Here is a 48,103-nt window from a genome sequence, read left to right on the forward strand (position 1 = left end):
CGCTTGGCTCGAGCACCGCAGGTTGCCCGAAGCGAAGCGTAGGGACCCAGACTGCGGGTCGCCTTTTCTTTGGTGACTTTCTTTTGGCGAAGCAAAAGAAAGTTACTTGCCGCCGGGCAACCCCCGGCCAGCAAGCCTATGCAGAGAGCGCACCGCTGGAGCAAGAACCGGCTTCGACCAGCTCAGCCCGAACGGTAACAGGGCTTCGATACCTCAGCCCGAACGGCCAAGGGCATTGGCCACTCACCAAGGGCGGGGGAGGAACAACCCCATGAACCTCTCCGAGCCCTTCGTCCGCCGCCCGGTAGCAACAGTCCTATTAACCATTGGCCTGGCCCTCGCCGGCATAGGCGCCTTCTTCGTATTGCCGGTCTCTCCCCTGCCGCAGGTCGACTTCCCGGTGATCTCGGTCAGTGCCACCTTGCCGGGCGCCAGCCCTTCGACCATGGCCAGCAGTGTGGCGACGCCGCTGGAGCGGCGGCTGGGCATCATCGCGGGTGTCAATGAAATGACGTCCTCGAGCGGCAGCGGTTCGACACGCATCAGCCTGCAGTTCGACCTCAACCGCAAGATCGATTCGGCCGCGCGCGAGGTGCAGGCTGCCATCAATGCCTCGCGGGCCGACCTGCCGGCTTCCCTGCGCAGCAACCCGACCTACCGCAAGGCCAACCCGGCCTCGGCGCCGGTCATCATCCTGGCGCTCACGTCCAAGACGCGTTCGCCGGGCCAGATTTATGACGAGGTCTCCAACCTGGTGCAGCAAAAAATCGCCCAGGTGCCGGGCGTGGGTGACGTGGAGCTGGGGGGCGGCTCGCTGCCTGCCGTGCGGGTGGAGCTCAACCCCTTCGCGCTGAACCGCTACGGCGTGGCCGCGGAAGACGTTCGCGCTGCCCTGCAGGCCTCCAACGCCAACCGGCCGCGCGGCGCCATCGAAGGCAACGGCCAGCGCTTCCAGATCTACAGCGGCTCCAGCACCGCGAGCGGCGGGCGCCGCGCCGCCGACTACCAGGACCTGATCGTCGCCTGGCGCAACAACGCAGCGATACGCCTGCGCGACGTGGCCGAGGTTCAGGACGGGGTGGAAAACACCAACACCCTGGGCCTGTTCAACGGCGAGCCGGCCGTGATCGTGCTGGTCACGCGCCAGCCGGCCGCCAACGTCATCGAAACCGTGGACGGCGTGCGCGATCTGCTGCCCGAGCTGCAGGCCCAGCTGCCGCAGGACGTGCGCCTGCAGGTCGCCTCCGACAGCACCAACTCCATACGCTCCTCGCTGCATGAAATCGAGCTCACACTGATCATCTCCATCGTGCTGGTGGTGCTGGTCGTCAGTGCATTTTTGCGCAGCGCGCGCGCCACCATCATCCCGGCGGTGGCCACGGTGGCTTCGCTGCTGGGCACCTTCGGCGTGATGTACCTGATGGGGTTCTCGCTCAACAACCTGAGCCTGATGGCGCTCACGGTGGCCACCGGCTTCGTGGTCGACGACGCCATCGTGGTGCTGGAGAACACCAGCCGCCACATCGAGGCCGGCATGGACCGCTTCAAGGCCGCATTGCTGGGCGCGCGCGAGGTCGGCTTTACCGTGCTGTCCATCAGCCTGTCGCTGGTGGCGGTGTTCATCCCGCTGCTGTTCATGGGCGGGCAAATCGGCCGGCTGTTCCGCGAGTTCGCCGTCACGCTGTCGGCTGCCGTGCTGATCTCGCTGCTGATCTCGCTGACCACCACGCCCATGATGTGCGCCTGGCTGCTCAAGCCCGACGCGCATACCAAGCCGCCGGGCCGCGTGGCCCGCTGGTTTGAAAACGCTTTTAATCGCGTGCACCGCAGTTATGAAACCAGCCTGGACTGGGCGCTGCACAGCAAGCTGCTGGTGATGCTGATCCTGGCGGCCGTGGTGGGCCTCAACGTTTATCTCTACGTCAAAGCGCCCAAGGGATTCTTCCCGCAGCAGGACACCGGCCAGATCAACGGCGGCCTGCGTGCCGACCGCAGCATCTCCTTCCAGGCGCTGCAGGCCAAGCTCAAGCAACTCGTGGACATCATCCGCGCCGACCCCGCTGTGGACACGGTGGTGGGCTTTACCGGTGGCTCGCGTGCCGGCGGCGGCTTTATGTTCATCAACCTCAAGCCGGTCGGCCAGCGCAAGGATGGCGGCCAGGCCGTGATCGCGCGCCTGCGGCCGCAACTCGCCCAGGTGACAGGTGTGAGCCTCTTCCTCAACCCGGTACAGGACCTGCGCGGCGGCGGGCGCCAGACCAACTCAACCTACCAGTACACGCTCAAGAGCGACAACGCCGCCGACCTGAGCCGGTGGGCCACACGCCTGGCCGAGCGCATGAAGACCGAAGAAGCGCTGACCGACGTGGACACCGACCAGCAGGAAAACGGTGTGGAGACCATGGTCACCGTCGACAAGGAAAGCGCCGCGCGCCTGGGCATCAGCTCGCGTGACGTGGACAACGCGCTCTATGACGGCTTCGGCCAGCGCCAGGTCGCCACGATTTACGCCGAGCTCAACCAGTACCACGTGATCATGGAGGTCGCGCCGCGCTACACGCGCAGCCCGGAGTCGCTCAAGGACATTTACGTGCCGGCCAAGAATGCGGGTGGTGGAACGGGCAGCGCCGCGTCGACCGCCACAAACTCCAGCACGGCAGCGTCCACCAGCTCCACCTCACGCACGAGCGCAGGCACGGGTACGTCCGGCACCTCGACCGCCACCTCAACGGCCGGCACGACCGGCAGCACCACACCCACCATCAGCGCCAACCCCGGCCTGCGCGACTCCTCCAGCGGCAACGTGCTGAGCACGGCGCCCACCACCATGGTGCCGCTGTCGGCCATCGCGCGTTTCAGCGAGAACCCGACAGCCGCCTCCATCAGCCACGAAGACGGCGAGCTCTCGACCACCATCTCCTACAACCTGGCCGACGGCTTCACCCTGAGCGACGCCGAGGCGGCCGTGCGCCAGTCCGAGGCCGACATCCGCCTGCCCAACAATGTGCGCGGCAGTTTCGCCGGCACGGCGCGCAGCGCGCAGGAATCACAAGGCCAGCAGCCGCTGCTGATCCTGGCCGCGCTGGTGGTGATCTACATCGTGCTGGGCATCCTCTACGAAAGTCTGATCCATCCCATCACCGTGCTCTCCACCCTGCCCTCGGCCGGCGTGGGCGCGGTACTGGCGCTGCTGATGTTCAAGCTCGACTTTTCCATCATCGCGCTGATCGGCATCTTCCTGCTGATAGGCATCGTCAAGAAAAACGCCATCCTGATCATCGACTTCGCGCTCGAGGCCGAACGCGCGCGCGGCCTCTCGGCCATCGAAGCCGTGCGCGAAGCCTGCCTGCTGCGTTTCCGCCCCATCCTGATGACCACACTGGCCGCCATCCTGGGTGCCCTGCCGCTGGCCATAGGTTTCGGCGAAGGGGCCGAGCTGCGCCGGCCGCTGGGCATCGCCATCATCGGCGGGCTGATCGCCAGCCAGCTGCTCACACTGCTGACCACGCCGGTGGTGTACGTGCTGATGGACAAGCTGCGCCGCCGCAGCCCCCTTGAGCGCCAGCTCAGCCGCCATCCCGGCGAAACCGATGCGGCGCCGCAAGTGCCATGATGAAAAGGCCGCACGTCCGCCTTTTTTCTTGCTCCTTCCCCCGCTGGGGGAAGGCAGGGATGGGGGCCGCCGGCCTCCAATTCAAAGCCGGCCATGCATTCAAACGCCGCAGGCCCCCATCCCAACCTTCCCCCAAAGGAGGAAGGAGTGAATACCATCCCTTGCCCTGCTCCTTTCCTCTCTGGGGAAAGGAGTAATTTCCTCTGTTTGAGATGCAAAACCAGGCCACCTCCAACGCCAGAACCTTCGCCAGGTCCCTGCGCCGCGAAATGACCGGCGGCGAGCGGCTGCTATGGCAGTGCTTGCGTGGAGAGCAGCTGGGCATCAAGTTCAGGCGCCAGCATCCGGTTGGGCCCTACATAGCTGATTTTGCCTGTCTTGCCCCGCAGCTGATTGTGGAAGTTGACGGTTCGCAGCATGCCGACCAGCAGGCCTACGATGCTAAGCGCGATGCTTATTTCAGATCTCTCGGGTTTGATGTGCTGCGCTTTCCGGCGAATCTGCCGTTCTCCGATCTGTCGGCGATGGTCCAGGCCATCTATAACCGCTTGGCCGAGCTGGCCGCGCCGGCCCCCATCCCAACCTTCCCCCAGCGGGGGAAGGAGCGGGAGCAGCCATGATCAACAAGCCGAGCCCGCTGCTTGTCCTCTTATCCCTTCGCCGCCTTGGGGGGAGAGCAAGAACCGCCTCGCGCTTCTCTTACTCCTTCCCTCTCTGGGGGAAGGCAGGGATGGGGGCCAACCGGCCCACAATCCAACCTCGGCCGAACCATCAAGCGCCGCTGGCCCCCATCCCAACCTTCCCCCAGAGGGGGAAGGAGCAAGAATGACTGAGAAGGTCGAAACGTTATGCATCACACACAAAAACCCAATCGCTATATCCTCGCTGCCGTGCTTGCATTGCTCGCCACCGGATGCGCCGTCGGCCCAGACTACAAGCGCCCCGCCACCGCCGAAGTCACGAATTTCAAGGAAGCCGAAGGCTGGGTGCCGGCCGCGCCGGCCGATGCGCTGGAGCGCGGCCCGTGGTGGAGCTTGTTCAAGGATCCGGTGCTGGATCAGCTGCAGTCGCGCGTGGACGTGTCCAACCAGAACGTCGCGCTGGCGGTGGCCGCCTATAGCCAGGCGCGCGCGCTGGTGCGCGAGCAACGGGCCTCGCTGTTTCCCACGGTCACGCTGGATGCCGGCGCCACACGATCGCGCGCCAGCGGCAACGTCACGACGGGCAGCACCGGCCGCGTCGGCAACAACTACCAGCTCAGCATAGGCGGCAGCTGGGAGCCCGACGTCTGGGGCCGGCTGGGCCGCGCGGTGGACAGCGCCACAGCGGGCGAACAGGCCAGCGCGGCCGATCTGGCTTCGGCCAAGCTCTCGGCCCAGGGCGAACTCGCCGCCAATTATTTTTCGCTGCGCCAGACCGATGCGCAAAAGGCCTTGCTGGAAACCACGCTGGCCGGCTACCGGCGCGCGCTCGAAATCACGCAGAACCGCTACACCGCCGGCATCGCCGCCAAGACCGACGTGCTGCAGGCGCAAACCACGCTGGCCAACGCCCAGGCCGACAACGCCGGCCTGCAGCGTACACGCGCGCAGCTTGAACACGCGATCGCGGTGCTGGTCGGCGAAGCGCCCGCCAATTTCAGCCTGCCGCCCACCGCCTGGAACCMACTGGTGCCCGAGGTGCCTGTGGGCGTGCCTTCAGCCCTGCTACAGCGCCGGCCCGACATCGCCGCAGCCGAGCGTCGCGTGGCCTCGGCGAATGAACAGATCGGCATCGCCAAAAGCGCCTACTACCCCAGCCTGTCGCTGAACGCCTCGGCCGGCACCGGTGCCAGCCGCGTGGCCGATTTGTTCAAGGCATCCAGCAGCGTCTGGTCCCTGGGTCTCTCAGCCGCACAGCTGATTTTCGACGCCGGCGCCACGGGCGCACGCGTTGACGGTGCGCGCGCCGCGCATGAGCAAGCCGTGGCCCGCTACCGCCAGACCGTGCTGGTCGCCTTCCAGGACGTGGAAGACCAACTCTCCGCCACCCGCGTGCTGCAAACCCAACAAGAACTGCGCCGCCAGGCTTCAGAGGCCGCCGACCAGGTCGAGCAGCAAGTGCTCAACCGCTACCGCAGCGGCCAGGTCGGCTACACCGAAGTCATCACCGCCCAGGCCACTGCGCTGAGCGCGCGCCGTGCCCTGGTGCAAGCCATGGCAGACCGGCAGACCACGGCTGTGGCCTTGATCCAGTCACTGGGTGGCGGCTGGCAGGCCAAGCCATAAGGCTCAGCCGGCAGGCCTGCTCCCATGCAACGCCGCCAGGAAAAACCGCGCCGCCTCGCTCAGCGGCCTGTCCTTGCGCGTGATGCTGCCGAAGGCTTCCATCTTGTGGCGGATAAAGCAGGGCAGTATGGCCAGCAGGCCGTGGCGCGCATAGGTGTCGGCGATCGACTGCGGCATGACGCCGACCATCTCGGTCTCGGCGATCAGGTTGGTGGTGGTGAGTATGGAAGCCGTTTCTATCAAGCCCTTGGGTGACGGCGCCTGCAGCATGCGGAACTCTTGTTCCAGCACTTCGCGCATGGGGCTGCCGGTGGGCTGCAGTATCCAGGGGTAGTCCAGCAGGCTCGCAAACTTGACGGTTTTCTTTTTGGCCAGCGGGTGCCGCACGCCCACGACCAATGCCAGGGACTCGTTCTCGAGCGGCGTGAAGCTGTAATCGGCGCGGTGCTCGTCGCGTATGCGGCCTATGGCGACGTCAAGCACGCCCTCGCGCAGCAACTCGAACAGCCGGTCGCTGGTGTCCAGGGTGATGTCGACCGAGAGCAGCGGATAGGCTTTCTTGAGCGCAATGATGGCCTGCGTGAGCAGGTTGGGCGACGGCGCCATGATGCTGCCGACCGAGACGCGGCCCGTGCCGCCCAGCTCCAGTTCGGCCAGTTCACGCGTCATCGATTCCACCGAGCCGCGCATGCCGCGGAAGTAGCGCAGCACGCTGGCACCGGCCGGCGTGAGAATTTGCCCGCGGCCCACTCTTTCAAACAAGCGCTGGCCCAACGCGGACTCCAGCTCCTGGATCATTTTGGTGGCGGCCGGCTGCGTCATGCCGAGCTCGGCCGAGGCCTTGCGCAGCGTGCCGTGTTCACCCACGGCCAGGATCAGCGCGACCTGGCGCATGCGCAGGCGATTGAGCAACTGCGGGATGGAAGCGCTACGAGGTTGACGGGATGTGGCGGGCATGGCGGGTCGCTTGTCAGGCGTTGATTTCAATTGATCACCTTAGGTTATCAAATAATCAGGGATTTTCAATTTACGTTAAGTATTGCCAACCCTAACATCAGGGCATTCGTTCCAGCGTTCCCCCGACAACAATGACCCGGAGACAAAGACAATGCCCCGCCTGAAAGCCCTCAAACTCTTCCCTGCCCTGCTGGCAGCCGCCTGCGCCTTCAGTGCGGCCCCGTCCGCCCTGGCACAGGAATGGCCCGCCAAGCCGGTGCGCATCCTCGTGGGCTCGGCCCCCGGCGGCGGCACCGACGCCATGGCGCGCGCCGTGGCCGACCGGCTGGGCCCGCTGCTCAAGCAACCCGTGGTGGTCGAGAACCGCCCCGGCGCCTCCAACACCCTGGCCGCCGACCTCACAGCCAAGTCCACCGACGGCCACACCCTGCTGATGGGTGTCTCGACCGCGCATGCGATCGCACCGCACCTGCTCAAGCTCAGCTACGACAACAACAAGGACCTGGTACCCGTGGTCTTTGTGGGCGCAGTGCCCAATGTGCTGGTGGTCAACAATGCCTTGCCGGTCGACTCGGTGCAGTCGCTGATCAAGCTGGCCAAGAGCAAGCCGGGCCAGCTCAACTATGCGACCAGCGGTTCGGGCAGCACCCAGCACATCGCGGCCGAGCTCTTCAAGGACCAGGCCGGCGTCTTCATCACCCACATCCCCTACCGAGGCAGCGGTCCGGCGCTGATAGACCTGGTGGCCGGCCAGGTGCAGCTGAGCTTTGACACCATGCCCTCGGTCATAGGCCAGATCAAGAACGGCCGCATCAAGCCGCTGGCCGTGGCCAGCGCCAAACGCAACCCGCAACTGCCCAATGTGCCCACCATGGCCGAAGCCGGCCTCAAGGGCGTGGAGATGAGCGCCTGGTACGGCATCTACATGCCGGCCTCCACGCCCAAGGCGGTGCAGGAGCGCGTCTATAACGAGGTCACCAAGGTGCTGGCCATGCCGGAAACGCAAACCCGTTTGAGCGCCATAGGCGCCGACCTCACGCCCATGACGCAGGCCCAGTTCGCGCAGTTCCATATCGATGAAAACAAGCGTTATGGTGAGCTGATCGCCCGGAAAAACATCAAACTCGACTGATTGAACAGATAGCCATGAGCAACACGACAACGCTGCCCGCCTCCACACCCGTGATTGCCCTCACGCTGGGCGACGCGGCCGGCATAGGCCCCGAACTGATGGCCCTGCTGCTGGCACAACCCGGCATCACGACCGGCGCCAACATCGTGCTGGTGGGTGATGACTGGCTTTGGCAGCAGGGCCAGCTCACCGCCCGGCAAACCGTGGCCACACAGGCCGTCACCAGCCTGGCCGAAGTGCGCGGCCGCGCCGACACCCGCCTGCCGGCTTTCCTGGCAACCCACACGATTCAATCCACCCAGGTGCAGCGCAGCCAGGCGCAGGCTGCCTGCGGCGCGGCGGTGCTGCAGGTGCTCAACCTCTGCATGGACGGCGCCAAACGCGGCGAGGTCGATGCGATCTGCTTCGCCCCACTGAACAAACAGGCCATGAAGCTGGGGGGCCTGAAGCACGAAGACGAACTGCACCACTTCGCCGAATACCTGGGCGTGACCGGCTATTTCTGCGAGTTCAACACCCTGGGCGATTTGTGGACCTCGCGTGTCTCCTCCCACATTCCGCTCAAAGACGCGGCGGCCATGCTGAGCAAACAACGCATCGTCGATGCGGCAAAGCTGATCTATGCCTCGCTGCAGGCCAGCGGCAATGCCTATCCCAAGGTCGCGGTGGCGGCCTTTAACCCGCATGGCGGCGACGGCGGTGTCTGCGGGCGCGAAGAGATCGACATCATCGAACCAGCCGTGGCCGAACTGCGCGCAGCCGGCGTGCCGGTGGACGGCCCCTTCCCGGCCGACACCATTTTCCTGAAGGCGCGCGACGGCCTCTACCAGGCCATCGTCACCATGTACCACGACCAGGGCCAGATCGCGATCAAGCTCATGGGCTTCAGCAAGGGCGTGACGGTGCAGGGCGGCCTGCCGATACCGATCACCACGCCTGCCCATGGCACGGCCTATGACATTGCGGGCCAGGGTGTCGCCGATGTGAATGCCACGCTCAATGCTTTCAAGATTGCGCAGCGTATGGGTGCGGCGCGTTTGCAAGCAGCTGCCTGAACTTCTTCTTTTTCTTTATTTCAACGTTAGAGAACCAATATGAAAATCAAATCAGTCCGCGCCCGCGTCTTCGAATGGAAAGGTAAGACCGTTCCACCCCAGGGCAACTTCTGCTCCAACGCCATGGACCTGGTCTACTCCAACACAGAGACCATGAGCACCTTCCGCTTCCATTCCTGGACGGTGGTCGAGATCGAAACCGACGACGGCATCGTCGGCCTGGGCAACGTCGCGCTGGCGCCGCACATCGCCAAAGCCATCATCGACCAGTACCTCACGCCGCTGGTGCTGGGGCAGGACCCCTGGGACTATGAATACCTGTGGCAGCGCATGTACCGCGCCACCCATGCCTGGGGCCGCAAGGGCGTGGCCATGGCCGCGATCTCGGCGGTGGACATCGCCATCTGGGACATTCTGGGCAAGTCGGTGGGCAAGCCGGTGTTCAAGCTGCTGGGTGGCCGCACCAAGGAAAAAATTCCCTGCTATTACTCCAAGCTCTACCGCACCGACATCAAGGCCATGCAGGACGAGGCGCAAACCTACCTGGACCAGGGCTTCACCATGTTCAAGTCGCGCTTTGGCTACGGCCCGGCGCACGGTACCAAGGGCGTGGCGGAAAACCTGAAAGCCGTCGAGGCGCTGCGCGAAGTGATCGGCTACGACAACGACTTGATGCTCGAGTGCTACATGGGCTGGAACCTCGAATACGCCAAGCGCATGCTGCCCAAGCTCGAGAAGTTCCAGCCGCGCTGGGTCGAAGAACCCGTGATTGCCGACGACATTGATGGCTATGCCGAGCTGAACCAGCTGACCAGCATCCCGATCTCGGGTGGCGAGCATGAGTTCAGCCTCTACGGCTTCAAGCAGCTGCTCGACAAAAAAGCTGTGTCCGTGGTGCAGTACGACACCAACCGCGTGGGCGGCATCACGGCCGCGCACAAGATCAACGCGCTGTGCGAGGCCTACAGCGTGCCGGTGGTGCCGCATGCCGGCCAGATGCACAACTACCACCTGACCATGAGCACCCTCGCCTCGCCCATGAGCGAATATTTCCCGATGTTCGACGTGGAAGTCGGCAACGAGCTGTTCTATTACATCTTCGACGGCGAGCCCGTGGCCGAAAACGGCTTTTTGCAGCTCGACGACAACAAGCCCGGCCTGGGCCTGACCATGAAGACCGAATTCCTCAAAGACTTCAACATCGTCGAGTGAGCAGCATGAAAGCAAGATACACCGGCGTATTCCCGGTGGTGCCCACCACCTTCACCGACGCGGGCGAGCTGGACCTCGCCAGCCAGAAGCGCTGCGTCGATTTCATGATCGATGCCGGATCGACGGGCCTGTGCATACTCGCGAATTTCTCGGAGCAATTCGTGCTGTCCGATGAAGAACGCGAAGTGCTGACCACCACCATCCTCACGCACGTGGCGGGCCGCGTGCCGGTGATCGTGACCACCACGCATTTCGGCACCTGGGTCTGCGCCGAGCGCAGCCGCCGCGCGCAGGACCTGGGCGCGGCCATGGTCATGGTGATGCCGCCCTACCATGGCGCCACCATTCGCGTGACCGAAGAGAAGATCTACGAGTTCTTCGCCACGCTGTCGGCCGCCATTGATATCCCCATCATGATCCAGGACGCGCCCGTCAGCGGCACACCGCTGTCGGCCGCTTTTCTCGCGCGCATGGCCAAAGAGATACGCAACGTCGCCTACTTCAAGATTGAGACGCCGGGCGCCGCCTCCAAGCTGCGCGAGCTGCTGCGCCTGGGCGGCGAGGCGATCGAAGGCCCCTGGGATGGCGAGGAGGCCATCACCCTGCTGCCCGACCTGGAAGCCGGCGCGACCGGTGCGATGACCGGCGGCGGCTACCCCGACGGCATTCGCAAAATCATGGACGCCTGGGCGGCCGGTAAACACGAAGAGGCTACGGCCGAGTACACACGCTGGCTGCCGCTGATCAATTATGAAAACCGCCAGGGCGGCATCCTCACGGCCAAGGCCTTGATGAAGGAAGGCGGTGTGATTGCCTGCGAGGCGCCGCGCCATCCCTTTCCCGCCATGCATCCCGAGGTACGCAAAGGTTTGCTGGCCACCGCGCGCCGGCTGGACCCGCTGGTGCTACGCTGGGGCAAATAGGCGCTTCAGCCGCCTGCTGTGCAGGCACCGTTTCCTTTCAGGCCCCCATTTTCAGGACATCCATGCCGCTTCGGGAAACACTCTTGCTGGTGCAAAAATGCGCCCATACCTTCAGCTTTTACGACCTCGCCACGGGCCTCCCGCCAAAACACATCGTGCTGCCGAACTTTCCGCATGAGTTCACGGTGGACGCGGCGCGCGGCCTGGCCTACGTGGGCCACTACGGCATAGAGACGGCCAGCCACCTGGGCGATATGGGCGGGCACTCGGTGTTTGTCATCGACCTCGCGCAGCAAAAACACGTCGCCACGCTGAACCTGTGGCCTTACTACCGGCCGCACGGCCTGGCGGTGGATGCGCAGGGGCGGCTGTTTGTGATGTCGGAGGCGCACAACGTGCTGCTGCGCTTTTCGGATCCGGCGAAAGTGCATGTGCCGGACCTGGCCGTGCCCTCGGGCGGCTACAAGACGCATCTGTTCGCGCTGACGAAAGACGCGCAGACGGCCTATGCGCTCAACCTGTTGTCCAACACCGTTACCAAAATCAGGCCCAACGACCCAACCTTCGCACCGGTGGCCATGGTGCCAGGGCCGGTGCCCGAGGGCAACGTGCTGTCGGCCGACGAGTCGCTGCTCTACGTGGCCAACCGCGGCGACGACAGCATCGTCGCCGTCGACACGGCCAGCATGAAGGTCGTGGCCCAGGGCAAGACACGGCGTGACCCCAACCGCGTCTACCGCTTCAAGGGCGCGCAGGGCCAGGACCTGCTGCTCACCACCAACTCGGGCGAGCATTCGCTTTCGGTCTTCGGCACTGACCTGCAAGAGCAGCGCTGCTTCGCCCTGCCCAGCAACCCGCTGGCCCTGTCTTTCCACCCGGTGGATCGCGCGGTCTATATCTCTTTCCAGGACGACACGGTACGCCGCCTGAGCCTGGACAGCTTTGAATTCGGGCAGCAGATCAAAACCCTGCGCGAACCGGATTCGTCTTACGTCTGGCGGCATTGAGGCCATGATGCCGGCGATGCCCATCGTCGATGCCCACCACCACCTGTGGGACCTGTCGCGCGGCCACTATCCCTGGCTGCAGGAGGCCTATGATCCCGAGGCCTTCTTCCTGGGCGACTACCGGGCTATCTGCCGCGACTTCCTGGCGCCCGACTACCGCGCCGCCGTAGCGCCTTGCGAGGTGATCGCGACCGTGCATGTAGAGGCCGAGCGCAGCCGTGATGAGCAGCTCGCCGAAACCACCTGGCTGCATGAAGTGCATGCGACGCACGGTTTCCCCAATGCCGTGGTCGCCCACGCCTGGTTTGACCGGCCGGACAGCGAGGAGATCCTGCTCGCGCAGTCGCGTTTCCCGCTGGTGCGCGGCATACGCAGCAAGCCGGTGACTTCCGCATCGCCGGACCACAGCGTGAAGGGCCAGGCCGGCAGCATGCAGGACGAAGCCTGGTTGCGCGGCTTCTCGCTGCTCGAAAAATACGGCCTGCGCTGGGACCTGCGCGTGCCGGCCTGGCATTTGCCTGAGGCGGCCGAGGTGGCGGCGCTGTTTCCCAAGGTGCCCATGGTCCTCAACCACCACGGGTTTGCCTGGGACCGCAGTGAAGAAGGCCTCAAGCGCTGGCGCGGCTGGATGGAGACGCTGGCCCGGCAGGAGAACGTACACGTCAAGCTCTCGGAGTTCGGTCTGCGCGGCCGGCCCTGGGACTCGCAGAAGAACGCGCGAATTGTGTATGAAACGATTGCAATTTTTGGATGGCAGCGCTGCATGTTCGCCAGCAACTTTCCGGTGGCCGGCCTGCGCATCCGCTACCCGGACCTGGTTGGCAGTGTGGCCGGTATGCTGACCCACCTGCCGGATCAGCAGCAACATGCGATGATGTGCGCCAACGCCCTGCGTTTTTATGCGATTGATGTGACGCCGCCCTTGTGAGACCGCTTTGTGAAACGGCCTGCGCGCCCACTTCGTCCTTTCTTCACTCCTGAATCAAGTTCAACTCCTGGAAGCACACCCATGACCACAAAACACGACAACCTCATCAACGGCCAATGGCTGGCGGGCAAAAGCTACAGCCCCAACCTCAACCCCAGCAACCTGGCCGAGGTGATCGGCGAATACACGCAGGCCGATGCCGCCGGCCTGGATGCAGCGGTGCAGGCCGCACAAGCCGCCTTCCCGGCATGGTCGACCTCGGGCATACAGGCACGCTCTGATGCGCTGGACAAAATCGGCACCGAAATCCTCGCGCGCCGTGAAGAGCTGGGCACCCTGCTCTCGCGCGAAGAAGGCAAAACCAAACCCGAAGGCATAGGCGAAGCCACACGCGCCGGCCATATCTTCAAGTTCTTCGCGGGTGAATGCCTGCGCCTGTCGGGCGAGACGATTCCCTCGGTGCGCCCCGGCATAGGCGTGGAGATCACGCGCGAGCCCGTGGGCGTGGTCGGCCTGATCACGCCCTGGAACTTCCCCATCGCGATCCCGGCCTGGAAGATCGCACCCGCATTGGCCTTCGGCAACTGCGTGGTCTTGAAACCCGCCGACCTGGTGCCCGGCAGCGCCTGGGCGCTGGCCGAGATCATCTCGCGCTCGGGCATACCGGCCGGCGTGTTCAACCTGGTCATGGGCCCGGGCCGCGTGATCGGCGATGCACTGGTCAACCACCCCGGCGTCAACGCCATCAGCTTTACCGGCTCGGTCGGCGTAGGCAGCCGCATCGCCGAGGCCTGCGCGAAGAACCTCAAAAAAGTGCAGCTCGAAATGGGCGGCAAGAACCCGCAGGTCATCCTCGACGACGCCGACCTCACGCAAGCGGTTGAGCTCAGCGCGCAAAGCGCCTTCTACTCCACCGGCCAGCGCTGCACGGCGTCCAGCCGCCTGATCGTCACCGACGGCATCTACCCGGCCTTCGTCAAAGCCTTGCAGGAACGCATGGCCCGCATCAAGGTCGGCGACGCCCTCACAGCCGGCACCGACGTGGGCCCGGTGTCCTCGCAGGCGCAGCTCGAGCAGGACTTGAGCTACATCGAAATCGGCAAGGCCGAAGGCGCGACCCTGGCTTTCGGCGGTGCGCGCATTCCCTGCCACACCGGCAGCGGCGCCGAAGGTTACTACATGCAGCCCGCCCTCTTCAGCGAAAGCACGGCCGGCATGCGCATCAACCGCGAAGAAATCTTCGGCCCGGTCGCCAGCATCATCCGCGTGAAAGACTACGAAGCGGCCCTGGCCAGCGCCAACGACACGCCTTTCGGCCTGTCAGCCGGCATCGCCACCACCAGCCTCAAATACGCCACCCACTTCAAGCGCCACAGCCAGGCCGGTATGGTCATGGTCAACCTGCCGACGGCAGGTGTGGACTACCACGTCCCCTTCGGCGGCCGCAAGGGATCGAGCTACGGCCCGCGCGAACAGGGCAGGTACGCGCAGGAGTTTTTCACGACGGTGAAGACGGCGTATACGCTGGCTTGAACCACCTTGATGAAACAGGGCAAGAAGCGCTGGCTTTCACATAGCCGGGGTTTTGCCCAGTTTCAGGGAACTGCGAGCCAGACCGGGTAAGTGGTTCAGTGTGCCGGGGCTTATAGTGCGGGAATAGACGCGATCTGGCCGCTCTACTTCCACATCAGGTCCTATGAAATTTGAAGATGAATTCGGCATCGTTTACTTTGCTGTCTTTGGGCTTCTGGTCCTGGGCAACTGGCTGTTCATGCGCGGCCTCAGCCCCGAACGCAAACATCACTGGTACGCCAGGGTGAGCCTTGTCAGCATTGGAATTCTTGGCCCGTTCTTTGTCTTTTTCCCAGGAATTTCCGGCCAACTCCAGTATGTCTTGCTCGTACTTCTGGCTCTGGCGTTCATCGCCTACGTCACTGTTGCCGTGGTCCGTGTTTGCAAGTCCTGTGGGCATGTAGCGCAACCGGGCAACCTGGTTACGGCGGCAAAATTCTGCCCGCAGTGCGGGGAATCGCTGACTCGTTCAAAAATATTTCATGACTCAGCGCAATAAGGGCCCAAACCAGGAGCCTTACCGGGCAAGGTCCAATATGCATGCCGCATGCCGGCCGACTTCATCCTCAGGCGATATCAATGGATGCCGCTGACCACTACCCGGCCCTCAAGCGAACGGGGCTGGTTCTTCTGATCGTGGGAATCCTGGATATCGGGCTGATGGCGTACGCCATGTTCAATCAGATCGCCTACATGTCCAGCCTCAATATCTTCGCGGTCATCGCCGGCATCTTCCTGCTGCGCGGCAACCTGCGTGCTGCCTCGATCGTGCGCCGGTTCGCCTTGTTCCTGCTCGCTGCCTGCATCTCGGTGAGTCTCGTTCTCCCATTGCTGCAACCGATCGATCTCATAGTTACGCGAGCTCAACTCGACCCTTTGGCATTCCTGGGCTATTTTGTATTTCTTGTTCTTGCTTTGGTGCTTTTTTCATGGCTGATACGCGAACTGGGATCGACTCCCATACGGCTCGCCTACAAAAAAGCCGGTCTCCCCGCTCGGAGCTCAGGCATCCCCCTGGCACTGGGTATCGGGCTGGCCGTCATCCTCGCGGCTGTCGGCACCCTGGTGCAGCATTCGGAGTCCGGGATCCGTGCAGTCCGGGAAACACGCGAAAAACTCGGAGATGGCTACCGCTACCACGTCTCCTCCTTCAGCTACAACTCTTCCAGCAAAGGAGAGTCCGTTTCGGGTGTCGTAACCGCATGGAAAAGCGGCTCGGTCAAGGACTTGCCGTTTCAGTGGCGAGAGTAAAAAATGAACGTCATGTACCACCGCGCAAGCTCCCTTAAAGTTCTCCTCGCCCTGACGACGGCCTACTTCGTCACCAGCCTCGGCCACTTCAGCCACAACGCCGAGTTCATTTGCGAATACCCGAACCTGCCGGCCTGGCTCACAAGCGCGCAGGTCTACGCGGTGTGGGCGGCCATCACCTTCGTGGGCGCAACTGGCCTGCTGCTGATGCGCAAGAAATTCATGGCCACGGGCCTGCTGCTGATCGCTGTTTACGCGGCGCTGGGTTTTGACGGGCTGGGGCACTATGCGCTGGCGCCTATAGAGCTGCATCCCTTGGTGGCCAATCTCACGATTCTTTCGGAGGTTGTTGCGGCTGCGCTTTTACTGCCGGTGGCGTTATGGCTGTTGGCGTCGCATATGCTTCACCAAGCACGGACTCGCCAACCATCATGACCGCACAAATCATTTTTGTAGATGTCGATGACACCATGATTCGGTCCGTGGGCGCGAAACGCATTCCCATGCCGGCGGTAATTGCCCAGGTACGGCGGCTCAAATCCCAGGGAGCAACCTTGTTTCTCTGGAGCTCCGGAGGCGCTGAGTACTGCAGGGCCACGGCTCTTGAACTTGCAATCGACGACTGCTTTGAAGGTTACCTGCCAAAACCTACAGCCTACATAGACGACCAGCCTGTGCATGAGTGGCGGTTTTGTCAGCACCTTTATCCGTCGCAGGCTGAAAATGCGTAAGGGCAGCGGCCAGACCGGCGCTCGCTTTTCGCCTGTGATGCGCGTAGCTTCTTTGTACATAAGCTTGTTGCTTTGGGCTTTTCCTGTACATGCGGCCGACACGGATAAACCGGCAGGTAAAAATTGCGACCTGGTGGCGCCGCCAGCCACTGCGGGTGAAAGAGAGAATCATGGCATCACCCTGCGCGTCTACCCGCGTGCCAAGGACGTTGACGCGCGCTACAACGGATGCCAGGTGCTGTTCGCGCCGGAGGGTGAGAAATGGACAGTGGTTTTCCTCACCGAAGTGATCAACGGTGATCCGGTTCGGGTTTGGTCCGCCTATGAAACCGATGACGAAGCGCTTGCCTGCCGCTTCAAGCAAGGCAAGCTGATTCGAGGGAATCCCGACGCCTGCCCGGCGGCTCAATTTATTCTGCTCGAATCGCTGGCGCCAGGCTGCACACGCATAGTGCAGGATGCCGTCGCCAAATACGGCCTCGGGGCTCCTCGACCACCGGAATGCAAATACCAGTAATGGATGCCCCAATTGCCCCCTATGAATCACGCACTTTTTACATTGCTGTCCGATTTGGAGGCAGCCAATATTCACTTCACGCTCGGGCGTCATCGCCCCGACACCATCCTGGTCACCTGGACACGGGTAGGCGAACGAGTGGAAGTTGATGTGTTCTCCGACGGACACATGGAAGTCTCCCGTTTCACGGGAAATGAGGACATTGTGGGTGACGCTCAACTGGTCGCAGCACTCATCAGGAAAGACCTTGAATAAATAGCTTTCTGTGTGTTGGGGGGAGCGTCGACAATGGAACTTCGATATTCGCTACACCAGGATGATAGTTATGGATCATCAGCGAGATGATTGGTTCGAGGCAGAGCGCCTGCACAGGGCTGCGGCGGATGGTGATATCGCCGAGATGAAACGGCTGGTGTCGGCTGGGTACAGCGTCAGCGTGTTCGATGACCTCAGCCATACCCCTTTGCACCGCGCCGTTGAGAAAGAACAATACACAGCGGCTCTTTGGCTTCTCAAGCATGGTGCCGAAGTCAATGCGAACGAAGAGGATCGCATCGGGGAAACGGCGCTTTGCATCGGAGCCCAAGGCAACTATCCTGAAATCGTGGAGCTGTTGCTCCGCCATGGTGCGGACCCGGACATCAGCGGATGGATGGGCCTTACTGCCACGATGCGCGCGCATGACCGCAAGGATGAAGAGGGAAAGAAGATCAGTGAACTGATTGAGCGCTACCGCCGGAAGCGCAAAGGAGGCTGGCACGGCCACCTCACGGAGATGAGTTAACCCCAACGAGATCGTTTATATGAACCACCCCCTGCACTGCCAATGCGGCACCCTACAAGGCCAAGTCAGCCACACCGAATCCGTCTGCCGCGGCGTCTGCTACTGCAAGGATTGCCAGGCCTATGCGCACTTCCTGGGCAAGGCGGACGAGATCCTTGACGAGATGGGCGGATCGGACGTTGTCGCCACGCTTCCCCAGCACGTCAGCTTCACACAAGGCGTGGAAAAGTTGACCTGCATGTCCCTCAGCGACAAAGGCATGCTGCGCTGGTATGCGAGCTGCTGCAACACGCCCATCGGCAACACCTCGCGCGACTTCAAGGTCTCGCATGTCGGCCTGCTGCACAACTGCCTGCAAGATCCTTCGACCAGCCTGGACAGCGCTTTCGGCCCGGTGCGGATGAAGGTTGGGATGAAGAGCGCCAAGGGCACGCCAAAGGGTATGGCGGTTAGCACCACCGTGGCTATTCTCGGGTTCATGGCGACGTTGATACGCACGAGGCTCAATGGCGGCTACAAGATCACGCCTTTCTTTGACCCTGAGACGGGTAAGCCCCGCGTATCGCCCAAAGTGCTCACGCAGGCTGAACGGGCCGGCTTGATGGAGGGTTAGCGTGTCTTGCTCCTTCCCCCGCTGGGGGAGGGAGAAATTACTCTGCCGGATTCGCTAGCTGCGCACCGTGTCGGCCACGCGCTCGGCGCAGCTTTTGGCCTGGGCCGCGTCGCGGGCCTCGACCATCACGCGCAGCAGCGGCTCGGTGCCGCTGGCGCGTATCAGCAGGCGTCCGGTGTCGCCGAGCTCGGCTTCCACCGTTTTGCTCATGTCCGCCAGGGGCTTGCTGCTCTTCCAGTCCTGGCCGGGCTTGAGGCGCACGTTGATCAAGGTCTGCGGGAACAGCACCACCTCGCTGAGCAGCTGGGCAATGGTCTTGCCGCTGCGCACACAGGCCTGCAGCACCTGCAGCGCGCTGATCAGGCCGTCGCCGGTGGTGTGTTTGTCAAGCGCGAGCAAATGACCCGAGCCCTCGCCGCCCAGCAGCCAGCCGCGCTTGTCGAGTTCCTCGAGCACATAGCGGTCGCCGACCTTGGCGCGCACGAACTCCACGCCCTTCTTTTTGAGCGCGACTTCCACGGCCATATTGGTCATCAGGGTGCCGACGGTGCCGGGCACTTTCTCGCCGCGTGCCAGGCGCTCGTTGACCATGAGGAAGAGCACCTCGTCGCCGTTGAAGAGGCGGCCGTCGGCGTCCACCATCTGCAGCCGGTCGGCGTCGCCGTCGAGGGCGATACCGTAGTCGGCCTTGTAAGCCTGCACGGCCTTGATCAGTGCCTCGGGGTGCGTGGCGCCGACTTCGTGGTTGATGTTGAGGCCGTCGGGTGAGCAGCCTATGGCGATGACCTCGGCGCCCAGTTCATGGAACACCATGGGCGCGATGTGGTACGCCGCGCCGTGGGCGCCGTCGACCACGATCTTCAGGCCCTTGAGCGTAAGGTCGTTGGCAAACGTGCTTTTGCAGAATTCGGTGTAACGGCCGGCGGCGTCGTCCAGGCGCCGCGCCTTGCCCAGGGTGGCCGAGTCGGCCCAGACGGGTGCCTCTTCAAGGGCGGCTTCCACGGCGAGCTCCCAGGCATCGTCGAGCTTGGTGCCCTGGGCGCTGAAGAACTTGATGCCGTTGTCGGGATAGGCGTTATGGCTGGCGCTGATGACCACGCCGAGGCTGGCGCGCTGGGCGCGCGTGAGATACGCCACACCCGGTGTGGGCAAGGGCCCCAGCAGCACCACGTCGACGCCGGCCGAGTTAAAGCCCGATTCGAGCGCGCTCTCAAGCATGTAGCCCGAGATGCGGGTGTCCTTGCCGATCAGCACCGTGGGGCGGGTTTCGGTCTTGCGCAGCACGCGGCCCACGGCGTGCGCCAGGCGCAGCACGAAGTCGGGGGTGATAGGTGGCTGGCCCACCGTGCCGCGAATGCCGTCGGTGCCGAAGTATTTTCTGGTCATGGAGTCTTGTCCCTGTGGAGCTTGTTGTTCTGCAAATGTGGGGCTATTTTAGGGGGGCCTGCCCTGCCCACCTGTCAGTCAAAGGCTGAAAGATCAGGTGGCGGCCATCCATACTTTCAGGGCCTGCACGGTTTCCTTGACGTCGTGCACGCGCACGATGCGCGCGCCGCGGTCCACGGCCAGCAGGGCCGCCGCGACGCTGGGCACCATCCGGTCGGCGACGTCGAGCTGGGCCACTGCGGCCAGCGAGGTGCTGGTGGCGGCGGCCAGGGACGACTTGCGCGACCAGGCGGCCAGCAGCGGGTAGCCGGCGGCCAGGAACTCCTGCTGGCGCGCCAGCAACGCGAAGTTCTGCGCCACGGTTTTGCCGAAACCTATACCCACGTCAAGCACGATGCGCGACTTGTCAACGCCGGCAGCCGCCAGGCCGGCTGCGGCGGCCTCGAGAAAGTCCCGCACCTGCGGCACCACATCGCCTTCCATGGGCGCGACCTGCATGGTCTGCGGCTCGCGGTGCATGTGCATGAGGCAGACGCCGCAGCTGGGGTGCGCGGCCACCACCTCGGCCGCACCGGATTTGCGCAGGGCCCAGATGTCGTTGATGACGTCGGCGCCCAGGTCCAGCACGGCCTGCATGACCTCGGGCTTGTAGGTGTCCACGGACAGCGGCACACCCAGGGTGGCGGCATGGCGCACCACGGGCAGCACGCGTGCGAGCTCCTCTTCCAGCGGCACGGGCGGCGCGCCGGGGCGCGTGGACTCACCGCCTATGTCCAGCATGTCGGCGCCATTCTTGAGCAACTTCTCGCAATGGGCGAACACGCTGGCAAAGCCGCTGCCTTCGTCGTAGTACTTACCGCCGTCAGAAAAGGAGTCGGGCGTGACGTTGACGATACCCATGACGCGGGGCCTGGACAGGTCGATTTGAAAGCGTGAGGTTTGCCAGATCATGCGGGACTCCTCGGTAACTCGGTAACTCAGGAATAAAAAAACCGGGGACGGGCCCCGGTTTCGGCGACTGCCCAGCAGTCACTTGTTCTCAATCACCCGCCTCAGGCCACCGTGGGCGCCGGGTCGGTGCTGACGGCCGGCGTGCCGCCGCTGGGGCCGCCACCGCCGCCGACGGAGGAGTTGCGCGGCGTCCAGTCCTTGGGCGGGCGTGGCTCCTTGCCGGCCATGATGTCGTCGAGCTGGTCGCCGTCAATGGTTTCCCATTCGAGCAAAGCCTTGGCCATGCTGTGCATCTTGTCCTGGTTCTCTTCGATCAGCTTGCGCGCCAGGGCGTATTGCTGGTCGATGATGCGGCGCACCTCGCCGTCGACCTTTTGCAGGGTCGACTCGCTCATGTTGTTGGTCTTGGTGACCGAGCGGCCCAGGAAGACTTCGCCTTCGTTCTCGGCGTAGACCATGGGGCCCAAGGCCTCCGTCATGCCGTAGCGGGTGACCATGTCGCGGGCCAGCGCGGTGGCGCGCTCAAAGTCGTTGCTGGCGCCGGTCGTCATCTGGTTCATGAAGACTTCTTCGGCGATGCGGCCACCGAACAGCATGCTGATCTGGCTCAGCATGTACTCGCGGTCGTAGCTGTAGCGGTCCTGCGCGGGCAGGCTCATGGTCACGCCCAGCGCGCGGCCGCGCGGGATGATGGTGACCTTGTGCACCGGGTCGCACTTGGGCAGCATCTTGCCGAGCAGCGCATGGCCGGACTCGTGGTAGGCCGTGTTGCGGCGCTCTTCCTCGGGCATGACCATGCTCTTGCGCTCGGGGCCCATGAGAATCTTGTCCTTGGCTTTTTCGAAATCCTGCATCTCGACGGTGCGCGCATTGCGGCGCGCGGCCATCAGGGCGGCTTCGTTGCAGAGGTTGGCGAGGTCGGCGCCGGACATGCCGGGCGTGCCGCGCGCGATCACGCTGGCGTTCACGTCCTGGCCCAGCGGCACCTTGCGCATGTGCACATTGAGGATCTGCTCGCGGCCGCGGATGTCGGGCAGCGTCACGTAGACCTGGCGGTCGAAGCGGCCGGGGCGCAGCAAGGCGGCGTCCAGGATGTCGGGGCGGTTGGTGGCGGCCACCACGATCACGCCGACGTTGGTCTCAAAGCCGTCCATCTCGACCAGCATCTGGTTGAGGGTCTGCTCGCGTTCGTCGTTGCCGCCGCCCAGGCCGGCGCCGCGCTGGCGGCCGACCGCGTCGATTTCATCGATGAAGATGATGCAGGGGGCGTTTTTCTTGGCGTTCTCGAACATGTCGCGCACGCGGGCCGCGCCCACGCCGACGAACATTTCAACGAAATCGGAGCCGGAGATCGAGAAGAAAGGCACTTTGGCCTCGCCGGCGATGCCCTTGGCGAGCAAGGTCTTGCCGGTGCCCGGGGGGCCGACCAGCAGCAGGCCGCGCGGAATGCGGCCGCCCAGTTTCTGGAATTTCTGCGGATCTTTCAGGAAGTCGACGACCTCCTTGACCTCTTCCTTGGCTTCGTCGCAGCCCGCGACGTCGGCGAAGGTGACCGGGTTGGTGGATTCGTCCAGCATGCGCGCCTTGGACTTGCCGAAGCTGAAAGCCCCGCCCTTGCCGCCGCCCTGCATCTGCCGCATGAAGTAGATCCATACGCCGATCAACAGCAGCATCGGGCCCCAGCTGATCAGCAGCGAGGTGAGGAGGGAGGTTTCTTCGCGTGGCTTGAATTCAAACTTCACGTCGTAGGTGATCAGGTCGCCGATCAGGCCGGGGTCACGGAAGGTGGCCATGGTGCGGACCTTGCCTTCATCGACGGTCGTTCCCACGATTTCGGTCCCGCTGGGACTTTCGGCGATGACCGCGGACTTGATTTTCTTGGCGCGAACCTGCTCCAGGAACTCGGAGTACACAACGGTCGTACCGTTGCCAACATTAACCGTACCAAATTGCTTGAATACGGTGAACAGCACCATGGCGATCACCAGCCAGATTGCAATTTTGGAAAACCACTGATTGTTCAAGGACTACTCCGGTGTAAGAACAAAAGTCACATGCGCCTGATTTTAGGCCTTTCAAGGGCCAAAACAGCTTAACCCGGTCCCGGCCCCTGGTTTAAAGCGGGATTAGGGCCTGCCCTAGGGTAAATCCGTGGGTTCTAGCCCTGCTTTTTCAGTCCCCGGCCTATCAGAAAAGTCTCCGACGAGCCCGGGCGTGAGGCCTTGGGCTTGAGCGGTTTGACGACCTTGAAGGTGTCACGGAACAGCTTGACCAGCTGGTCGTAGCCGCTGCCGTGGAACAGTTTGACCACCAGCGTGCCGTCCGGTTTCATGCGGTTCTGGGCAAATTCCACGGCCAGCTCTATCAAATGGGCGATGCGGGCGGCATCGGCGGACTCTATGCCCGAGAGGTTGGGCGCCATGTCTGAAATCACCAGATCCACACGGATCTGCCCCTCGGGGCCGGCCAGGGTGTCCTCCAGCTGTTGCAGCACCTCGGCCTCGCGGAAATCGCCCTGGATGAAGGTCACGCCCTCGATGGGCTCCATGGGCAGCAAATCGAGCCCGATGATGCGGCCGTTGAGCGTGCCCGCCGCCGCGCCCGCAGGCGACAGCTTGCGCCGCACATACTGGCTCCAGGCCCCGGGCGTGCTGCCCAGGTCGACCACGCAGTCGCCGGGCTTCACCAAACCGAAGGTTTCATCAATTTCCTTCAATTTGTAAGCGGCGCGCGCGCGGTAGCCTTCTTTCTGGGCAAGTTTGACGTAGGGGTCGTTGATGTGCTCGTGCAGCCAGGCTTTGTTGACCTTTCCCTTGCCGCCGGCCTTCACGGCGGCTTTGCCCGCCGCCTTGACGGCGGCCTTGGCATCGGTCTGGACGCCGGGCTTGAAACCGGTCTTGGCATTTACTTTCATGGGGTCTATTGTCCTCTCCCGGACACGCCCGATAATTGGCCCATGGCTCAAATACAACTTACCCCCGCCCAGCGCAAGGATCACCGCGCCGATGCCCACCACCTGAACGCGGTCGTCATGATCGGTTCCGACGGCCTCACCCCCGCCGTCAAGAAAGAAACCGACGCGGCGCTCAAGGCCCACGGGCTCATCAAGGTGCGGGTGCAGTCGGATGACCGCGCCGGCCGCGAGGAAATCTTCCAGACCCTGGCCGACGAGCTCAATGCCGCGCCCATCCAGCACATCGGCAAGCTGCTGGTGCTGTGGCGCCCGATGCCCGAAAAGGAAAAAAAGGTCAACGAAGACCGCATGCCCGGCCCGCGCGACGTGAAGGTGCTCAAGAACAGCTCGCGCTACGGCCAGCGGCCCGAAGTCAAAACCCTGCGGGTGCTGGGCAACCAGCGCCTCACGCCCGGCGGCACTGTCAAGCGGGCCAAGAAACCCCAGCTCAAAAGTGTCAAGAAAAGCGCGCAGGGCTGAGCCCCCGGACTGCCAGCAGGCAGCCCGTCGGGGCCAATCACCCCGATAGCGACATTCTTGCTGCCGGATGGGGCCCCAAGCCTTTAGATTCGAGACTTCCGCCCACAGCTACACGCCATGACCAATCCCCTTCTCGCCAATCCGCTCCTCGATTTTTCCGACCTCCCCCTGTTTGACCGCATCCAGCCCGAGCATGTGGGGCCCGCCGTCGATGACCTGATGGCCAAGGCCGACGCGGCGCTGGAAACCGTCACCGCCCCCGACTTCCCCGCCACCTGGGCCGGCATCGCCAGCGTGCTGGACGTCGCCACCGAGAACCTGGGCCGCGCCTGGGGCGCCGTGAGCCACCTCAACAGCGTGGCCGACACGCCCGAGCTGCGCGCCGCCTACAACGCCGCCCTGCCGCGCGTGACCGAGTTCTGGACCCGGCTGGGCGCCGACGAGCGGCTCTATGCCAAATACAAGGCCATTGACGTGGCCACGCTGAACGCCGAGCAGCGCCAGGCCCACAAGAACGCGATCCGCAACTTCGTGCTCTCGGGCGCCGAACTGCAGGGCGCGGACCGCGATCGCTTCGCGCAAATCCAGGAGCGCCAGGCCGAGCTGAGCCAGAAGTTCAGCGAAAACGCGCTGGACGCGACCGACGCCTTCGCCTACTACGCCGGTGAGGCCGAGATCGCCGGCATCCCGGCCGACGTGCTTCAGGCCGCGCGCGCCCAGGCCGAGGCTGAAGGCAAGGCCGGCTACCGCTTCAGCCTGAAGATGCCGAGCTACCTGCCCGTCATGCAGTTCGCCACCAGCGGCAAGCTGCGCGAAACCCTTTACAAGGCCTACACCACCCGCGCCAGCGACCAGGCCGCGCCCGAGTTCAGCAAATTCGACAACAGCGCGATCATGAAAGAGATCCTCGCGCTGCGCCTGGAAGAGGCCAAACTGCTGGGCTACAACAACTTCGGTGAAGTCTCGGTGGTGGCCAAGATGGCCCAGTCCCCCGATGAAGTGATCACCTTTTTGCGCGACCTCGCGCGCCGCGCCCGGCCCTATGCCGAAAAAGACGTGGCCGACCTGCGCGCCTTCGCCGCCAGCCAGCTCGGTATGGCCGAACTCCAGCCCTGGGACTACGCCTACGTCGGCGAAAAGCTCAAGGAAGCGCGCTACGCCTTCAGCGAGCAGGAGGTCAAACAGTACTTCACCGCGCCCAAGGTGCTGGCGGGCCTGTTCAAGATCGTCGAAACCCTGTTTGAAGTCGCCATCCGCAAGGACTCGGCCCCGGTGTGGAAACCCGGCGTGGAGTTCTACCGCATTGAGCGCAACGGCGAGCTGGTGGGCCAGTTCTACCTCGACCAGCCGGCCCGCACCGGCAAGCGCGGCGGCGCCTGGATGGACGACGTGCGCGCCCGCTGGCTGCGCCCCGACACCGGCAAGCTGCAAACCCCGGTCGCGCACCTGGTCTGCAACTTCGCCGAGGGCGTGGGCGGCAAGCCGGCGTTGCTCACGCACGACGACGTCACCACGCTGTTCCATGAATTCGGCCACGGCCTGCACCACATGCTCACGCAGGTCAACGAGCGCGATGTCTCCGGCATCAGCGGCGTCGAGTGGGATGCGGTCGAGCTGCCCAGCCAGTTCATGGAAAACTTCTGCTGGGAATGGGACGTGCTCAAGCACATGACCGCACACGTCGACACCGGCGCACCGCTGCCACGCGCGCTGTTCGACAAGATGCTGGCCGCCAAGAACTTCCAGAGCGGCATGCAGACGCTGCGCCAGGTCGAGTTCTCGCTGTTCGACATGCTGCTGCACACCGCGCACAAGCCGGCCGACGACCTCATGGGCCTGCTGAACGAGGTACGCAAGGAGGTCGCCGTGATCCCTTCCCCTCCCTATAGCCGTACCGCGCACAGCTTCAGCCATATTTTTTCGGGTGGTTACGCCGCCGGGTATTACAGCTACAAGTGGGCGGAAGTCCTGTCGGCCGACGCCTACGCCGCCTTTGAGGAAACGGCTACAGCCCTACCCTCGCCGGCTGGCGACGATGGCGGAAAAACCACGGTCACGGTGGAAACCGGCAGGAAGTACCGCCAAGCCATCCTGGAGGCCGGCGGAAGCCGCCCTGCCATGGAGTCCTTCAAGGCTTTCCGTGGCCGCGAACCCTCGATTGATGCTTTGCTGCGTCATCAGGGTATGGCCTGACACCTTCCGGCGCCCAAAAACGTTGTGAGACTTGCAGGGCCTGCGTTAAGCTTGCCCTTTCAAGCCTGCTCTCCCTGAGCCCGTATCTGAGACGATGACGACTGGAACACCATGAAAACAAATGCCGTGAAATCCCTCGCGCCCCATGCCCTGCTGGCCCTGGCAGTGGCCGCAGGCGGTCTTTTTCCAACGCTGGCGCAAGCCCAGCAGGTTTATCGCATCGTCGGCCCTGACGGCAAGGTGACCTTCTCCGACCAGCCGCCGCCTGCGGCGGCCGGCAATGCCAAGGTCAGCGCGGCCAATCCCGGCGGCTCCGGCAACTCGGCGCCTACCGGCCTTCCCTTCGAATTGCGGCAAATCGCCAGCAAATACCCGGTAACCCTCTATTCAGGCAACGGCTGCGGGCCCTGTGCCACCGCCAAGGCCATGCTGACCAACCGCGGCATCCCTTTTTCCGAGCGGACTGTCACCACCACCGAGGATTTGAAAGCGCTGGAGCGGCTCAGCGGCGACGCCACCCTGCCCTTCGCCACCATCGGCAGCCAGCAGCTCAAAGGTTTTTCAGACGCGGAATGGACCCAGTTCCTGAACGCCGCCGGTTACCCCGCCACCTCGGTGCTGCCACCCAGCTATCGCCCACCGGCGCCAACGCCGCTGGTGGCCGTCGCCGCAGCACCTGCCACCAACACCGGCACCGCCCGCCCCGCCGCCGCACCCACACCGGCAGCCCCGCCGCCGCCTGCGGCTGACAACCCGGCCGGGATCAAGTTCTAGGCAGGCCGCTCCCCAAACGCAAACGCCGGGTTTTCACCCGGCGTTTTGCTTTTGGAGAACCGACGGTTTAAAACACCAGCGTCTTGACGCCGCCCGGCGCGCCCAGCAGGCACACATGGGCCTTCTGGAAGGCGAACACCCCCACCGTCACCACACCGGGCCACTGGCTCACTTGCGTCTCAAACGCCAAGGGGTCGGTGATCTTCAGGCCGGTCACATCCAGGATGTGCTGGCCGTTGTCGGTCACCAGCGGCTTGCCGTCCTTCAGGCGCAGCGCCGCCTTGCCGCCCAGCGCCTCGAACTGCCGCGCAATGCGCTTGGCGGCCATGGGAATCACCTCGACCGGCAGCGGGAAGCTGCCCAGGGCCGTGACCAGCTTGGACTCGTCGGCGATGCAGACAAACTTGCGCGACTGCGCGGCCACGATTTTTTCGCGCGTGAGCGCCGCGCCGCCGCCCTTGACCATGTAACCGGCGTGGTCGATTTCATCAGCGCCGTCGATGTAGACACCCAGTTCGTCGACCTCGGTCGCGTCGAACACCTTGATGCCCAGCGCCTGCAAACGCTCAGTGGAGGCGACCGAGCTGGACACCGCGCCCGCGATGCGGTCCTTCATGCTGGCCAGCGCGTCGATGAATTTGTTGACCGTGGAGCCTGTGCCGACGCCGACAATGCTGCCTTCTTCCACATAGTGCAGGGCCGCCTGGCCGACCAGGGTTTTGAGTTCGTCTTGGGTCATGGAAATATTTGGAGAAGTGGAACCAGAGGATAAAACGGGTTTTGCGACAATCGGGGCTCTTACGGGCTCTTGCCCTTCACAGTCACCTGCACCGAATTATCCAATGTCCCTGCTCCCCTACGCCCTGGCCCGCCCCTTTTTATTTGGGCTGGATCCCGAAACCGCCCATGAGCTCACCATGGCCTCGCTGGCGCGCACCCAGGGCACGCCGCTGGCCCTGGCCTATCTGTCCAGCCGCGTCAGCGATCCCATCGAGCTGGCGGGCCTGAAATTTCCAAACCGTGTCGGCCTGGCCGCGGGCCTGGACAAAAACGCGCGCTGCATAGACGGTCTGGCCGCCATGGGCTTTGGTTTTGTCGAAGTCGGCACCGTCACCCCCAAGGGCCAGCCCGGCAATCCCAAGCCGCGCATGTTCCGCCTGCCCGAAGCCAACGCGCTGATCAACCGCCTGGGCTTTAACAACGAGGGGCTGGACGCCTTTTTGGCCAATGTGCGGCGCTCCAGCGTGCGCAAACCCGGCGCGCAAGGCGGCCTGCTGCTGGGCCTGAACATCGGCAAGAACGCCGCCACGCCGATTGAAAACGCGGTGGACGACTACCTGGTTTGCCTTGACGGCGTCTACCCGCATGCGGATTACGTCACCGTCAACATCTCCAGCCCCAACACCAAAAACCTGCGCGCACTGCAAAGCGACGAGGCGCTTGACGCGTTGCTGGGCCGCATCGCCGAGCGCCGCGAAGCGCTCGCCGCACAGCACGGCAAGCGCGTGCCCATCTTCGTGAAAATCGCGCCCGACCTCGACGAAGCCCAGGTGGCCGTCATCGCCGCCACACTCAAGCGCCACGCCATGGACGGCGTGGTCGCCACCAACACCACGCTCAGCCGCGACGCCGTCAAGGGCATGCGCCATGCCGAAGAGGCCGGCGGCCTGAGCGGCGCGCCCGTGCTCGAAGCCAGCAACCGCGTCATCAGCCAGCTGCGCGCGGCGCTCGGCAAAGGCTTTCCCATCATCGGCGTGGGCGGCATCTTGAGCGGCGCCGACGCCGTCTCCAAGATCCAGGCTGGGGCCGACGTGGTGCAGATCTATACCGGGCTGATCTACAAAGGCCCTGAGCTGGTCACCCAGGCCGCGCAGGCGATCAAGAAAAGCCGCTAAGCCTTGGCGCGCTTTTTCGGCGCGGCCTTCTTTTTAGCCGCCGCCCCCAGTTCCACCCACACGGGCGCATGGTCGCTGGCGTGCTCCTGCCCGCGCACCCAGCTGTCCACGCCGGCCCCCTTCAGGCGCGGCGCGAGTTCCGCATTCAGCAGGATGTGGTCTATGCGCAGCCCCGCGTTGCGCTGCCAGTGCTGGCGAAAGTAGTCCCAGAAGGTGTAGATGCGCTCATCCGGGTGCAGTTCGCGCAGGCTGTCGACCCAGCCCTGCGCCAGCAGCTTCTCGTAAGCCGCGCGGCTCTCGGGCTGCATCAGCGCGTCACGCTGCCATGACTTGGGGTTGTACACGTCCAGGTCGGTCGGAATCACATTGAAGTCACCCATCAGCGCCACCGGATGGCCCGACGCGTAAAGCGCTTTGGCGTGTGCATGCAGACGGCTGAACCAGGCCAGCTTGTAATCAAACTTCGGGCCGGGCTGCGGGTTGCCGTTGGGCAGGTAAAGGCAGGCCACCACCATGCCGTCCACCGCAGCCTCCAGGTAGCGGCTCTGGTGGTCGGCAGGGTTGCCGGGCAGTTCGCGGCGTACCTCCACCGGCGCCTGCCCTTTGGCGAGAATGGCCACGCCGTTCCACGAGCGCTGGCCCTTCCACAAGGCTTCATAGCCCGCCTCGCGCAAGGCCTCATGCGGAAACACGCCGTCCAGCGCCTTGAGCTCCTGCAGGCAGGCCACGTCGGGCGCGTCTTTCTCCAGCCAGGCCAGCAGCTGCGGCAAGCGCGTCTTGATGCCGTTGACGTTGAAGGTCGCGAGCTTCATCGGGCGCAGCTTAAACGCCGGGCGACGGTTTCCCTCGGCCCGCCTTGCGCCGGAAGGTCTCGGCCCCGCCGCTACCGCCGCCATCGGGGAAGTCGTGCTGCTTGAGCGCCCCGTCGGGTGCGGGCTTCATGGGCCTTTCAATCAAGGCGCCGGCATCATTGCCGTCGGCCGCGTCGTCGGGCTCGCTGCGCGGCGGGTGCGGCACGGTCGCGCCTTCGCCGGTCTTGGCACGTGTGGGGCTGGTCTTTTTAGGCATGGTTCCAAGGTAGCAGCACAGGCTAGCGCCCCGTGTCGGACAACACCGCAAGGGCTTCAGGGTAAGTCCCGGGTCCGCGTAGAGCCTGTCCCCTAGAGTACCCGGCGGGCTTTCTGCGGCCGCATGTTGCGACTACGATGCAGGCAGTTTTGACAGGAGACCTGCTTTTGGCCGCGACCCCTTCTTCCCCATCCTCCCCCTATCCCCACCTGCTCGCCCCGCTGGACCTGGGCTTCACCACGCTGAAAAATCGCGTGCTCATGGGCAGCATGCACACCGGCCTGGAAGACGGGCGCAAGCATTTCCCCGCCATGGCCGCCTACTTCGCCGAACGCGCGCGCGGCGGCGTGGGCCTGATGGTCACCGGTGGCTTCGCACCGAACATCGCCGGCTGGACCAAACCCTTCGCCGGCATGCTGGCCAGCTCGGGCGCGGCGCGCCGCCACAAACAGGTCACCGACGCCGTGCATGCAGAGGGCGGCAAGATTGCACTGCAAATCCTGCACACCGGCCGCTACGGCTACCACCCGCTGTGCGTCGCGCCCTCGCGCATCCAGAGCCCGATCTCGCCCTTCGCCCCGCGCGAACTGAGCGCCGGCGGCATAGAGCGGCAGATACGCGCCTTCATACGCTGCGCACTTCTGGCGCGCGACGCAGGCTACGACGGCGTCGAGATCATGGGCAGCGAAGGCTATTTCATCAACCAGTTCCTCGTCACCCACACCAACCAGCGCACCGACGACTGGGGCGGCAGCTACGAAAACCGCATGCGCCTGGCCGTGGAGATCGTGCGCCGCACCCGCGAAGCCGTGGGCCGCGACTTCATCATCATCTACCGCCTCTCCATGATCGACCTGATTCCCGGCGGCAGCAGCTGGGAGGAAGTCGTGCTGCTGGCCAAGGCCGTGGAGGCCGCCGGCGCCACGATCATCAACAGCGGCATAGGCTGGCACGAAGCCCGCGTGCCGACGATTGCCACCTCGGTGCCGCGCGGCGCCTTCACCTGGGTCACCAAAAAGCTGCGTACCGACCTGCGCGCCGCGGGCCTGACCATCCCGCTGGTCACCAGCAACCGCCTGAACATGCCCGAAGTCGCCGAGCAGGTGCTGGCCGACGGCTGCGCCGACATGGTCAGCATGGCCCGCCCCTTCCTGGCCGACCCGGAATTCGTCAACAAGGCCGCCCAGGGCCGCCGCGATGAGATCAACACCTGCATCGCCTGCAACCAGGCCTGCCTGGACCACGCCTTCAAGGCCCAGCTCGCGAGCTGCCTGGTCAACCCGCGCGCCGGCCATGAGACCGAACTCGTGATCCGCATCGCCCCCGCCAAAAAACGCGTCGCCGTCATAGGCGCGGGCCCGGCGGGCCTGGCCGCCGCCACCACGCTGGCCCTGCGCGGCCACAGCGTGGACCTGTACGACGCGGCCGACAAGATCGGCGGCCAGTTCAACCTGGCCAAGCGCGTGCCCGGCAAGGAAGAGTTCGAGGAAACCCTGCGCTACTTCGGCAACCGCATCAGCGGCACCGGCGTGCGCCTGCACCTGAACACCCGCGTCGGTGCCCAGGACCTGATCGCCGGGAAGTTCGATGAAGTCATACTCGCCACCGGCGTCACGCCGCGCAACCCCCGCATCCCGGGCCAGGAGCATCCCAGGGTGCTCAGCTACATCGACGTGCTGCTGGGCCGCCAGCCCGTGGGACAGCGCGTGGCCCTGATAGGCGCGGGCGGTATCGGTTTTGACGTGGCTGAATTCCTGGTCACGCCCGCCGGCCATTCCACCGCCCTCGACTTGCCGGCCTGGCTGGCCGAATGGGGCGTGGCCGATCCCGGCGAGGTGCGCGGCGGCGTGGTGCGCCCGCAGGCGACGCCGCCCGAGCGCCAGGTCACGCTGCTTCAGCGCAAGCCCGGCAAGCTGGGCGCCGGCCTGGGCAAAACCACCGGCTGGATACACCGCGCCGCGCTCAAGATGAAGAATGTGGAAATGCTCGCGGGCGTCAACTACGAGCGCATAGGCGAGCAGGGCGATGACCTGGGCCTGTTCATCACTTTCGGCGAAAAGCGCCTGGACGGCACCGTGCTGGCCGTCGACAACATCGTGCTGTGCGCCGGCCAGGAGCCGCTGCGCGAATTGCTGGAGCCGCTGCGCGCAGCCGGCGTCAAGACGCATCTGATAGGCGGCGCCCACGAAGCCGGCGAGCTGGATGCCAAGCGGGCGATCAATCAGGGGACGCGGGTGGCGGCGGCGCTGTAGGCTCTCTTTATCCCCTCTCCCTCTGGGAGAGGGTTAGGGTGAGGGCCAGCGGCCGCCGACAGCCCACGTTTCATGCACATGCCGCAGCCCTGTCTTGCAGACCGCAGCCCAGGCCCAGCCTGGGCTTCTTCGCGCTGCCCCAGAGGGAGAGGGAGTAAAAACCTGAGCCGCTCTGAATTTGTGAGTGACCTTAAACGCGCACCAGGCTGAAAAGCAGCAGCCCCAGCGCCATCCCAAAACTCAGCGCATGCACATTGGCCGCCATCGCGATGCGCTTCATCAGCCTCAGGCCCTGCTGGTCCTGCGAACCCAGCAGGAACAGCAGGCACATCTCACGGCGGCGCTGTGGGTCGACTGCGCTGTGCTGTTTCAGCGCCTTGTGCATGGACTCCGACTGGTAAAGCGCGGCCACCGAAGCCAGCACGATGATGGGCAGGAACCAGCCGTGCACCATCCACATCGGTAACTCCGGCGCCCACCAGGCGCGCAGCACGTCGGTGGCGGCAAAAATCAGGAACCCCGCGGCGAGGCCTAACCATTCCTGCGCGCGGAACTTCAACATCATCTTCCTGACCCTGGCTTCCAGGGACAGTTCGTGGCTCATGCGTTTTACCTCGTGTGCGTGTGACGCGTTGCGCGGCCTGGGCCGCCCGGCGCGGGTGCAGGGATTCTGCGCAGGAATGCCCGCCGGGGCAATACTGCAAATGTAGGAGGCGACGCGCGGCGCTGCCCAGGAGCCTAACGGCGCAAGGGATCCAGCAAGGGCTTGAGCCCGTTGTGGTCGATTTCCTGCATCAGGGCCAGCAGGCGGCCGATTTCCCCTTTGGGAAAGCCCTCGCGCGCAAACCAGTTCAGGTAGTTGCCCGGCAGGTCGGCGATCAGCGTGCCCTTGTGCTTGCCGAAAGGCATCTCGCGGGTCACCAGCAGCAACAGGTCTTCTGGGTTCATGGATATAAATAGAGAGGCCTAGCCGCCGGCCCGCTTGGGCGCATAGCCCTGCTTTTGCAGCGCCGCCATCACGGTGTCGCAGTGGTCGCCCTGCACCTCGATCACGCCGTCTTTCGCCGTGCCGCCCGATCCGCAGGCCGTGCGCAATTGTTTGCCCAGCAGCGCCAGGGCCATGGCGTCCAGCGGCAGGCCCTTGACCACGGTCACCGTCTTGCCGCCCCGGCCCTTGCTTTCGCGGCTCACGCGCACCGACCCGCCCGGCGCGGGCACTGCGGCCTGCTTGCAGCGGCAGGCCGTCACCGGCTGGCGGCAAGTCGGGCACATTCTTCCGGCCTCGGTGGAATAAACCAGGCCGCCTGCGGGAGTTTGTTTCATCGGGAATAAGCGTGAGCGCCGCCCAGCCGGAAGGCCAGGCTGAAGCAGCTTTAGAACGATCGTTCGTAAAAAATTGTGAACTAGTTCACAGAAAAACAAAAATGTACCTGATATCACTTATAAACAGGGCCGGGATGGCGCTACGCCCTTCTTCCTCAGCATTCCTCAGCACGACCTCCGGGCGATTTCAGGGCGCGAACAATGACGGGCAGCAGCTTTCTCATCGGGTTTTTCATCTTTGTCGGCAGCGTGGCCCTTGGCGCCCTTGCCTACGAACGCTGGCTGTCCCATGTGGTAGCCACCCGCAAGAAGGTGGCGCGCAACCATGCGCTGCGCGCCAAGCCCCTCACCAGCCGCGACGAACTCCAGGTCTGGCGCTGGCTTGAGGAAGTTTTCCCCGAGCACCGCATCCTGCCCAAAGTCCCCTTCACCGGTTTTATCGAGCCCAACCAGCGCGGCGGGGACGCCCACTGGCAGGCGCTGCTGAGCACGGTGAATTTCTCCTGCGCCCTGGCCGACCAGAAAGGCACGGTGCTGGGTTGCATCGACGTGCTGGGCCGCGGCGAGGTCACCGGCCGCAACCACGGCTTCAAACGCGAGCTGCTGGCCCGCGCCGGCCTTCCCTACTGGATTGTTGAAAGCCAGCGGCGGCCCAGCRCCGCGCTGCTGCGCGAAAAATTCCTGGGCGCCACCACCAGCGAAGCCGCAAAACTCGCCTCCAGCGAACGCGCCCGCCGCCCCGCCCGCGCCAAGCTGGAGCAGCCGCAGCTCTCGCGTGTCTCCAGCAATGCCTCGGACCTCACCAAAACCGGTATGACGCCGCTGCACCTGAGGTCCACCCTCAAGCTGCAGGCCCTGGCCCGCGCCTTCGCGCTGCGCCTGGCCGGCGAAGGCCCGCCGCGCAGGCCTATCAATTACTCGAGTACCAACCCGAGCAGTTCCATCATCTAGGGTCTTGCTCACCTCTGGTGAATTGTTCCCTCTCCCCCTGGGAGAGGGTTAGGGCTGAGCGCTGCGGCTCCGGATGCGCCTGCGCGCATCCGGACAGCGCGAAGAAGCCCAGGCTCAGCCTGGGCTGCGGTCTGCAAGACAGGGCCGGCAGCGTATGACTATCCGGCTGTTTTATGCGAAGGCCATCAGCCCTCACCCCCGCCCCCGCCCCCTCCCGGAGGGAGAGGGAGTAAAGGCCCTGGCCGATTAGGTTTCTGGCCAAACAGCAGGCCCAGCATCAGGCCGGCCGCGATGATCATTCCACCCATGGCCATTGCGCCGGTTTTCCATCGCGCGCCGGACAGCGCCCGCTGCTTCGGGGCTTGTAGCTCCCCGCGAAAGGCGGCGTCGCCAAATTCGCCGAGGTCGCGGCCTTGCGCGTCGACGCGGTTCAGCCTGATGAAGCTGTAGTCGCCGACCAGCGCGGTGCTGCCCAGCGCGTCGATCAGCAGGGGGTCGGAATCATCGGCCAGCGCCGCGCGCGCCACGGGCCGCTGCTGCGCGTCAAACACCAGTACATCGCCATCCTTCTGGCCCTGCTTCACGGCCAGCATCCACAGCGTGCCGTCCGGGCCCAGGGCCACGTCGGTGACCTTGCCGCGGCCCTGGCGGGCCTGGCCGTGCGCGGCCGAGCCCAGGCTGCGCAATAACTCGGTCGGCTTACCGGCGGCGACGCGCAACCAGACCAGCCGGCGGTGGTCGTTGTCGGCCACCACCAGGGTGTCGTTGTCCAGGTAGCGCAGGCGGTTGGGGAAGAACAGCGGCACCACCTGTGGGTCGCTGCTGCCCAGGGCCTTGCCGTCCAGGTCAAACGACTGTACGCGGGTCCCCTTGGCATCGGCGATGAAGACGCGCTCACCCAGGCGGTCTACGGCCAGGTGCACGGTCAGGGAAAGTTCATTGTTCTTGAGCTGCGGGCCTTGCATGGCCGTGCGGCAGTCCACCAGCTGCACCTGCGCATCGCTCCAGGCGCAACGCAGCACGCGGGGCACGGCGGCGCCGTCAAAGAACCAGGCCTCGACCCGCTGCCGGGCATCCACTGTCCAGTCCATGTCGCCGGGGCTTTCGCTCAAGCCCAGCGCCTTCAGGTCCTGGCGCGCGATGCGCTGCCCCTGGGCGTCGAGCACATGCAAGGCATGGTTGGCGACGACGGCGACGCGCTCACCCTGCGGCGCCTTGAACACCCGCAGCGCCACCATGCCCCCATCCGGGTTGGCCATGTTCTGCCCGTGCACAAAGGCCGCCATGCACAGCGCAAGGCCGATCAGGATGGGGATGGCCAATTGCCATTCGCGTCTGGTCATGATGGGTGCGCCCTCGCCGCTCTGTTGTTATTGAGGCCGTAGTGTGCCTCAAGCGGTGGGAGTATCTTCTCAATTCCCTCCCCCTGTGGGGGAGGGTTAGGGTGGGGGCCGGCAGCAAGCGAACGACCTACGGCTTCAAATCAAAGGCCGCCAGCCCTCACCCTACCCTCTCCCAAGGGGAGAGGGGAAATATCAAGAGCCGCGACCCAACCTCACTTCAGCAAGAACTCCATCTCCGTCCCCGCCAGGTTCAACACATCGTTGTGCGCCAGCGGCGTGGCCTTGGCGCCTATGGGTTTGCCGTTCAGGGTGGAAGGCGTCTGGCCGTCCATGTGGGCCACGTAATAACCGTCGCGCCGATGCGATATCGACACCACCGCAACCCCCGGCTGGCCGAAGGTGGTGACGGCCTTGACCACCTGCACCTCCAGCCCCGCCGACGAGCCCGACAGCACTTTCAGGCTGGCCTGGCGCGCGCCCGTGGTGCCGGGCAGGCCCATGGCGTCCAGCGACATCGCCTTGGTTTCCTGGCTCTCGCCGGGCTCCTCGTCATGCTCGGAGTTCTGCAGGTACTGGATCCTGAAGTTGCCGATGTTGATGATGTCGTTGTCGTGCAGCAGCTCGCGCGCCTTGACCATGTGGCCGTTCAGGTAAGTGCCGTTGGTGCTTCCCAGGTCGCGCAGGTAAACGTCGGCAATGCCCTTGAGTTCAAACACGCAGTGCTCGCCGCTGACCACCAGGTTGTCGAACACGATGTCGTTGTACGGCCGGCGGCCCAGTGTGGTGCGGTCGTTCTTCAGGTAGACATGCTTGATTTCGACGCCTTCGACTGAAGCAATGAGTTGCGGCATGAGGAGAAGCCTTTCTTCTTGAGGTATCGCCGCCACTCCCGACATTCAATTTGCGTGCGATTCCCGATTCCTGTGTGGCGCCGTCTCTTCATCGTAGCGCCGCTCTCGCCGGGGCACAAGGGCGGCCCGCAAAACCCCGCCTAGCGCCTGGCGGTGGCCGAGCCGCGGCAGGCCGCCCGGATCAGCCGCTGCGTGGGGTTGGGCGTCACGCCGCGAAACTCCATGGGCCTGACCACGCCTTCGGGGTAGGTCGAGGTCTTGTGCGACTCCCCCTTCCACAGCGGCTGCTGGTAGAAATCCAGCGAGACGTAGCGCGCGCTTTTGTTCGCGCAGTCGAACTGCACGGTGGAGGTGTAAGAGCGGTACGGCACGCCGTCCCAGCTGGTGCGCGCCAGGGAGCGGCTCACGCGTATCTTCATGGTGCGCACTTCGCCCTGCACCGACACCGGCACCGGGTCCACCTCGATGGTGTTGAGCCCGGGCTCGTGCGGGTCGCCCAGCACGGTGAACCACGCGGCCTGCGCGTGCACCACCGGCGCACTGACGAGCATGCCCAGCATTCCAAGCAAACTCCACAACAAGATCGTTTTTTTCATGGCAGGTTTTCGATGGGTTCCGGCTGAAGCGGCAGGTACAGGTCATGGTGCCACGAGCCGCTGAAAGTGTTTCCCTCACTTGCAGCATTTGCACAATGTCGCATTCATTCAGTCTAACGCCCTGCAACAGGCCATGTCACATGAAAAGACGTGTTCCTACACAGAGAGTTGAAGGTGCACAACACCTTTTTGTAGGCCTCAGCCGACACCCTGCCGCGCCGGCTCCCTTCGCCCGGCTGCCGGCCCAGGCCCTAAGGTAAGTCATGGGATGTCAAAAAGTCCCATTCATCGTGTCCCCTTATTCCCTAACCCAACCACCTCGAAAGGTATCCCCATGAACAAGGACCAAGTCAAAGGCAAGATCAAGGAAGTCGCCGGCGAAGTGCAGGAGCACACCGGCAAGGCCATCGGCAGCACCGAGCAGCAGGCCAAGGGCCACGCCCGTGAGTTTGAAGGCAAGACCCAGAAGGCTTACGGCGACGTGAAAGAAAACCTCAAGGACGCCGCCAAGGACCTCAACGAGGACATCAAGCGCAAGCCCTAAGTCCTAAGACCTAAGCCCTCACGCTTGCTTTGCCCTGTTGGTATGGGCAGCCTCATCGGCCGGTTCTACCGGCCGATTTGCTGTGCGCGCCACAAAGCGCAGGGGAAACAAAGCCACGACGACACCACGAGCACGCATGGCGCCGTGGTCCATCGCGATGGTTCCACCGCTGTTCCAGCCCGGTATTTCAGCCCGGCATTTCAAAGCGGCGGTAAGGCTTTGGCTGACGGGTGGCAGGCGGTTTGTCCGCTGGCGCGCCCTACGCGCGCCGCACACCATGGGGCCTGTCACTTCACTCCCACTCGCCATGCCCCGCACCACACGCGCCATCCCCGCCAAACCCTCCCGCCGATCCCCCGCAGCCTCCCTGCCCCACGAGCTCATGCACGGCGGCCTGCGCCAGCGCGGCGTCACCATCAACGGCTACAGCCTGCAACTGCATGACGGCGAGGGCTTCGTCGGCGACAGCGTCAGCCGCAAGGCCTACAGCGGCATGCTGGACACCTGGCGCAAGCTCTACCGCGGCATCAGCGGCCTGGACCCGCTGGGCCGCAAGCCCACGCGCGACATCACCAAAAAGCGGCTCGACACGCTGCTCAGGCGCAACGGCAAAGCCGCCGCCATCATCTCCGCGGCCTCCGAAGACTACGCCTGGCAACTGGTCCGCGTGGTGCGACGCTTCCTCGCCCACCCCTCATGGAAGGGTGTGCGGCGCATCGTGGTCGGCGGCGGGTTCCAGCAGAGCCTGGTCGGCGAACTCGCCATAGACCGCGCGGCCGAGCTGCTCTACCAGCGCGGCAGCCGCACCCACCTCATGATCCTGCGCCACCACCCCGACGAAGGCGGGCTGATCGGCTGGGTGCACCTGGCGCCGCCCGAAGTGCTTTCAGGCTACGACGGCTTCCTGGCCGTCGACATAGGCGGCACCAACGTGCGCTGCGGCATCGTGCGGCCCCGCACGCACAAGACGCCCGACCTCACCGACGTCAGGGTCAGCGGCCTGCGCAAATGGGGCCATGCCGGCGACGACGACGCGACCCGACGCGAAGACCTGGTGCAGGGCATCGCCGGCATGCTCAAAACACTCATCAAGCAGGCAGCGGCCAAAGGCCTCAAACTCGCACCCTTTGTCGGCGTGGCCTGTCCCGGCATGATCCTGGAAGACGGCTCCATCGCCGCCGGCGCGCAAAACCTGCCCGGCAACTGGGAAAGCCCGCGCTTCAACCTCGCCCAGCACCTCAGCGAAAGCCTGCCGAAACTGGACGGGCGCGAGGTGCAGGTGCGGCTGCACAACGACGCGGTGGTCCAGGGTTTGTCGGAGCTGCCCTTTATGCAGGGCGTCAAACGCTGGGCTGTGTTGACGGTAGGCACGGGGCTGGGGAATGCGAGTTTTGTGAATATGGCTGCGCCGACTGTGCGCAAGCGGGGCTGAGCAAGGGTTTTTATCCCCTCTCCCTCTGGGAGAGGGTTAGGGTGAGGGCCCGCGGCGGATAAATATTCCCCTGCTGCATGCACAGGCCGCAAGGCCCTCACCCCTGCCCTCTCCTAGGGGGAGAGGGAGTCAATCCTCCAAACAGCCTTGCACCCTCTTCGGCTATCTTGTCCCCTCTCCCTCTGGGAGAGGGTTAGGGCCGGCGGCGGATAAATATTCAGCGGAGTCTTGCACAGGCCGCAAGGCCCTCACCCCTGCCCTCTCCCAGGGGGAGAGGGAGTCAATCCTCCAAACAACCTTGCACCCTCTTCGGCTATCTTGTCCCCTCTCCCTCTGGGAGAGGGTTAGGGTGAGGGCCGGCGGCGATAGATATTCCGCTTCTTCATGCCCTGGCCGCTAGCGCCCACCCCCGGAGGGGGAGGGAGAAAAACTACCGCGGCGCCATCGGCGGCCCGACGACCACACCCGGAAACGTCGGCAGCCTCTCAACCGCCACCGGCGCCGGCGGCTGCAGCACCACACCGGGACCCACGGTCGGCGAGCCGCCGGAATCCCCACCCTGCACCGCCGGCTGCGGCTGGTTTTCCGCCGGCGCCTGGATGGTCACATACTTGATCACCGGCGCGGGCTGCCAGCGCGGCCCGCCGCCCTGCCCGGCAGTTGACCCGCCCGCCATTCCCACGCCGGCCGGCATCTCGCCCGGCTGGCCTTCCTGCGGCGGCTCGGCGCCGTTGAGCAAGGCCTCCACGCGCTGCTGCTCCTGGTCCGTCACGCCGCCGCCCTGCGGTGCCGGGAAACGCATCTCGGCATCCACCACCTTGGCCTTGATCGCCTGCTGGAAAAACTCGCCCACGATGGGCAGCGCACTGCGCGCCCCCTGGCCCCAGCTGTCGCCCATGGTCACGCGGTTGTCGTTAAAGCCCACCCAGGCGCCCGCCACCAGCTGCGGGTGCATCATCACAAACCAGCCGTCGGTGTTGCCCTGCGTCGTGCCCGTCTTGCCGGCCAGGTCGGCGCGCAGGCCGTAGCGGCTGCGTATTGCCGCGCCCGTGCCCTGGTCGATCACGCCGCGCATCACGTCCAGCAGCGTCTGCGCCACCGTGGTCGACATCACCGCCTCCGGCGCCTTGGCCAGGAACTCCTCCAGCACCTTGCCGTTGCGGTCTTCCACCCGCGTCACGATGATGGGCTCGATATAGCGGCCGTCATTGGCCAGCGTCCCGTAGGCCGTGACCATTTCCTTGAGCGTCACCGGGCTGGTGCCCAGCGCCAGCGAAGGCACTTCCTCCAGCTTGCTCTGCCGCACGCCCATGGCCTTGGCCAGCTTGGCCACGTGGGCCGGGCCCACCACCTGCATCACCTGCGCGGTGATCGTGTTCTTGGAGAACATCAAACCCTGCCGCAGGCTCATGAACTCGCCGCTGGGCCCGCCGCCGTCGGTGGGCCGCCAGAAGGCGCCGTTGCCCAGCGGGATCTCCACCGCGCCGTCGATAAACCCGTCGCTTTGCCGGGCGCCGTCTTCAAAAGCCGCGCCATACACAAAAGGCTTGAAGGTCGAGCCCGGCTGGCGGCGCGCCTGCTGCACGTGGTCGAACTGGTCGTCCGAAAAATCCCGGCTGCCCACCCAGGCCCGCACCTGGCCGCTGCCCGGGTCCAGCGCCATGAAGCCGGCCTGTATCCGCGTCTTGTCGTCTTTCAGCGTCTGCATGAAGTCGGCATTGGCAAGCAATCCCTTGAGCGCCTGCTCGTCCGGCTGCCCCGCGGCGCGCGCGGCCTTGTACTCCTTGGTGTCACGCACAAAGGCCAGGGCCAGCTCGCGCTGCGCGCCGCTCTTGGCCTTCCAGCCCGAATTGAAGCGCCAGTCGCCCGCCACGATCTTCTGCAAACGCTCGCCCTGCGCCGCCAGCGCCTTGGTCGCCATCTCCTGCAGGCGCGAATCGATGGTGGTGCGCACCACCAGCCCGTCGGCATAAATGTTGTAGTCGTTGCGGTCGGCCCAGTCGATCAGCCAGCGGCGCAGCTGCTGCGCCAGGTGCGGCATCTCGCCCAGCTCGGGCTCCAGCCGCTCGAAATCGATCTTCAGCGGCTTCTTCTTCAGCGCCGCCAGCTTGTCTTCAGGCAGCTTGTTGTGCTTGACCATCTGCATCAACACCGTGTTGCGACGCTGCAGCGCGAGCTCCGGGTTGGACACCGGGTTGTAGAGGGCCGCACCCTTGAGCATGCCCACCAGCGTCGCGCTTTGCAGCACGTCCAGCTCGCTCGCCGACTTGTCGAAATAGGTTCGCGCCGCCATCTCGATGCCGTAGGCGTTGTAGAGGAAAGGCACGGTGTTCAGGTAGCTCTCCAGGATCTCGTCCTTGCTGTAGACCGCCTCAATCTTGAAAGCCGTGATCGCCTCCTTGAGCTTGCGCGTCAGCGAGGCCGAGCGGCCAATCTCTTCCGGGTACATATTGCGCGCCAGCTGCTGCGTCAGCGTGGAGCCGCCCTGCTTGCGGCCCGTGAGCGTCCACATCACCGAAGACACCGTGCGCCTGAAGTCCATGCCGTGGTGGTCGTAAAAGCGGTGGTCCTCCGTCGCGATCAGCGCCGCCACCACATTCGGCGAAATCTGGTCCAGCTTGACCCAGTCGCGGTTCGCCCGCTGGAAGCTCGCCAGCTCCTTGCCGTCCACCGACATCAGCACCGATGGTTTGGCCGTCTTGGCCTTGAGCAGGTCGCTGATGCTGGGCGTGAACGGGATCAGCAGCACCGTATACAGCACCAGGATCGCCGGGATCGCCGCCAGCGCCAGGCCCACGCCGCGCCAGGTGGGATGGCGCAGCCGGCCGGGAATGGTGGCCGCGAAGGCGCGCAGGCGCGAAGCCAAAGAGGCCACAAAAGGAGTCTGGAGGGGGTTCTTCATTGCCTGCAAGTTTACTGGGGTGGCGTGAAGCGCATTTGTAGGACGGCGGCGCGGTGGCGCAAGGGTGACGCAAGGGCGGTGAAAAACCGGTAAAGCCGTGGAAAACACATGTGTTCAGGGCCGCGGCCCCTGCCGCCGCCCCGCCTAAATATCGGCGACGGCCTACAAAGACCAGGCCCGCTTGGCGCTAAGGTAGTTCTATAGACATACAGAGGCCATACAGCCATACATACAGACGCCAAGGAGACTTCCATCCATGAGCTTTCTCCCGCACCGCCCCCTTGCGCATGCTGTGCAACCCGACCGCATCAATCTCCACAACCCCCAGGCCGCCGCCGCGTGGGAACAAAAGCTGCACGCCGACCGCGAACAACTCAGGCGCGCCATTGCCGCCGTCGGCGACAAGGCCAGCAAGGTCGAAAAATACCTCCAGGACGGCTCCATAAGGGACGGGGACAAGCCCCATTGATGGCCGGGCTGAAGTAGGTGGCGCGCTCATGGCGCAGCATGGTGGCGGCCAATCCCCGTTCAAGGACCAGCCTAGCTCACCTTTGGGAGAAGAAAGTCTCGATAAAGAGTTACGCCGGAATCCCCAACTTCGAAAAGGTAGTCACCGGGCACTATACGGATCAACTCCCCTTTTTGGGCTTCGACAACAAAGCCGCCTATCGCGTAACGGCAACTACCGTCAACAACATACACGGTATATGGCAACCCCACCAATTCGGGGGTTCGAACTCCCGCGCCATATTTATTCCAGGATATGCGATGCGCCTCATTCGGCCGGTGCAACGCGCGAATGCCTGCTTCGTTGATCAATTCCGTGGTGGAAATATCTGTCCACTTCTCTTTGACAAGCCCCATTGAAAATCACCCCTCTTAAACAGGATCCCGTCCCTGGAGATGCCTCAGTAATATTCTTTGCTGGCGCGGCGCTTTGCCCAAAGGGCCCCTGAAGCAGCGCATACCGTAAGGATGAACTCCACTGTATCCAAATTCGCCGCCATAATGACCTGAGCTACCACGCTCACCCGCGCAACCTGTTCAACAGTGTTCCACGCATGCGGCCAAAACCGCCATGCGCGGCAGGAGGTATTGCCATGGCTTCGCAGCAGCAACTCGCCTTTAAGTTCCACCCCAGCCGCCGCAGCACACTCGCGGCCCTGCCGGCCCTGGGCGCCGCCCTGCTCACACCCCGCGGCGCACAAGCCCAGTCGCCCCGGGTGCAATCCTGGCCGCTCAACACCCGTTCCGCCACCGGCATCCACGACATCGCACCCGCGCCGGACGGCGGCGTGTGGTTTTCAGCCCAGCGCAGCGGCCACCTCGGCTGGTTTGACCCGCGCAGCGGCAAGACTGAACTGATTGCCCTGGGCGGCGGCTCGTCACCCCACGGCGTCATCGCCGGCCCCGACGGCGCGGCCTGGCTCACCGACGGCGGCCAAAACGCCATTGCCCGCGTCGCCTGGCCGTCACGCCAGGTGAAAGTCTTCCCCCTGCCCGCCGGCACACCGTACGCCAATCTCAACACCTGCGCCTTCGACGGCGAAGGCAACCTGTGGTTCACCGGCCAGAGCGGCTATGTCGGCAAGGTCGACTTACGCGCTGGCACCGTGACCGTCAAAGACTCCCCCCGCGGCCGAGGCCCCTATGGCATCTGCGCCACGCCCAAAGGCGAGATCTGGTGGTGTTCATTAGCAGGCTCCTTTATCGCCCACATGGACACCAAAACCGGCGAATCCCGCATCGTCGAGCCACCCACCCCACGCCAAGGTGCAAGACGGGTGTGGTCAGACAGCAAGGGCCGCATCTGGGTCTCGGAATGGAGCAGCGGCAACCTCTCGATGCACGACCCCGCACTCGGCACAGGCGCCAACAGCTGGAAAACCTGGAAAGCCCCAGGCGCCGACCCGCATGTCTACGCGGTCTATGTCGACAACAAAGATATTGTCTGGGCCTCGGAGTGGACCCACAACGCCATGCTGCGTTTTGACCCGACCAGCGAGAAGTTCGACGCCATCCCCCTGCCCCGCCCCAATGCCGCGGTGCGGCAGATTCTCGGGCGGCCCGGGGAGGTGTGGTTGCCTGAGAGTGGGACGGAGTTTGTGACGGTGATCAGGACGGGGTGAGCCTGCCGAAGCGTTCATGTACTCACATACCGACCAGGCCGACCAGGCCGCTCGCACGCTGACAAACACTTACGCCAGAGTACTTTTAGCCGCAAAAAAATCGCACACCTTCTTGCTAGACTCGGCCGCATCTTTTTCACGCGAGACCGCAAACGATGAAGGCACCCACGGCGTCCCTGGCTCTGCTGTTCTTTTCTGCGCTGGGCGCGTCGCTTGCCCACGCGGCGCCGCCCCCCGGCGAATACCGCATTGATGGCGAAGCCAGCGTACGCAGCGGCAGCGGGCCGACCGCCACGGAGCGCATCGAGCGCTGGGACGGCGCCACCGGGCGCCGCACCGTCACAGCCCACGCCGGGCCGCCCGGCAACCCGGGCAGCCAGCAGACCTATGCCGGCAACGGCCCGGTGACCTGGTGCGTGACATCACCAGCCGCAGCGCCGGCCAATCTTCCAGGCCGCTGCGATGCGCGCTGGTGGCCCTCCAGCGGCGGCGCCACGCTTCAGGCCGAATGCAAGGCCGGCCGCATGCAGGAGCAATGGAAGCAGCTCGCCCCGCAGACCTGGGAAAGGCAGATGACTTTCACCAGTTCAGCCGGCGCGGGCAGCAATGATCCCGCCGCCGCACTGGCCCTGGCACAACGCGGCATGTCGCCCGCCGAGGCCGCACGCGCCAAGGCCGAACTCGCCGCCCTGCCCACCGCCCAGGACACGGCGTCGGCCATGGCGCCCGTCTATGCGCAGATCGCGGAAACCATTCGCAAGGGCCCGCCGCAGGAAGCCGCCGCGGCACGCGAACAACTGGCCGCGCTGAAGGCGGCCCAGGGCGGCGGTGGCGCCATGTCAACGACCACGCGCCTGACCGAGCGCTGGACGCGCATCGCCGGCGCCTGCGGGGCCCGCCCATGATCGCGTTCACCCGATTCGCCGGCATCCCCGTACTGGCGGCCGCATTGGCATCGGCACCCATTGCGCAGGCGCAGAAGGCCCCGACCGAGTGGCGCGGCGCAAGCGACCACCCTCTGGTGTCGCGCTATGCAGGCGCCGTGCTGCAGAACGCGGCCCAGGAGGGCTTCGCCGCCGTCAAGGTGCCCACGGCGCAGCAGGCACCCGACAAGTCGCCCGTGGTCGAAGGCCGCGTCAACGCCTACTTCTACATCGCACCCAGGGAGCGCAGCGCGCTCGAAGTTTTCCGCAACTACCAGGCCGCGCTGGCCAAGCCCGGCTTCACCGTGCTGTACAGCTGCGAAATGAGCGCCTGCGACAAATCCGGCATCAAGGAGCGCTTTGCCAACGAGGTCGTCTCGCCGCGCAAATGGCAGGCCAAGGGCGTGGACCCGGCAGGCTCCATAGACCGCGACGTGCGCTTCCTCAGCGCCAAGGCCAGCCGCAACGGGCAGGACAGCTATATCCTGGTATTCGTTGCCGAGCCCAATTCCATCTGGGGCGCACCGGCCGTCGTGCAGCTCGTCGTCGAGCCGGCCGCCATGGAAGGCGACAAGGTCGTCGTCAACGGCGACGCACTGCAAAAAGCCCTGGGCGCCGACGGCAAGATAGCGCTGTACGGCATCTACTTCGACACCGGCAAGGCAATCCTCAAGCCCGAGTCCAGGCCGCAACTGGCCGAGATGGCCAAGCTGCTGAAGGCACACCCCGCGCTGAAGGTGCACATCGTCGGCCACACCGACAACCAGGGCGGCGTACCCGCCAACCTGGCCCTGTCCCAGCAGCGCGCCGACGCTGTTCTCGCCGCATTGGTGCAGGAGCACCAGGTGGACGCCAAGCGCATGACCGCGCGCGGCGTCGCCAGCTTCGCGCCGGTGGCCAGCAACAGCGCCGAAGCCGGCCGCGCGAAAAACCGGCGGGTGGAGTTGGTGGAGCAATAGACCCGGACGGGCCGGCGGTGATAGTCTTGGACGCATGACTGAAGACCTGACATTCACCGAACTGGGCAGCGACATCTACGAGGACTTTGAAGGCTGCACGGAGCCCGTGTGCGTTGCGCACGGCGACATCTACAGGGCGGGCGCTCCGCTGGCCACCTACCTCGCCCGCTGGTTTGAAGGCGACCGGCAGCGCGGGCTTGATTTGCAGATCACCTTGGGCGAATGGGGTGCGGGCACTACCTGGCAGAGCCGGCACATCATTGCATTTCACGCGTCCTTTACCCAGCCAGTCCCCGAGTTCGTGCTGGTCGATTCCGACGCCGTCTGGGGCGCCGAACTCGGCAACACATACTCCGCTGCCGAAGCACAACAATATGCCGTCAGCACCCTGGCACGCGAGTTGGTGCAGGCTATTTTTCTTCGTGATCCGGCAGTTGTGGAGTTTGCTTCGCGGGGTGCTGGGCTTTGATTGAGATGTCAGGCATTCGCCCCTGACAACGCTCGCGAAGGAGCAACAACGCGATGCTGCGTTTTGACTCGGGCAGCGAGAAATTTGACGTGATTCCCCTGCCCCGCGTCAATGCTGCGGTGCGGCAGATTCTGGGCCGGCCTGGGGAGGTTTGGTGGCCTGAGAGTGGGACGGAGTTTGTGACGGTGATTAGGACGGGGTGAAAAGCCCAATATCTTCAAAATAGCTTGGATAGCCCTTCAAATAGAGGAGGCTAGGAATAACCCAGACGACTAACATCTCCTTACACCTCAATTAGAGGCGAAGGAGACGGATATGGGTTGGCGTGGAACGCTACGAACCTTGGGTGCAATTTCCAGAGAGGCAGAACGAAACTCAAATCGCAGGGCAAGGCAGCGTGCCAAGGAAATCGCACTCTCGGAAAAACTCGAAGCCCGTGAACAAGCAGCCGAAGCCGTCAGAGACTTCGAGGAGTATGTCGAGAAGTTAATTACGCTTCATCGATCCTGCTCCCCATCCATTAATTGGCAATCACAAGCCGCAGCTCTTGCGCCCGCCAAACCTCAATTGAGCCAAAAGTCTGAGACTGCGGCTCAGTCCCGTTTGGACCAGTACAAGCCGTCCTGGCTGGACAAGCTGTTTGGCAGCACTGAAAAGAAGTTGAAAAAACTTTCTGATGATTTGTCAGCGGCAAAGTTAGAAGACCAGCAACGATTTCGTGAAGAGTCGACCAAATTTGAGGAAGACCTTGCCGACCACAAGGACCAAGTCGAGTTTGCAAAGCGCATCCTGGTCAAAGATCCGGCCGCTATGCTGGAAGCCATCAAACTCTATGAGCCTCTACATGCCGTCGGGCTCCTTGGTGAAAACCTCCTAATTCAGATAGAAAACCCCGACTTGGTCGTCATAGACCTAAGCGTGTTGAATTCCGTCGAAATCTGACCCACTTAGCGCAGTAATTTCCATCCAAAACTGACCCACGTAGGCACTACCCTGCTTGTTTTAAAAGCAGGGGAAATTAGGAGTGATAGACGTGGCGACATTGAATGTCATCAGGCGATGGGCATTGAGGGATCAGATGTCCATCCGCGAGATCTCAAGGCGTACAGGCCTGGCTCGCAACACAGTGAAGAAGCACCTGCGATCGGAAGAGAGCGAGCCCAGCTA

General features: G+C 64.3%; 48 protein-coding genes. 33 read left to right on the top strand and 15 right to left on the bottom strand.

Going from position 1 to position 48,103, the window contains the following annotated elements:
* Positions 1-271: 271 nt before the first annotated feature.
* The 3 genes from AC1DXS_RS21385 (at position 272) to AC1DXS_RS21395 (ending at position 5,880) form a co-directional block, all read left to right on the top strand.
* The gene (locus AC1DXS_RS21385) at positions 272-3,613 is read left to right on the top strand and encodes an efflux RND transporter permease subunit (RefSeq protein ID WP_477739470.1); all 3,342 of its coding nucleotides are present in this window, start codon (positions 272-274) and stop codon (positions 3,611-3,613) included.
* A 212-nt stretch (positions 3,614-3,825) separates the two neighbouring features.
* Positions 3,826-4,233 (top strand): endonuclease domain-containing protein, encoded by a 408-nt coding sequence (locus AC1DXS_RS21390; RefSeq protein WP_477739471.1) that lies wholly within the window; start codon positions 3,826-3,828, stop codon positions 4,231-4,233.
* A gap of 228 nt (positions 4,234-4,461) precedes the next feature.
* Positions 4,462-5,880 (top strand): efflux transporter outer membrane subunit, encoded by a 1,419-nt coding sequence (locus AC1DXS_RS21395; RefSeq protein WP_477739472.1) that lies wholly within the window; start codon positions 4,462-4,464, stop codon positions 5,878-5,880.
* A 3-nt stretch (positions 5,881-5,883) separates the two neighbouring features.
* Here the strand turns inward: AC1DXS_RS21395 and AC1DXS_RS21400 are convergent, their stop codons facing one another.
* Entirely contained in the window at positions 5,884-6,837 is a 954-nt protein-coding gene (locus tag AC1DXS_RS21400; protein ID WP_477739473.1) for a LysR family transcriptional regulator, read from the bottom strand.
* Positions 6,838-6,988: 151 nt separating this feature from the next.
* On the opposite strand from AC1DXS_RS21400, the gene AC1DXS_RS21405 reads away from it, so the two are divergent.
* From AC1DXS_RS21405 to AC1DXS_RS21475, 15 genes are all read left to right on the top strand, one after another.
* The gene (locus AC1DXS_RS21405) at positions 6,989-7,969 is read left to right on the top strand and encodes a Bug family tripartite tricarboxylate transporter substrate binding protein (RefSeq protein ID WP_477739474.1); all 981 of its coding nucleotides are present in this window, start codon (positions 6,989-6,991) and stop codon (positions 7,967-7,969) included.
* 14 nt (positions 7,970-7,983) lie between these two features.
* Positions 7,984-9,024 carry a 4-hydroxythreonine-4-phosphate dehydrogenase PdxA gene (locus AC1DXS_RS21410; protein WP_477739475.1) on the top strand — a complete coding sequence of 347 codons (1,041 nt, stop codon included), beginning with the start codon at positions 7,984-7,986 and terminating at the stop codon, positions 9,022-9,024.
* Between the two features lie 39 nt (positions 9,025-9,063).
* Positions 9,064-10,236 (top strand): L-rhamnonate dehydratase, encoded by a 1,173-nt coding sequence (locus tag AC1DXS_RS21415; RefSeq protein ID WP_413330761.1) that lies wholly within the window; start codon positions 9,064-9,066, stop codon positions 10,234-10,236.
* 5 nt (positions 10,237-10,241) lie between these two features.
* Positions 10,242-11,159, top strand: a complete 918-nt coding sequence (locus tag AC1DXS_RS21420; protein ID WP_477739476.1) for a dihydrodipicolinate synthase family protein — start codon at positions 10,242-10,244, stop codon at positions 11,157-11,159.
* Positions 11,160-11,221: 62 nt separating this feature from the next.
* Positions 11,222-12,166 (top strand): YncE family protein, encoded by a 945-nt coding sequence (locus AC1DXS_RS21425; protein ID WP_477739477.1) that lies wholly within the window; start codon positions 11,222-11,224, stop codon positions 12,164-12,166.
* Between the two features lie 16 nt (positions 12,167-12,182).
* Positions 12,183-13,094 (top strand): amidohydrolase family protein, encoded by a 912-nt coding sequence (locus AC1DXS_RS21430; RefSeq protein ID WP_477739478.1) that lies wholly within the window; start codon positions 12,183-12,185, stop codon positions 13,092-13,094.
* Between the two features lie 81 nt (positions 13,095-13,175).
* On the top strand, positions 13,176-14,627 hold the full coding sequence (locus AC1DXS_RS21435) for an aldehyde dehydrogenase family protein (RefSeq protein WP_477739479.1): 1,452 nt from the start codon (positions 13,176-13,178) through the stop codon (positions 14,625-14,627).
* Between the two features lie 163 nt (positions 14,628-14,790).
* On the top strand, positions 14,791-15,165 hold the full coding sequence (locus tag AC1DXS_RS21440; protein ID WP_477739480.1) for a hypothetical protein: 375 nt from the start codon (positions 14,791-14,793) through the stop codon (positions 15,163-15,165).
* A gap of 80 nt (positions 15,166-15,245) precedes the next feature.
* A complete protein-coding gene (locus AC1DXS_RS21445; protein WP_477739481.1) occupies positions 15,246-15,917 on the top strand; it encodes a hypothetical protein in 672 nt (223 codons plus the stop codon).
* Between the two features lie 3 nt (positions 15,918-15,920).
* A complete protein-coding gene (locus tag AC1DXS_RS21450) occupies positions 15,921-16,352 on the top strand; it encodes a hypothetical protein (RefSeq protein ID WP_477739482.1) in 432 nt (143 codons plus the stop codon).
* Complete coding sequence (locus AC1DXS_RS21455) at positions 16,349-16,648, top strand: DUF705 domain-containing protein (RefSeq protein WP_477739483.1); 300 nt, start codon at positions 16,349-16,351, stop codon at positions 16,646-16,648. Before AC1DXS_RS21450 ends, AC1DXS_RS21455 begins: the two co-directional genes overlap by 4 nt.
* Positions 16,596-17,165, top strand: a complete 570-nt coding sequence (locus tag AC1DXS_RS21460) for a hypothetical protein (protein ID WP_477739484.1) — start codon at positions 16,596-16,598, stop codon at positions 17,163-17,165. The genes AC1DXS_RS21455 and AC1DXS_RS21460 overlap by 53 nt, the downstream gene beginning before the upstream one ends.
* 21 nt (positions 17,166-17,186) lie before the next feature.
* Positions 17,187-17,420, top strand: a complete 234-nt coding sequence (locus AC1DXS_RS21465) for a hypothetical protein (RefSeq protein ID WP_477739485.1) — start codon at positions 17,187-17,189, stop codon at positions 17,418-17,420.
* Positions 17,421-17,490: 70 nt separating this feature from the next.
* On the top strand, positions 17,491-17,949 hold the full coding sequence (locus tag AC1DXS_RS21470) for an ankyrin repeat domain-containing protein (RefSeq protein WP_477739486.1): 459 nt from the start codon (positions 17,491-17,493) through the stop codon (positions 17,947-17,949).
* Positions 17,950-17,968: 19 nt separating this feature from the next.
* The gene (locus AC1DXS_RS21475; protein WP_477739487.1) at positions 17,969-18,562 is read left to right on the top strand and encodes a DUF6151 family protein; all 594 of its coding nucleotides are present in this window, start codon (positions 17,969-17,971) and stop codon (positions 18,560-18,562) included.
* A gap of 54 nt (positions 18,563-18,616) precedes the next feature.
* Here AC1DXS_RS21475 and glmM read toward each other — a convergent pair whose 3' ends face one another.
* From glmM to AC1DXS_RS21495, 4 genes are all read right to left on the bottom strand, one after another.
* On the bottom strand, positions 18,617-19,948 hold the full coding sequence (gene glmM, locus AC1DXS_RS21480; protein WP_477739488.1) for a phosphoglucosamine mutase: 1,332 nt from the start codon (positions 19,946-19,948) through the stop codon (positions 18,617-18,619).
* 93 nt (positions 19,949-20,041) lie between these two features.
* Positions 20,042-20,899: a dihydropteroate synthase gene (gene folP / locus AC1DXS_RS21485; protein ID WP_477739489.1), complete on the bottom strand. Its 858-nt coding sequence runs from the start codon at positions 20,897-20,899 to the stop codon at positions 20,042-20,044.
* 101 nt (positions 20,900-21,000) lie between these two features.
* Positions 21,001-22,923, bottom strand: a complete 1,923-nt coding sequence (gene ftsH / locus AC1DXS_RS21490) for an ATP-dependent zinc metalloprotease FtsH (protein ID WP_477739490.1) — start codon at positions 22,921-22,923, stop codon at positions 21,001-21,003.
* Between the two features lie 134 nt (positions 22,924-23,057).
* Positions 23,058-23,813 (bottom strand): RlmE family RNA methyltransferase, encoded by a 756-nt coding sequence (locus AC1DXS_RS21495; protein WP_477739491.1) that lies wholly within the window; start codon positions 23,811-23,813, stop codon positions 23,058-23,060.
* Positions 23,814-23,855: 42 nt separating this feature from the next.
* Here AC1DXS_RS21495 and AC1DXS_RS21500 point away from each other — a divergent pair, with 42 nt between their 5' ends.
* The 3 genes from AC1DXS_RS21500 (at position 23,856) to AC1DXS_RS21510 (ending at position 27,299) form a co-directional block, all read left to right on the top strand.
* A complete protein-coding gene (locus AC1DXS_RS21500) occupies positions 23,856-24,332 on the top strand; it encodes a YhbY family RNA-binding protein (protein WP_477739492.1) in 477 nt (158 codons plus the stop codon).
* A gap of 117 nt (positions 24,333-24,449) precedes the next feature.
* Positions 24,450-26,525 carry a M3 family metallopeptidase gene (locus tag AC1DXS_RS21505; RefSeq protein WP_477739493.1) on the top strand — a complete coding sequence of 692 codons (2,076 nt, stop codon included), beginning with the start codon at positions 24,450-24,452 and terminating at the stop codon, positions 26,523-26,525.
* A gap of 111 nt (positions 26,526-26,636) precedes the next feature.
* A complete protein-coding gene (locus AC1DXS_RS21510; protein ID WP_477739494.1) occupies positions 26,637-27,299 on the top strand; it encodes a glutaredoxin domain-containing protein in 663 nt (220 codons plus the stop codon).
* Positions 27,300-27,366: 67 nt separating this feature from the next.
* Here the strand turns inward: AC1DXS_RS21510 and rpiA are convergent, their stop codons facing one another.
* Positions 27,367-28,038 carry a ribose-5-phosphate isomerase RpiA gene (rpiA, locus tag AC1DXS_RS21515; protein ID WP_477739495.1) on the bottom strand — a complete coding sequence of 224 codons (672 nt, stop codon included), beginning with the start codon at positions 28,036-28,038 and terminating at the stop codon, positions 27,367-27,369.
* Between the two features lie 103 nt (positions 28,039-28,141).
* Between rpiA and AC1DXS_RS21520 the strand changes: the two genes are divergently transcribed.
* On the top strand, positions 28,142-29,194 hold the full coding sequence (locus AC1DXS_RS21520) for a quinone-dependent dihydroorotate dehydrogenase (protein WP_477739496.1): 1,053 nt from the start codon (positions 28,142-28,144) through the stop codon (positions 29,192-29,194).
* Here AC1DXS_RS21520 and xth read toward each other — a convergent pair.
* The gene (xth, locus tag AC1DXS_RS21525; protein ID WP_477739497.1) at positions 29,191-30,006 is read right to left on the bottom strand and encodes an exodeoxyribonuclease III; all 816 of its coding nucleotides are present in this window, start codon (positions 30,004-30,006) and stop codon (positions 29,191-29,193) included. The genes AC1DXS_RS21520 and xth overlap by 4 nt on opposite strands.
* 10 nt (positions 30,007-30,016) lie before the next feature.
* A complete protein-coding gene (locus AC1DXS_RS21530) occupies positions 30,017-30,262 on the bottom strand; it encodes a hypothetical protein (protein WP_477739498.1) in 246 nt (81 codons plus the stop codon).
* A gap of 137 nt (positions 30,263-30,399) precedes the next feature.
* Between AC1DXS_RS21530 and AC1DXS_RS21535 the strand changes: the two genes are divergently transcribed.
* On the top strand, positions 30,400-32,514 hold the full coding sequence (locus AC1DXS_RS21535; RefSeq protein WP_477739499.1) for an oxidoreductase: 2,115 nt from the start codon (positions 30,400-30,402) through the stop codon (positions 32,512-32,514).
* 190 nt (positions 32,515-32,704) lie between these two features.
* On the opposite strand, the gene AC1DXS_RS21540 is transcribed toward AC1DXS_RS21535, so the two are convergent.
* The 3 genes from AC1DXS_RS21540 to AC1DXS_RS21550 all read right to left on the bottom strand — a co-directional run bounded on the left by AC1DXS_RS21540 (position 32,705) and on the right by AC1DXS_RS21550 (position 33,837).
* The gene (locus AC1DXS_RS21540) at positions 32,705-33,118 is read right to left on the bottom strand and encodes a hypothetical protein (protein WP_477739500.1); all 414 of its coding nucleotides are present in this window, start codon (positions 33,116-33,118) and stop codon (positions 32,705-32,707) included.
* 134 nt (positions 33,119-33,252) lie between these two features.
* Entirely contained in the window at positions 33,253-33,462 is a 210-nt protein-coding gene (locus AC1DXS_RS21545) for a DUF3820 family protein (RefSeq protein ID WP_007873974.1), read from the bottom strand.
* A gap of 18 nt (positions 33,463-33,480) precedes the next feature.
* Positions 33,481-33,837 carry a translation initiation factor Sui1 gene (locus AC1DXS_RS21550; protein ID WP_477739501.1) on the bottom strand — a complete coding sequence of 119 codons (357 nt, stop codon included), beginning with the start codon at positions 33,835-33,837 and terminating at the stop codon, positions 33,481-33,483.
* Between the two features lie 201 nt (positions 33,838-34,038).
* On the opposite strand from AC1DXS_RS21550, the gene AC1DXS_RS21555 reads away from it, so the two are divergent.
* Positions 34,039-34,788 carry a DUF2726 domain-containing protein gene (locus AC1DXS_RS21555; protein ID WP_477739502.1) on the top strand — a complete coding sequence of 250 codons (750 nt, stop codon included), beginning with the start codon at positions 34,039-34,041 and terminating at the stop codon, positions 34,786-34,788.
* 185 nt (positions 34,789-34,973) lie between these two features.
* On the opposite strand, the gene AC1DXS_RS21560 is transcribed toward AC1DXS_RS21555, so the two are convergent.
* From AC1DXS_RS21560 to AC1DXS_RS21570, 3 genes are all read right to left on the bottom strand, one after another.
* A complete protein-coding gene (locus AC1DXS_RS21560) occupies positions 34,974-36,131 on the bottom strand; it encodes an NHL repeat-containing protein (RefSeq protein WP_477739503.1) in 1,158 nt (385 codons plus the stop codon).
* Positions 36,132-36,343: 212 nt separating this feature from the next.
* Positions 36,344-36,982 (bottom strand): FHA domain-containing protein, encoded by a 639-nt coding sequence (locus tag AC1DXS_RS21565; RefSeq protein ID WP_477739504.1) that lies wholly within the window; start codon positions 36,980-36,982, stop codon positions 36,344-36,346.
* 140 nt (positions 36,983-37,122) lie between these two features.
* Positions 37,123-37,578, bottom strand: a complete 456-nt coding sequence (locus AC1DXS_RS21570; protein ID WP_477739505.1) for a surface-adhesin E family protein — start codon at positions 37,576-37,578, stop codon at positions 37,123-37,125.
* A 334-nt stretch (positions 37,579-37,912) separates the two neighbouring features.
* Here AC1DXS_RS21570 and AC1DXS_RS21575 point away from each other — a divergent pair, with 334 nt between their 5' ends.
* Together AC1DXS_RS21575 and AC1DXS_RS21580 are read left to right on the top strand one after the other, a co-directional pair.
* Positions 37,913-38,122, top strand: coding sequence for a CsbD family protein (locus AC1DXS_RS21575; RefSeq protein WP_477739506.1), 210 nt, complete (start codon positions 37,913-37,915; stop codon positions 38,120-38,122).
* A gap of 307 nt (positions 38,123-38,429) precedes the next feature.
* On the top strand, positions 38,430-39,554 hold the full coding sequence (locus AC1DXS_RS21580) for an ROK family protein (RefSeq protein WP_477739507.1): 1,125 nt from the start codon (positions 38,430-38,432) through the stop codon (positions 39,552-39,554).
* A gap of 430 nt (positions 39,555-39,984) precedes the next feature.
* Here the strand turns inward: AC1DXS_RS21580 and AC1DXS_RS21585 are convergent, their stop codons facing one another.
* Positions 39,985-42,456, bottom strand: coding sequence for a penicillin-binding protein 1A (locus AC1DXS_RS21585; protein ID WP_477739508.1), 2,472 nt, complete (start codon positions 42,454-42,456; stop codon positions 39,985-39,987).
* Between the two features lie 256 nt (positions 42,457-42,712).
* On the opposite strand from AC1DXS_RS21585, the gene AC1DXS_RS21590 reads away from it, so the two are divergent.
* From AC1DXS_RS21590 to AC1DXS_RS21620, 7 genes are all read left to right on the top strand, one after another.
* Complete coding sequence (locus AC1DXS_RS21590) at positions 42,713-42,925, top strand: DUF3606 domain-containing protein (protein ID WP_477739509.1); 213 nt, start codon at positions 42,713-42,715, stop codon at positions 42,923-42,925.
* A gap of 631 nt (positions 42,926-43,556) precedes the next feature.
* Positions 43,557-44,585 (top strand): Vgb family protein, encoded by a 1,029-nt coding sequence (locus AC1DXS_RS21595; RefSeq protein WP_477739510.1) that lies wholly within the window; start codon positions 43,557-43,559, stop codon positions 44,583-44,585.
* Positions 44,586-44,740: 155 nt separating this feature from the next.
* Positions 44,741-45,490: a hypothetical protein gene (locus AC1DXS_RS21600; RefSeq protein WP_477739511.1), complete on the top strand. Its 750-nt coding sequence runs from the start codon at positions 44,741-44,743 to the stop codon at positions 45,488-45,490.
* Positions 45,487-46,467 (top strand): OmpA family protein, encoded by a 981-nt coding sequence (locus AC1DXS_RS21605; protein WP_477739512.1) that lies wholly within the window; start codon positions 45,487-45,489, stop codon positions 46,465-46,467. Before AC1DXS_RS21600 ends, AC1DXS_RS21605 begins: the two co-directional genes overlap by 4 nt.
* A gap of 34 nt (positions 46,468-46,501) precedes the next feature.
* Positions 46,502-46,936: a hypothetical protein gene (locus tag AC1DXS_RS21610; protein WP_477739513.1), complete on the top strand. Its 435-nt coding sequence runs from the start codon at positions 46,502-46,504 to the stop codon at positions 46,934-46,936.
* Between the two features lie 315 nt (positions 46,937-47,251).
* Entirely contained in the window at positions 47,252-47,878 is a 627-nt protein-coding gene (locus AC1DXS_RS21615) for a hypothetical protein (RefSeq protein ID WP_477739514.1), read from the top strand.
* A gap of 82 nt (positions 47,879-47,960) precedes the next feature.
* On the top strand, positions 47,961-48,103 hold a 143-nt coding region (locus AC1DXS_RS21620; protein ID WP_477739015.1), incomplete at its 3' end, for a winged helix-turn-helix transcriptional regulator.

This window comes from Polaromonas sp. P3_B1, from assembly GCF_056402935.1.

Coding starts and splice junctions, on each gene's coding strand:
- AC1DXS_RS21430 (WP_477739478.1), top strand. CDS start 12,183: ATGCCCATCGTCGATGCCCACCACCACCTGTGGGACCTGTCGCGCGGC.
- AC1DXS_RS21605 (WP_477739512.1), top strand. CDS start 45,487: ATGATCGCGTTCACCCGATTCGCCGGCATCCCCGTACTGGCGGCCGCA.
- glmM (WP_477739488.1), bottom strand. CDS start 19,948: ATGACCAGAAAATACTTCGGCACCGACGGCATTCGCGGCACGGTGGGC.
- AC1DXS_RS21565 (WP_477739504.1), bottom strand. CDS start 36,982: ATGCCGCAACTCATTGCTTCAGTCGAAGGCGTCGAAATCAAGCATGTC.
- AC1DXS_RS21390 (WP_477739471.1), top strand. CDS start 3,826: ATGCAAAACCAGGCCACCTCCAACGCCAGAACCTTCGCCAGGTCCCTG.
- AC1DXS_RS21455 (WP_477739483.1), top strand. CDS start 16,349: ATGACCGCACAAATCATTTTTGTAGATGTCGATGACACCATGATTCGG.
- AC1DXS_RS21610 (WP_477739513.1), top strand. CDS start 46,502: ATGACTGAAGACCTGACATTCACCGAACTGGGCAGCGACATCTACGAG.
- AC1DXS_RS21520 (WP_477739496.1), top strand. CDS start 28,142: ATGTCCCTGCTCCCCTACGCCCTGGCCCGCCCCTTTTTATTTGGGCTG.
- rpiA (WP_477739495.1), bottom strand. CDS start 28,038: ATGACCCAAGACGAACTCAAAACCCTGGTCGGCCAGGCGGCCCTGCAC.
- AC1DXS_RS21445 (WP_477739481.1), top strand. CDS start 15,246: ATGGATGCCGCTGACCACTACCCGGCCCTCAAGCGAACGGGGCTGGTT.
- AC1DXS_RS21510 (WP_477739494.1), top strand. CDS start 26,637: ATGAAAACAAATGCCGTGAAATCCCTCGCGCCCCATGCCCTGCTGGCC.
- AC1DXS_RS21460 (WP_477739484.1), top strand. CDS start 16,596: ATGAGTGGCGGTTTTGTCAGCACCTTTATCCGTCGCAGGCTGAAAATG.
- AC1DXS_RS21550 (WP_477739501.1), bottom strand. CDS start 33,837: ATGAAACAAACTCCCGCAGGCGGCCTGGTTTATTCCACCGAGGCCGGA.
- AC1DXS_RS21500 (WP_477739492.1), top strand. CDS start 23,856: ATGGCTCAAATACAACTTACCCCCGCCCAGCGCAAGGATCACCGCGCC.
- AC1DXS_RS21545 (WP_007873974.1), bottom strand. CDS start 33,462: ATGAACCCAGAAGACCTGTTGCTGCTGGTGACCCGCGAGATGCCTTTC.
- AC1DXS_RS21560 (WP_477739503.1), bottom strand. CDS start 36,131: ATGACCAGACGCGAATGGCAATTGGCCATCCCCATCCTGATCGGCCTT.
- AC1DXS_RS21615 (WP_477739514.1), top strand. CDS start 47,252: ATGGGTTGGCGTGGAACGCTACGAACCTTGGGTGCAATTTCCAGAGAG.
- AC1DXS_RS21440 (WP_477739480.1), top strand. CDS start 14,791: ATGAAATTTGAAGATGAATTCGGCATCGTTTACTTTGCTGTCTTTGGG.
- AC1DXS_RS21385 (WP_477739470.1), top strand. CDS start 272: ATGAACCTCTCCGAGCCCTTCGTCCGCCGCCCGGTAGCAACAGTCCTA.
- AC1DXS_RS21570 (WP_477739505.1), bottom strand. CDS start 37,578: ATGAAAAAAACGATCTTGTTGTGGAGTTTGCTTGGAATGCTGGGCATG.
- AC1DXS_RS21450 (WP_477739482.1), top strand. CDS start 15,921: ATGAACGTCATGTACCACCGCGCAAGCTCCCTTAAAGTTCTCCTCGCC.
- AC1DXS_RS21530 (WP_477739498.1), bottom strand. CDS start 30,262: ATGCCTAAAAAGACCAGCCCCACACGTGCCAAGACCGGCGAAGGCGCG.
- AC1DXS_RS21470 (WP_477739486.1), top strand. CDS start 17,491: ATGGATCATCAGCGAGATGATTGGTTCGAGGCAGAGCGCCTGCACAGG.
- AC1DXS_RS21600 (WP_477739511.1), top strand. CDS start 44,741: ATGAAGGCACCCACGGCGTCCCTGGCTCTGCTGTTCTTTTCTGCGCTG.
- AC1DXS_RS21410 (WP_477739475.1), top strand. CDS start 7,984: ATGAGCAACACGACAACGCTGCCCGCCTCCACACCCGTGATTGCCCTC.
- AC1DXS_RS21435 (WP_477739479.1), top strand. CDS start 13,176: ATGACCACAAAACACGACAACCTCATCAACGGCCAATGGCTGGCGGGC.
- AC1DXS_RS21590 (WP_477739509.1), top strand. CDS start 42,713: ATGAGCTTTCTCCCGCACCGCCCCCTTGCGCATGCTGTGCAACCCGAC.
- AC1DXS_RS21420 (WP_477739476.1), top strand. CDS start 10,242: ATGAAAGCAAGATACACCGGCGTATTCCCGGTGGTGCCCACCACCTTC.
- AC1DXS_RS21540 (WP_477739500.1), bottom strand. CDS start 33,118: ATGAGCCACGAACTGTCCCTGGAAGCCAGGGTCAGGAAGATGATGTTG.
- folP (WP_477739489.1), bottom strand. CDS start 20,899: ATGATCTGGCAAACCTCACGCTTTCAAATCGACCTGTCCAGGCCCCGC.
- AC1DXS_RS21585 (WP_477739508.1), bottom strand. CDS start 42,456: ATGAAGAACCCCCTCCAGACTCCTTTTGTGGCCTCTTTGGCTTCGCGC.
- AC1DXS_RS21465 (WP_477739485.1), top strand. CDS start 17,187: ATGAATCACGCACTTTTTACATTGCTGTCCGATTTGGAGGCAGCCAAT.
- AC1DXS_RS21595 (WP_477739510.1), top strand. CDS start 43,557: ATGGCTTCGCAGCAGCAACTCGCCTTTAAGTTCCACCCCAGCCGCCGC.
- AC1DXS_RS21400 (WP_477739473.1), bottom strand. CDS start 6,837: ATGCCCGCCACATCCCGTCAACCTCGTAGCGCTTCCATCCCGCAGTTG.
- AC1DXS_RS21405 (WP_477739474.1), top strand. CDS start 6,989: ATGCCCCGCCTGAAAGCCCTCAAACTCTTCCCTGCCCTGCTGGCAGCC.
- xth (WP_477739497.1), bottom strand. CDS start 30,006: ATGAAGCTCGCGACCTTCAACGTCAACGGCATCAAGACGCGCTTGCCG.
- AC1DXS_RS21475 (WP_477739487.1), top strand. CDS start 17,969: ATGAACCACCCCCTGCACTGCCAATGCGGCACCCTACAAGGCCAAGTC.
- AC1DXS_RS21505 (WP_477739493.1), top strand. CDS start 24,450: ATGACCAATCCCCTTCTCGCCAATCCGCTCCTCGATTTTTCCGACCTC.
- AC1DXS_RS21495 (WP_477739491.1), bottom strand. CDS start 23,813: ATGAAAGTAAATGCCAAGACCGGTTTCAAGCCCGGCGTCCAGACCGAT.
- AC1DXS_RS21580 (WP_477739507.1), top strand. CDS start 38,430: ATGCCCCGCACCACACGCGCCATCCCCGCCAAACCCTCCCGCCGATCC.
- AC1DXS_RS21415 (WP_413330761.1), top strand. CDS start 9,064: ATGAAAATCAAATCAGTCCGCGCCCGCGTCTTCGAATGGAAAGGTAAG.
- AC1DXS_RS21575 (WP_477739506.1), top strand. CDS start 37,913: ATGAACAAGGACCAAGTCAAAGGCAAGATCAAGGAAGTCGCCGGCGAA.
- AC1DXS_RS21535 (WP_477739499.1), top strand. CDS start 30,400: ATGCAGGCAGTTTTGACAGGAGACCTGCTTTTGGCCGCGACCCCTTCT.
- AC1DXS_RS21425 (WP_477739477.1), top strand. CDS start 11,222: ATGCCGCTTCGGGAAACACTCTTGCTGGTGCAAAAATGCGCCCATACC.